This is a genomic window from Methylocaldum sp., assembly GCF_035627495.1.
In the GTDB taxonomy this organism is placed as follows: domain Bacteria; phylum Pseudomonadota; class Gammaproteobacteria; order Methylococcales; family Methylococcaceae; genus Methylocaldum.
In genome coordinates, this window is record NZ_DASPLO010000151.1 from 1 (window position 1) to 57,671 (window position 57,671).

Sequence of the window (57,671 nt, forward strand, 5' to 3'; positions counted from 1 at the left end):
CATCCGGATGCGAAGCAACAGCGCCTGCTGCTCTCGGTCCCCCGCCGCAAACGCGCCTGGTTCTCAGGGCTTTGGGCCCACGCCGCCGCTCCGCCCGTGATTCCAGGGCTCGCCACCGGCTAATGGACAATTTGGGTTGAACCTGGTTGATCGTGGCGTTGTTGAGCGAAAGACGTATCGTCAGCTGGTTGCTGCGGGTGCAGAAACCTACCGACGTGCGGGTTCCGGCGGGCGTAACATCCGTGCCGTTCTGTTTGAAAACCGGCTGGACCAGGGTCTGCTGATACGTCGAGCCGGTCGCGCACGGCACCTCCATCGCCGTTCCGGACTGCCAGGCCGAAACGTTGCCCGCGGCAGTATTCGAGGCGTTGGTTTGCACAAAGGACAGGGTCAATCGGCTCGCAGCGAGTTCCGCCATCGGCCGATTGAGGGTGGGCGCCAAGGCGGCATCCGATTGATTCAACACCGTGAATTGGGCAAAGTAGCGGTGGCTGTCCGGCAGCACCGCGGTTTCGGACTGGCCGCTCCCCCAATCCTTAAAGTTCAGAACGTCGTATGGCAGCGTGCTGGGCAATACATCGATGTTCCGTTGCAGGATGGCGCCCCGGTACCCGCCGCCGTGTGAGAGCGATTTCCCCAGTGCCGCTTCCATCTGCTCCTTCAGCGCTTCCTGAGGCATGACGGTCGTGCGCTTGCTCAAATATGCGCTGTAGTTGAAGCTGAAATTCGGAAGGTCGGCAACGGTCGTTCCATTCGTGTACGTCATCTCCTTGAAGCTCGGATCCAGCGGAATCCAATGAAACCCGCTGTTGTCGTTGCGCGAGCCGCGGTAATTGCCATAGGGCACGCACGCTTCGACCCAGACGTGGGCAAAACGTGGCTGGCTAGTGGACCAATTAGGCGATTTAGGCGGTATCTGCCCATAGGCCATTCGGTAGACTGCGCCGGTTGCCGATTTCACCCCCAGCCAATCCAGCAGGCGCGGATCGTTGCCCTGAAAACTGATTTCGCCGTAAACGTAACGGGCCGGAATCTTGGCGATACGCAGCAAGGCGATCAGGAGCGAAGCTTGATCGGTGGCGTTGCCGGAGCCGCTGACCAGGGTCGTAGCGGCGCCCTTCAAAGAACCGAAGTAAGGCTGGAATTCGATCGTGTTCTTGACGTATTCGTAAATCTTGACCGGTGAATACTGCAATTTCTCGGCGAGGGCCAGCACTTCCGGATCGTTCAGATTGATTTCCGGCAGGGCGTTGCCGAGATCCGCTGCCTGATATCCACAAGCCACCGCTTCGGGCGCTGCGGCCGAAGGCGGGGCGGCTTGGGCGGTGCCTATCCCTAAAACATCCATCAGCTGGTCGACGGACTCTGCCAGCTTCTTCGAATCGCCCGAAGGTTCGGCTCGAGCCCCGGTGTTTTCGGCCGGTGCGGCGTAGGCGGGCGGAGCGGCGTTCGGGATATCGTCAGTCGTGAGTTTTGTCGGCTCCTGCTGCGTGAAAGTCGGTTGGGGCTGGCCCTGCACCTCGATCCGCGGCGATTGGAGTTGCTGCAGTAGGCCTTGCAGGCTCGTCAAGGCTTGATGCCGGTCGCTAACGGTCTTGGCACTGAGTACGTTGTCGAGCGCATGATCCAGCCGATCGAAGCGCTCGCGCACTTGTTCGGCGAGCCCCGAATTTTCCAAGCCTCGGCCGGCCAGCCAGCCTTCGATCTGGGAATGGTAGGCGTGGAAGTCGTCTCTTTTTTGCTCCAGCAGCTTCGTTAGCTGCGGAACCGTATCGTTTCGCGCTTCCGAAAACTCGGTGAGCAATCGTTGGGTATCGCTGCGTTCGCCTTCGATGCCTTTCGACCAGTTTTCGGTGTCGCCGGGTTCACCGTCCCCGATGTAAGTGGCCGCAATAGTCTCGGTGGCGGCGTCGAAATCCGGCATCGCCGCTCCGGTGCGCGGCGAATAGGGCTTCGGTCCAGCGGCCTTCGCCGATCCGGCGTCCGCGATCCGCGTTTCGGAAACGACGGATTTTTCACCTACGAAAATCCACACCGAAGCCGCAATTCCGACAACGGCTAAGAGGGCGATGATCGAGAGCCGAAACGTCCCCCGCGGCGCTTTATGTTGCATTTATGTTGGTCTCCAAGAACGCATTCGTACACCGCCGCCAATCATGGGGGCGAACTCCGGATCGGGGTTTCTCGCCCGGCTTAAAGCAGCGTGGAAATGATGCTGATCACCGCCGGCTCGTTGACGGCCGGGTTACGCCCGATTTGAACTTCGGCGCCGTCGGCCAGGTTATCGTGGTCGCTGTCGACCACGTCGGGATCGCTGCCGTGGGTGAATTCCCCGAGATTCGAGAGCGCGTCGTTGTCGGGGTCGAGCGCGGCGTCGCCCGGATCATAAGGGTTCAGCGCGTGGGCCAATTCCCAGACGTTGGGCATACCGTCCTGGTCCGTGTCCCAATACTCGGGATAATTGGTCCATTCGAGGCTGTCGGGGATGCCGTCCAGGTCCGAGTCGGCGACGAGGGGATTCAAGCCGTCGCGCAGCTCGAAAAAGCTCGGAACGCCATCGCCGTCCGTATCCGTCGTCGTGTCGTTCTGGGCGATGACGCGCAAGTAACCCGGCACCGCGACGGAAACGCCCTGGCTGTCCTTGAGATTCAACACGAAGGGATAGGAACCGGCCGCCGCGGGCGTCCCGGAAAGTGACCAGGGCGCGGCAGTGCTCACGGAAATGCCGGTCGGCAGGCGTCCGCCGCCAAGCGACCAAGCGTAGCCGGGCGTGCCGCCGGCCGCCGACAGCGGATAGGAAAACGCGGCATTGGCGAGTACCTCCGTCGCGATCGGATTGCCACGCAGGTTGGTCGGATTGGGCGTTGCGGTCAGGCCGTTTTGCGGGAGCAGCTTCCAGCCGTCGGCTTGAGCGAGGTCGGTGCCCACCAAAGGTTCGACCGCGTCGGGAATCCCGTCGCCGTCGCTGTCGGGCATGACGGTCGGAGGGAACGTCCGTAAGGCAAGCGCCGTTTCGTACGCGTCGCCGTTCCAACTGCCGTCGGCCGCTTGCCGGGTCTGAAGGAAGGCGGCGGCTTGCGCCAAGGCGGTATCGGCGCCCGTTGGTGCGAGCCCGGCGGTTGTGGCCGCCTGCAAGGCCAGATACGCCGCGGCGGTGGACTGCTCCACCCCGGTGTCGGCGCTATGGTCCGTAAAGCTCCCGTCGGCTTGCTTTTTGGCGAGCAGCCAGCTGGCAGCGCGCGATACCTGAGTACCTACGGTAGTCTGGCCGTTCTGATAGAAATGACTCAATGCCACGACGTTCGCCGCCGTCGGGAGAATCGCGGGCGTTTTGGTCACCCCCAGGGAGCCTCCCCAATAGGACCAGCCGCTGTCCCCGGCCCGTTGCCCCGAACCGGTCAGATCGAAATAGGCGGCGGTAGGCGCCGTAACGTCGGCCAACCGCAAGGCGTCCATCGCCAGCCCGGAATCGGGAAATCCGCCGTCGTACCCACTGTAGGCGCCCCAAACCCCGTCACCGTTACGGAGCGCCAGCAAGGCGGCGGTCAGCCCCAATTCGGGGGTATCGATGCCGGCGTTTTCCAGGGCGATCACCTTGCGGGCCAGGGAATCGACGCTGTCGGCCTTACGATTCGACAGCCAGGCCAGCGCGCGGGCGTAATGGAATCCCTGGTCGGCCCCGGCCGTCTTCAAGGCGGCCAGGGCTTCCGCCGTGGCGGCCACCTGCGCCCCGTCTCGTCCCCAACTGCCATCGCCGTTTTGATGCTGGATCAGCCAGCCGATGGCTTCGGCCCGATCGAGATCCGGATCGGCAACGGCCGGATTCAATGTGCTGGCAACCAGGGCTGACAGCCAGGCGATCGCCCGGAGCGGTCGTCCTCGCTTTTTCATGGTCATGGCGTCTTGCTTCCCCGCTTCGGTTTTGAAAGGCCTTTCGTCGCCAGCGTGGAAACGGCTAATTCGGTTTGAGCGACACGCCGTCCAGGCTGTTATAGTTACCGTAGTTATTGCAACTGCCAGAATAGATTTTGACGAGTTGGCCGGTGCTGACGGCGAGCGAAAGCTGAGTGATCGTCACTTTCTGCGATTCGCTGGGCACGCCGTTCGAATAAGTCATGAAAAATTCCGCAGCCGGCTGGGCTAACACTGCAGCCTCTAAATACTTTGGACAGTTATTAATGTTATTGGCGGTTTGTGGATCTATCCAAACATAAAACCCAAATCCCGTTATCGACGCGGTCGCCAGCACTTTCCCCCAAGCTTGCGTCCATGCGGCCGCCCATCCGGATACGGGCGTCGCCATCGCAACGGCCAGCAAACCGTATAACCCCGGCTGAAACAGTATTTTCTTTACGCGTTGCACAGTCGTTGGTCGCATGGCTTGCTCCTGGTCCTATAAACACATGGAAGTCAAAATTCCCGCCCGTTCTCTCGCGCCTCGAAACATCCAGGAACAAAGGCTATTCCGGATGAGCTCGCGTCGAGCGCCAATTGAGAACTCGTGCGAGCCGTTATCCAGTAAACGCGCCGATGGCTTCCGCCCCATCGAGATCCAGAACGGCGGCAGCCGGGTTTAGTGTGCCGGCGACCAGCGCCGCCAGCCGGCGATCACCCGAAGCGTTCGTGCTCGCTAATTCATAGCCAAGACTCATGCTTTCTGCCCCCCGTATTGTTTTTGCAGTTTGGCTAGTCGGACCGCGTACGCTCTGCGCACCCGATGCTTCCAATGTGGTCACCGCGTTTTTGTGAAGACCGCTAATTTGAGTTGAGCCAAATCTGGTCAACATTGTTATGGGTGCCGCTATTGCAAGCGGACGAGTAGATCTTGATGCGCTTCCCGGTTGCCACGGCTAGCGAGACTTGGGAGATCATCACTTTCTGCGCTTCGCTGGGCACGCCAACCGTCGGATAAAGTATGCTAAAAACCGCTAAGTTCTGTCCGAACCACCCACTTACAACCGGACCAATATAGGCTACACAGTTGTTGACGTTATCGGCGACCTGTGGATCCAGCCAGACATAAAAGGCGCCCGCAGTTGAGTTTGTTCCGATCACTTTCCCGAACTCTTGCGTCCAGCCGGCCGCCCACCCAGAGACGGGAATCGCCATCGCAACGGCCGATAGGCCATATAAAGCCGATTGAAACAGCCCTTTTCTGAGGCGTTGCACAGTCGTTCGTCGCATAGCTTATTCCTGGACTTCATAAATTGAGGTCAAAAGGCCCTGACCCAGGGCTCAACCGGCGAACAGCAGGGGCGGAAGGGATATCACCGCTGGCATTCCGGACGACGCTCATGGCGCACCCCTGACAGATAGTCGTAGAGTCGGGCTTGGGTATGTCTTCCGAAAATCCGCGCAAAGACTCGATCAAGCCGCCCTCCGCGACTCAGGTCAACGGTCGTAAGTGTGACGGCTGTCACACAACCGCGACAAGTCAGCCAAAGCTGAAAAGTGTGTAAGCCTTGGCTGACAAATTCAAATTGGTAAAGCGCGGATGATTGAAGCGCCTGAGCCGCGGATTGTGCACGGAAGGGGGCGATGGAAAGGCGTAAGAATTGGCTCGGAATCTCCGGAGCCTAAAAGCGCCGGTTGAAGCGATCGGTGAACCCGCGTGCGATATCCTTACCAGTAGACCTGCCTTATGAAAGCGGTCCACAACAGTCCGATTACTTCTAAGGGCGTATCGCCGCCCCCCTGAGCAAGTTTATCTAGGATAGCGGCCGATCAGTCACAGGGAACGGGCGGCGGGAGTTGACCCGAGGTCACTTTCGCATCCGCAGACTTCAGAATTTCCTCCAACTCCGATGCCGGGCGAGTCCAAGGGACCCGCACCCACTGAGCCTCGTTCCGCACCTGGCGGGGCACTACCTCGGTAATGATGCTCTGCTCCGTGAATTGTTTCTGAGCCTGCTCCGCCCGGCGCCGGGTTTTAAAAAGGCCGAGCGATATCGCGCCTTGCAAAGGACCTTTGTCAAAAAGCCAGAGGTCCGTCACCCCCTTTTCGATAAGCATCCTTCGATTCGACTTGGCGACCTCGATATCTTGAGCCTTGGGAAACAGCACCCACCAGCCATCGGTCAGATCCGAAGGCTTCTTGACGAGGCTAGCCTGATCGGAATGGGTTTTCACGAGGCTTAAAACCTCAAGCGCCCGGCTTTCGTCGGCAAGAGGGCCCAGTTGAAAACAGGCACCCTCTGAAGCCCGCGCCAGCTCGGGCGGCGCCGCCTCCTCCTTCGGGACCGGCGGAACCGTCTCCTGAGCCGGTTCCGAATCGGAAACCGCTGTAGTCCCGTCGGTTTGTTCCGGCTTGGCCTCGGTCGTGGATGCTTCGGCTAAAGCTATGCCGCCGGGGGTCTTCTCGGTCAGCGCAGAATGCTCGCTAAACAGCGCGATCCGTTCCACGGTATGGGGAAGCCGCAACTCCTGATAGGAACCGTCGGCACTATCGGCCGACCGGGTTACGTTGTTTTCCCACAGAAAAAAAACGACGTTAACCAGGATCAGAATATAAAAAACATACTTCATGAAATGCTTCTCGCGATGCTGAGCAATCCGCGCAAAACCAGATCCGGAATGATTTCACACGGCATGTCGAGAGCGACGGCGATGGTCTCCGCATCTCCGCCGGTAAGTACCAAGTTCGGCGCGCACCCTAATTCTTTCGCTGCTTCTCGAACGGATCTCTCGATCAGTCCTGCGCAAGCCCCCAAGGCTCCGCCTTTTACGGCTGCGGCAGTGGTTCGTCCCAAGAAGCCTTGGCTGTCGCGGCCGATGTCGTTAATGCCTTTCGTCTCTTGCACGAGCACCCGCTTCATCAGTGCCAAACCGGGGGCAATGAGGCCGCCGAGATGCCGGCCTTGCGCGTCCAGTACGTCGAACGTCAACGCCGTGCCGCAATCGGCGACACAGGACGGCCGATCGCCAAACTCCCGCAAGGCGATCAGGCCCGCCCAGCGGTCGACGCCCAATTTTTCCGGCTGTTCATAACCGTTTATCACGCCATAGCCTTGAGCTACGGATTTGACGAACTTCGGTGAAATCCCCCACTGCTTTTGCGTCCATCCGGCGATCGTTCGTTCCACCTCCGCGCCGGCCACGTTGCAGGCGTAAACAAGATGCGGCATGGCGAGAGATTGCCAGTGGCTATCGAGCAATTTTTCGAGCGATCCGCTATCCGAGGGGAAAGACTCACCCGAAACGATCCGGTTGTCTTCTGCGATTCCCCATTTCACACGGCTGTTGCCGATATCGATCAGGAGCAGCATTCCGCAAGCGGCCTCAGCCGGCGATTTGAAGGCGCACATCGCCGGATGCGAACTCGCGGCGTCGTCCGTCCTTGCACTCCAAGACCAGCAGTCCCTCGGATGTGACATCCACAACCGTGCCGGAAGTTTTTAAATGGCCCTGATGGATGACAACCTCGCGGCCGGTCAGATGATGATAGCGGCGCCACTCCGGGAGATAGGGCGCGAGTCCCGTGTGCTGAAAATCGTTCAACAAAGGCAGGAGCTCGCCTAGTATGGAGGCAACGAGGTAATTTCTCGACGGAGCGGACGCGCCCGCCACCGTGTCGAGATCAGCCCATGCCTGATCTATCCCGCCGCCCACCGCGGGGGGAATATAGCGGTTAACACCCAAGCCCACAATCACGGCACATCCGCCGTGGGCTTCACCGGTTACTTCCAGCAAGATCCCTCCCAGTTTGCGATCTTCCCACAGGAGATCGTTCGGCCACTTGAGCCCGACCCCCATGACGCCTGCCCGATTGAGAACCCGGATCAAAGCCACTCCGACAGCCAGGCTCAGGCCGGCCACCACGGAGTGGTCGTCGAAACGCCACAATATCGAGAGATAAATATTCGCCCCCAAAGGCGAAATCCAAGAGCGGCCGATCCGCCCCTTGCCGGCGGTCTGCGTTTCAGCCAGGCATACCGCCCCGGAAGGCGCTCCATCCCGTGCGAGGCGCATCAAATGTGCATTTGTCGAGTCAAGTTCGTCGTAGACGTGCAGCCCGCCGAGCAGCCGGCCGGCTTTCGGAGTTAATGAGGATTGAATGGCCGTTTCGCTGAGCAACTCCAAGGGATGCGTCACTCGATAGCCTTTACCGGGCAAGGCGCTGACTTCGATCCCACGGCGTTGCAGGGCGCGCACCGCTTTCCACACGGAGGTTCTGCTGATGCCGAGGCGACTCGCCAGCTCCGCTCCGGAGTGGAAACCATTGTCGGACAGCAAATGAAGCAGGGTCTTGGTTAACGCATCGTACTGCATGAATAAAAAGCACGCAGAAGCGCTTACTCCGACGGCTGTTTCTTGGTTCTAAGCTGCTGCAGTTGCCGCCTGACGACGTGCCGAATCAGCAACTCACGATCCCTGTCGCACAATCCGACGAAATCGACGGCGATTTGATAGGGAAGTTCGGAACCGGCAACGTTCTTGTTGCAGTAAACGACGCGGCCGTAGGCGATGAGCCCGATCAAGTTCGGCTGCAAAACCATCTTGAGCTCCAGCACTTTACCGGGAACATAGGGCTTTTCCACATCGAAGGACAAACCGGAAGCGCTGAGACTGACGCGCTGGGTGGGCTGTTCCGGCAGGTTGGCCTCGTAGCTCAGAAACGCCCGCCCGATAAGGTCAATCTTGCGCTCCAGGACCTTTAGAAAATCGCTGATTTCCGGAGAATCCCTTTCGATTTTCCGAAACAGCTTTCTGGATTCCTGAGTTAGCAAGTCCAAGTTGGACGACAGGGAAAAAGGATCCAAAGGAAGGTCCTGCAGACTTCGATTGTCAGGAATCTCATCGGGCAGTATTTCCCTGAAAAAAAGAATAATCTCCTCTTCTATCCGGAAATATCGTCTCCGCTCCTTTTCCGCATCCCTGCCGCTCACTGGGTCCGTGTCTTCCTCGTCATCAGTTTGGCGGTCAATCATGGAAATCATCCGATGTTCACTGTGTCTTATCGAGAGCCTTCAACCGTTCCAATTTTTCGGCAATCTTGATTTCCAGCCCTCGCGGCACCGGCTTGTAATACTCGCGGGGTGGAAGCCCTTCGGGAAAATAATTCTCACCCGCCGCATAAGCTTCGGGTTCGTCATGAGCGTAGCGGTAATGCTTTCCGTAATCCAGTTCCTTCATCAACCGCGTGGGCGCGTTACGAAGATGCGTCGGCACCTCCAAGCTGCCGGTTCTCGCCGCATCGGCACGAGCCGCATTATAGGCGGTATATACCGCATTGCTCTTGGGGGCACAAGCCAGATACAGAACCGCTTGCGCAAGGGCGAGTTCGCCTTCCGGGCTCCCGAGACGTTCCTGCGCATCCCAAGCGTTCAGAGCCAGCTCCAGCGCACGCGGGTCGGCGTTGCCGATGTCCTCGCTCGCGATACGCGCGATGCGGCGCGCGAGATAAAGCGGATCGCAGCCGCCGTCCAACATGCGGCACAGCCAGTACAAAGCCGCGTCCGGAGCACTGCCGCGCACCGATTTGTGTAGCGCCGAAATTTGGTTATAGAAGTCCTCGCCCTGTTTGTCGAATCGCCTGGCGCTGCCGCCGGCGAGCACTTCCCGGGCGATATCCGACGTTATCTCGTCTTGCCCGGCCTCCAACAAATCGAACGTAATTTCCAGTAGGCTCAAGACTTTTCGAGCATCGCCGTCGGCCGCCTTGGCGTACCAGCGGCGCAGCTCGTCGGGAAACCTGAGGTTGGGCCGGCCGACTCCTCGTTCCGCATCGCGCAAGGAGCGCTCGATGAGGTCGAGCAAATCGTCTTCCGACAAAGACTTCAACAGATAGACCCGCGCACGCGAAAGCAAGGCGTTGTTCAGCTCGAAGGACGGATTCTCGGTGGTGGCGCCGATGAAATAGATCGTGCCGTCTTCCACATGGGGCAGAAAGGCGTCTTGCTGGGATTTGTTGAAACGGTGCACCTCGTCCACGAACAAAATGGTGCGCCGATTGCGCTCGGTCAAAAGCCGCTTCGCCTCCGCCACCGCCTCCCGGATTTCCTTGACGCCCGCCAATACCGCCGAAATCGGCAAGAACTCCGCATCGGCATGATGGGCGACGATCCGCGCCAAAGTCGTCTTGCCGGTACCCGGCGGCCCCCAAAAAATCATCGAATGAAGCTTGCCGGCTTTGATGGCCTCGTAGAGAGGCTTGCCGGGCGCTATCAAATGCCTCTGACCGACGTAGTCGTCCAAACAGCGCGGCCGCATCCGATCAGCCAGAGGTCTCTGAAAATCCATATTCACTCGTTTATTTTTCCTCGAACACATCGACTCCGGCCGGAGGACGGAATTCGAACAGATTGCGGTCCAGCTTAAGTCCCGTCTTGACGGCGGTAAAATAGATGCGGGTGAGCTGGCCGAAGTTATCGCTCAGCTCCATCCCCGAGAGAGTATCGCCGTCCAAGCCGATCAAAACATACTTGAATCCGCTGTCCTCGGATTTCGGCGCCAGCTTGATCCAGAACAAGCCCTCGTCCATCCCTTGCTTCTCGATATTGAAATTGGTTTCCAACGACACCTCCCCGCTCAGCAGCAAGGCCGGCGTGGAACCGATTGCATCGTCCAGGCGCTTGGCGGTCACTTGTTCGAGATCGACGTCGTAAAACCAAACCTTGCCGCCGTTGGAAACGATTTCCTGGCTGTAAGGTTTCTTGTAGTCCCATCGGAACTTGCCGGGGCGCTGCAAATAAAACACGCCGCTGCTGCGTTGTCCGGCATTGCCCGCTTCGTCGATGACGACCTGGGAAAATTCCGCCTGCAGCGTGTTCGCCCGAGCGAGAAAATTCCGGAGCCTCTGAACCGGCGTCTCTTCCGCCGTTGCCGGAAAAACCGGGAGGAAAATCAAAAACAGAAGGAATGCTTTCTTAAACATGGAACTGCTTGCTCCTCACGTTGAGGATGTATTGGGATGCCGCGAGCGGTCCGCGCAGTGGCTTTTCAAACACCCTGTCAGACGCTCTTCGCCAGAGTTTCCGCATAACCGGTGTAATCGCGGGGCGTCAGCGCCAACAAGCGCTGCTTCGCTTCTTGCGGAATGTTTAGTCCAAGAATGAAAGCGGACAGCGCTTCCGGCTCGATTCGTCTGCCTCGGGTCAAATCCTTGAGCTTCTCGTAAGGTTTTTCGATCCCATAGCGGCGCATCACCGTCTGGATCGGCTCGGCCAATACTTCCAGATTGGCGGCGAGATCGGCTTCCAAGGCGCTCGCATCGATTTCAAGCTTCGCCAATCCCTTGAGCGTCGACTGAAGTGCGATCAGGGTGTGAGCGATTCCCACGCCGATGTTCCGCAACACGGTTGAATCGGTCAAATCCCGCTGCCAGCGGGAAATCGGCAATTTTTCGGCGAGGTGGCCGAAAACCGCGTTGGCGATCCCCAGATTGCCTTCCGAATTTTCGAAATCGATGGGATTGACCTTGTGCGGCATGGTCGACGAACCCACTTCGCCCGCCACGGTTTTCTGCCGGAAGTAGCCTAGCGAGACATAACCCCACACATCGCGGTTGAAATCGATCAGTACCGTATTGAAGCGCGACAGGGTATGGAAGAACTCGGCCAGATAATCGTGGGGTTCGATCTGCGTGGTATACGGGTTGAACATCAGCCCCAAGGATTCGACGAAATTTCGGCAAAACTGCGGCCAATCGACTTCGGGATAGGCAACTAGATGAGCATTGTAATTGCCGACGGCGCCGTTGATCTTGCCCAACAGCTCGATCGACTCCAACTGCCCAAGCTGCCGTTCGAGGCGAGCGGACACATTCGCGAACTCCTTGCCCATCGTCGTCGGCGTGGCCGATTGCCCATGGGTACGCGACAACATCCGCTGGCCGGCATAGGCCCCCGCTTTTTCCTTGATCGCCTTACTAAGCTGCCGGATCTGCGGCAGCAGGACGCCATCCCGAGCTTCCTTCAGCATCAAAGCGTACGCCAGATTGTTGATATCCTCCGAGGTGCAGGCGAAATGGATGAATTCGCTCACCCCGGCCAGCTCCCCATGGTCGGCGATCTTTTCCTTTAGGAAATATTCCACCGCCTTGACGTCGTGATTCGTGGTCTTTTCGATCTGTTTCACGCGTTCCGCGTCGCTCACGGAGAAGCCGGCCAAAATGGCTTCCAGGCGATCGTTGGCGCTATCGCTCAGCGCCGGCACCTCGCCTATGGCCGGCTCTTCGGCCAACGCTTGCAGCCACCGGACTTCCACCAGCACTCGGAAACGGATGAGACCGTATTCGCTGAGTATCGGGCGCAACGCGTCCGCTTTATCGGCATAGCGTCCGTCGATGGGAGAAAGACAGGTAAGAGACGTCATTCAGGAAACCTTTTTGATAATCGAAGGAATTGTGAAACTCAGGCTACGGCCTGACAAACTGAGGTTGAGTTTGGGACGACATCCAAAGCGAGCTCGATAATCCCGCCCCCCAGACATTCCTCGCCCTGGTAAAACACCACTGATTGGCCCGGCGTGACCGCGCGCTGGGCTTGATCGAAGGCGACGCGGATTCTCTGGCCGTCGAGAGGTTCGACAATACAGTTCTGGTCTGGTTGACGGTAGCGGATTTTCGCTGAACACCGAACGGGAGTATCCGGGGGTTTTCCCTTTACCCAGCTTAGGTTTCCGGCCTCCAAACCGGTATGGAACAACATCGGATGATCGTGCCCCTGGCCGACGACGAGGATGTTGCGCTCCAAATCCTTGGCCAATACGTACCAAGGATCTTCCGACGCGCCTTTCATACCTCCAATGCCGAGTCCTTGCCGCTGCCCCAGGGTGTAATACATCAGCCCGTCATGTCGTCCGACAACCTGACCGTCCGGCGTTTGAATCTCGCCCGGCTGGGCCGGCAAAAAACGCTGCAAAAACTCTTTGAAACGACGCTCGCCGATAAAACAGATGCCGGTGCTGTCTTTCTTCAGGTGATTGGATAACCCGGCCTGCTCGGCAAGCTTTCTGACCTCGGGCTTTTCCATGCCCCCGATCGGAAACAACACGCGAGATAACTGCGGCTGTCCCAATGTGTAGACGAAATAGCTTTGATCCTTCTGCTTATCGGCCCCTTTCAGCAAACCGTAACCGCCATCTCGCCGACCGACCCGTGCGTAGTGCCCCGTTGCGATCAAATCTGCGCCGAGATCCGCCGCATAATCCATAAAGGCTTTAAATTTGATTTGCTGATTGCAGAGGATATCGGGATTGGGCGTACGACCTGCCCGATACTCGCTCAGAAACACCTCGAACACCTCGTCCCAGTATTCGGCGGCAAAGTTGACCGAGTGCAGCGGGATGCCCAACTTGTCGCAAACTTCTTGCGCATCGGCGAAATCCTGCGGTGCGGTGCAAAGGCCGGTATGATCGTCCTCTTCCCAATTCTTCATGAAGAGACCGATCACCTCATAGCCCTGCTCCAAGAGCAGCAAAGCCGTGACGGAGGAATCCACCCCGCCCGACATACCGACAACGACTTTCTGCGACATCAATTCAACTCAGCAAGGATTTAAGCACCGACAAAGGATAACGTTCGCCGTTGAGATAATCGTCGACGTTTTTCATGACCAAGGGACTTCGGAGACGTGTTTCTTTACTCAGAAGTTCCTCTCGGGTCAGCCATAAGGTTCGCACAATGCCTTCGTCCAACGGGCTGTCCGGATCGTGACCGTCGACAGACCCGGCAATCCCGATCCGGAGATAACTAGCGTTTCCGGTAGGCCGACGCCACAAATAGACGCCGACCAGGGCCTCGGGTCGAAAACGCCATCCGGTTTCTTCGAACGTCTCGCGAATAACGGCCTCAATGACACTCTCTCCGCTTTCGACGTGACCCGCCGGCTGATTGATCACAAGTTCGCCATCAATGGTTCGCTCCTCGACAACGAGAAAGTGCCCATCCCGCTCGACGATAGCCGCCACGGTCACTCGCGGCCTGTCATTACTGCCGGATTCGGTTTCGAACTGGTGCATGAACTTTTAACCGATGCGTAAATTGCTTAGCCGATTCGCGTATGCTAAAAGGAAGACGGTTGTATAGGGCGGGCGTTGCGAGATTTCTCGGCGGCCCGGCTAGAAACTCCTTAACTTACCCTTTCCGGCTGGAGCTGAATCATGCCGTTCAACCTGAGCAGTTTAGGATTAGCGATAAAGTTATTATTTTCCGGTTATTTGACAGTCATAGCAATCGGCTACGGCGTCGCGCTGATCCAGATCCTGTTCACCCATGGCATGGCAGACGGCAAATTCGGCCTATCTATCGAAGATATTGTCTACAGCTACTACGGCAACCGGTCCGGTTCCGTGCTCGAAAGCCAGCTCAACGGTTCCATGAAACCGATGGCTCCCGACGAAGAGCGCTTCAAGATCATTCAGTGGGTACGCGACGGCGCCAGCGAAAAGGCTTATGAAAGAGATATCAAGCCGATCGTCGAACAGCGTTGCGTGAGCTGTCATAACGCGGAAGCGAGCGGGTTACCAGACTTCACCAACTTTGAGAATCTTGAGAAGCGAGCCGCGTCCGACGAAGGCGCGACTTTCTCGTCTTTGACCCGCGTATCACATATTCATTTGTTCGGCATTTCATTCATTTTCATGTTCGTCGGACTGATCTTTAGCCTGTCCACGGGAGTTCCCGTTAAATTGAAAGGCGCGGCGATCATCATGCCCTACGCTTTCTTACTGCTTGACATCACGTCCTGGTGGTTGACTAAACTGAACCCCCACTTCGCTCTCCTGGTCGTATTGGGAGGTGCAGGCTTGGCTATGGCTTTCGTATTCATGTGGGTAATCTCAATGTATGAGATGTGGATACTCCCGCGCAAGCTTCCGTTCCCGGATCGCCGTAACGGCTTGAGGCGCTCGTGAAACATATGCCGAGTGTCCGCGCCGGGAAATCATTTGGACCCAGGGCGGTCTAATACAACGAAGCCCGCAGATGCTATAGTAGCTGTGGTCCAGATATGTTGCAGATCAAGGGCGAGAAATGGCACAACATCCTGATCACAAGCTCACAGATGATGTTGTTGTACAGGAAGCGAAGCCAAAACTTAAACGGCCACCGCTCTATAAAGTCATTCTGTTGAACGACGACTTCACCCCGATGGACTTCGTTGTTTTAGTATTAAAAACTTTCTTCGGTATGAGCGAAGAAAAAGCTACCCAGGTTATGCTTCACGTTCATACGCGGGGCATAGGCGTTTGCGGTGTCTTCTCGAAAGATGTCGCAGAAACCAAAGTCCAACTGGTGAACGATTACTCTCGGCAGCACCAGCATCCTCTGCTTTGCACGATGGAGGAAGCCTAAACAGGCCTTGATTCTATGTTGAGCAAAGAACTCGAATATTCATTAAACGTCGCATTCCGGTCGGCCTATGAAAAAAGGCACGAATTCATAACCGTTGAGCATCTTTTGCTAGCGATGCTCGACAATTCGATTGCCGTCGAAGTGCTGCGCGCCTGCGGCGCAAACGTCGATCAATTGCGAAAAGACCTAACCGAATTCCTGGATGAAACGACACCGCTTATTCCACCTGGTGTGAAGCGCGAAACTCAGCCGACTCTCGGCTTTCAGCGAGTCCTCCAGCGGGCGGCCTTCCATGTTCAGTCTTCTGGCAAGAAAGAGGTCACCGGTGCCAACATTCTGGTGGCTATCTTCAGCGAGCAGGACTCTCAGGCCGTTTACCTTCTCAACAAGCAGGACGTAACACGGCTGGATGTAGTCAATTACATTTCCCACGGCATTTCAAAAATTCGTGAGGATTCGGACGCCACCCCGAAAAGCACCACTTCGGATAGTGACGAAGGAGAAGGTTCCGCCGCCAACCCTTTGGAAAAGTTCGCCTCCAATCTCAATGAGTTGGCAAAACGCGGTAAGATCGACCCGCTGATCGGACGCAAGGACGAAATCGAGCGCACCATCCAAGTCTTGTGTCGGCGCCGCAAGAACAATCCATTGCTGGTCGGTGAGGCCGGCGTGGGCAAAACCGCCATCGCCGAGGGTCTAGCCAAAAAGATTGTGGACAGCGAGGTGCCGGAAGTCCTGTCCGAAAGCACGATTTATGCGCTGGATCTCGGCTCGCTGGTCGCCGGAACCAAATACCGGGGCGATTTCGAGAAGCGTCTCAAAGCGCTGCTGGCCCAACTCAAGAAAGAGCCCAATTCGATCCTGTTCATCGACGAAATCCACACCATTATCGGTGCCGGATCGGCATCAGGCGGTGTAATGGACGCCTCGAATCTGATCAAGCCGGTATTAGCCTCGGGCGAACTGCGCTGCATCGGCTCTACGACTTATCAGGAATATCGGGGTATTTTCGAAAAAGACAGGGCCTTAGCTCGTCGTTTTCAGAAAATCGACATCCATGAGCCAACGGTAGACGAAACCTATCACATTCTGCGTGGCCTCAAGTCCCGGTTCGAGAAACACCACGACGTGAAATATTCGTTGGCGGCACTCCGTACGGCAGCCGAATTGTCCGATCGTTATATTACGGATCGCCACCTGCCGGACAAGGCGATCGATGTCATCGATGAGGCCGGAGCCAGCCAGCGGCTACAGCCTGTTTCGCGCCGCAAAAAACTGATCGGTACCTTGGAAATCGAAGATATCGTATCCAAAATCGCGCGTATTCCGCCAAAAACGGTTTCCACCAACGATAAGGACAAACTGCGGGATCTTGAAAAAAACCTGAAAATGCTGGTATTCGGCCAGGACGAGGCCATATCGGCATTGGCCTCCGCGATCAAGCTGTCACGGGCTGGGCTCCGCGAAGTGCAAAAGCCCATCGGCTGCTTCTTGTTCGCCGGTCCCACCGGCGTCGGAAAAACCGAAGTCACTCGCCAACTCGCTAAAGTGCTGGGCGTCGAGCTTATCCGCTTCGACATGTCGGAATACATGGAGCGGCATACCGTATCCCGGTTGATCGGCGCACCACCCGGTTATGTCGGTTTCGACCAGGGCGGGCTATTGACCGAGGAAATCAATAAGCATCCGCATGCCGTGCTGCTTCTCGATGAAATCGAGAAAGCCCATACCGACGTGTTCAACCTGCTGCTGCAGGTCATGGATCACGGTACCCTGACCGATAACAACGGACGCAAGGCGGATTTCCGAAACATCGTTCTAGTCATGACGACCAATGCCGGGGCTTCCGAGGGCGGCAGACCGTCTATCGGATTTACGCAGCAGGATCATTCAACCGATAGCATGAAAGTCATCGAACGGATGTTCTCCCCCGAATTCCGCAATCGGCTGGATACCATTATTCAGTTCAAACCGCTCAACCTTGACATCATTGGCCAGGTGGTCGACAAGTTCATGTTCGAACTGGAGTCGCAACTGGCAGAAAAGCGGGTATCGGTGGTTTTGGAGCCCGATGCACGGGAATGGTTGGCCGAGCATGGCTTCGACCCGGCTATGGGGGCAAGACCTATGGCCCGGGTTATTCAAGAAAACATCAAAAAGCCCTTGGCCGAAGAGATCCTATTCGGCAAGCTGAGCGAGGGTGGAATTGCGAGAATCAGCGTGGAAGATGGCCAACTAACGTTTACCATCGAAAACGTGCACGAAGCACCGGAGGCAGTCTGAGTCTTAGCGTTGACGAAAGGTGATTCGACCTTTGCTTAAATCATACGGGGTCATTTCCACTTTTACGCGGTCGCCCGTCAAAATGCGAATGTAATGCTTACGCATTTTTCCGGAAATATGTGCCGTAATAACATGACCGTTATCTAATTGAACGCGAAAAGTGGTATTAGGCAAAGTTTCGATCACTTTGCCTTCCATTTCGATGTGATCTTCTTTCGACATAAACCTCTCTCAAGAAATGGGTGAACTGTGGACGGTTAAAACGCGAATAATATCATATTAAGTTTCAAGCACGATATTCTCGCCTTTTTCCAACAGCACCCAATCCTGTCCGACAAGCGCCTGCAAAGGGCGAAACGAGTTTTTATAACTCATTTTTTGACAGCCGGATATCCAAAATCCGAGATACACCCAATCCAATCCCCTCCGCCTGGCCTCGTCCACTTGCCACAAAATGGCATAACTGCCCAGGCTACGCGCGGGTAAATCGGGATTGAAGAAGGTATAAACCGCTGATAGACCATCGGCCAAGTAGTCGGTCACCGCTACAGCCAGCAACTCATCCCCGCGCTTGAACTCGTAGAAACCGGTCTCCCCCCAACCGCACGCGAGAAAACGAAGGTAATCCTCCGCCGAGGACTCGGCCATATGGCCGCCGGGATGCCGAGACCTTAGATAACGGATAAAGAGTCGGTAGTGCGGCTCCTCGAATCGGGCCGGTTTCAAAACAACCTTCAAATCGGCATTCCGTTGCTGAATTCGACGCTGTCCGCGATTTGGCTGAAACCGCGCCACAGGTATGCGGACCGATACACAGGCGGAGCAATTCGGGCAGTGCGGGCGGTAAATCATGTCACCGCTCCGACGGAACCCCCTAGTGGCAAGCCAAGAATAAATGCCGCCATCCACCGCCTCCTGCGGTGAGACATAAACCATCTGCGCCCGCCTCCCAGGCAGGTAATCACAATCATGCTCGTAGCTGACGTAAAGCGGTATCGATTTCATAGAGCCCCGCCCTCCGCTTTCCAGGCATCACCCGCCGCCGGCTGTTCGCAGTGGGTCTGCAACAACTTCACGAACTCCGAGCGCGGAATTTCTTCCGCCCCCAGACTGGCCAGGTGCCGGGTATAGACCTGGCAATCGATAAGCACATATCTCCAATCCTTCAAGCGGTTGCACGCGAAGGCGAAAGCGGCCTTGGAAGCATCGGTCACACAATGAAACATGGATTCCCCGAAAAACACCCGCCCGACCGAAACTCCGTAAAGACCGCCCACGAGTTCCTCTCCCTGCCACGCTTCGAAGGAATGGGCCAGACCCAGTTTAAAAAGACTGGAATAAGCCCGCTTCATATCCTGCGTTATCCAAGTTCCACTCGCATAGTGCCGCGGCTCTGCACAGGCATCCACGACCCGGTTGAAGCACACGTCGAAGCTGAACCGAAATTCGCCGCGCTTGAGCCGCTTGCCGAGGCTCCGGGAAATCTTGATGTCATCAGGACGTAAAATCAGCCGGGGATCCGGCGACCACCAGAGAATCGGCTCGTCTTTGCCGAACCACGGGAAAATGCCGCTCCGGTAAGCATTCACCAGCCTATGCGCAGACAGACAGCCGCCCACCGCCAAAAGTCCGTTGGGCTCGTCCAGAGCATTTTCCACGGGAGGAAACGGCTCATTTCGATCAAAAGGATTCAGAACGGTCAGCATGGTCGAAAATTTTGAAAGGCGAGTGTGCATTTAGTTCCGACATATAGGCTCGGACGGAACGGCTCTCCCGCTCTAGAAAGTTTGCTATTAGGCCGTGAAATTCCACATTGGCCATCCAGTGGGCGGACCAGGTCTCGGTCGGCAAGAAACCACGGCTGACCTTATGTTCGCCCTGCGCACCGGGCTCAAAGCGATGCAGACCCGCCTCGATGCAATATTCGATTCCCTGATAGTAGCAAGCCTCGAAATGAAGCGCAGGCACATCCTCCGTACATCCCCAGTAACGGCCGTACAGCGCATCTCGACCCACGAGGAAAAATGCGGCGCCGACGATACGTCCGCAACGCTCGGCGAGAACCAAAAGGATTTGCTCCCCTATCGTTGCGGCGATCGCTTCGAAAAACTCAAGGGTTAATACCGGGTAATTGCCGTGCTTGGCAAACGTGGACCGGTAAAGCTGATGCACCGTACGCCAGATTTCTGGCTGTACGCGATCGCCCCGGATTCGTCGAAGCTCCACGCCGGTCTCCCTAACCTGCCGACGCTCCCGCTTCACTTCCTTACGCCTCTTAGCGGTAAAGCCCGACAAAAAATCTTCAAAGTCCCGATAGCCGCGATTTGCCCAGTGAAACTGGCAGCCGAGCCTTTTTAACACGCGCGGCGAATCGAGCAACACCCGGTCCCGTGTGAACAACCAATGGAGCGAGGAAACACCCGCATCATGTGCCGCTTCGATCGCCAGCTCGACCACGGTCTCGGCCAAACCGTTCGAGTACCATTCGGGCGCGATCAGCAAGCGCGGCCCCGTGGCCGGAGTGAACGGCGCGGCGACCACCAACTTCGGGTAATAGTCCATGCCGGCCCGCTCGTAGGCGTCCGCCCACGTCCAATCGAAAACGAACTCGCCGAACGAATTGAGTTTGAGATACATCGGCAGGGCCGCCACCAGGCCGTGTTCCGCATCCTCGACCAACAAATGGTAGGGAATCCAGCCGACATGCTTGCCCAGGCACCCGTTCTCTTCCAATGCAAGCAAGAATTCATGCCGCAGAAAGGGATAGGCGCCGTCAGTCAGCGCATTCCAGGCACCAGGCTCCACTGCGCCGATATGACGAATAATGAGGGGCCTTAAGCCTACCGTATGCGTCTCGTCTCGAGCTCCCATCTCGCATCCTCAACAGTCAAAAGGTCGCATGCCGTGATCGATTCGCCGAACCATGAAATAATAACGCCTTTCTGCCAACACAACCCTCTCATAATGGCTCAATACATTTTCACGATGAACCGGGTGAGCAAAATCGTGTCGCCCAAACGCGAGATTTTGCGTGACATCTCACTGTCCTTCTTTCCGGGTGCGAAGATCGGCGTGCTCGGCTTGAACGGCTCGGGCAAGTCCACCCTCCTCCGCATCATGGCCGGCGTGGACAAAGAATATGACGGCGAAGCCCGTCCGCAACCGGGAATCAACATCGGCTTCTTGCCGCAGGAACCTCAACTCGACCCGACCAAGACCGTGCGGGGCAACGTCGAGGAAGGCGTGGCCGAAATCAAAGCGCTGATCGACCGCTTCAACGAGGTCAGCAACGCCTTTGGCGAACCCGACGCCGACTTCGACAAATTACTGGCCGAACAAGCGGAACTCCAGGACAAAATCGATGCCGCCGGCGCGTGGGAACTCGAACGCAAGCTGGAAATCGCCGCCGATGCCTTGCGCCTTCCGGACTGGGACGCGGACGTCACCAAGCTCTCAGGAGGCGAGCGCCGCCGTGTCGCACTGTGCCGCTTGCTGCTGTCGAACCCCGACATGCTGCTCCTCGACGAGCCTACTAACCACTTAGATGCCGAATCAGTGGCTTGGCTCGAACGTTTCCTCCACGACTTTCAGGGCACGGTCATCGCCGTCACCCACGACCGCTATTTCCTCGACAATGTCGCCGGCTGGATACTCGAGCTGGACCGCGGCCATGGCATCCCGTGGGAAGGTAATTATTCCTCCTGGCTGGAACAGAAGGAAAAACGCCTGGAGATGGAGGAGAAGCAGGAAACCGCCCGCCAAAAAGCCATGAAGGAAGAACTGGAATGGGTTCGGGCCAATCCCAAGGGCCGGCAGGCCAAGAGCAAGGCCCGTTTGCAGCGGTTCGAGGAACTGTCGTCCAGCGAATACCAGGCCCGTAACGAAACCCGCGAGATCTATATTCCGCCGGGACCGCGGCTGGGCGAACTGGTCGTGGAGTTTGAAGGCGTCTCGAAGGGTTTCGGCGAGCAACTGCTCATCGACGACCTGAGCTTCCGATTGCCCCAGGGCGGCATCGTGGGCGTGATCGGACCCAACGGGGCCGGCAAGACCACCCTGTTCCGCATGATGGCCGACGTTGAGCAACCCGATTCCGGCAACGTCCGCGTAGGCCCGACGGTTCAGCTCGCCTACGTCGAGCAGTTCCGCGACACCATGAACGACAAGAAAACCGTTTGGGAGGAAATCTCCGACGGCCTGGACATGGTCACGGTAGGCAAGTATCAGACGCCATCCCGCGCCTACGTGGGCCGCTTCAATTTCAAAGGCTCGGATCAGCAGAAACGCATCGGCGAACTGTCGGGCGGCGAGCGCAACCGCGTCCATCTGGCCAAACTGCTGAAAGCCGGTGGAAACGTGCTATTGCTCGACGAACCGACCAACGACCTGGATGTGGAAACCTTACGGGCGCTTGAAGAAGCCCTGCTGGAGTTCCCCGGCTGTGCTGTCGTGATCTCGCACGATCGCTGGTTCCTCGACCGCATCGCCACCCATATGCTCGCCTTCGAGGGCGATAGTAAGGTAGTCTGGTTCGAAGGCAACTACGCGGACTACGAAACCGATCGCAAGCGTCGCCTGGGCGACGAGGCGGAAAATCCGCACCGGATCCGATTCAAACCCTTGATGGGCTGAGAGCTTGTGGATAAACCTGCTGCGCGGACTCGAACCCTCGCGGCGGTTTTCTCACAAGCTCGAATTCGGGGGCGGTAACGCGATTATTTCTTTGCGAAGAAGGCTGACATGGCGGCGGCTCGATCCGCCGCCACTTTCTGAATGTGCGGACGGGATTCCATCAAGCTCATATAATCTGTGGCACCGGTGACTTTCTGCAAGAAATCCTCACCGTAAATCCGTTGAGTAGCCGATGATAATAAGCCGAAGCTGGGCCACAGCGCACAATCGGCCGCTGTGAATCGGTCGCCTGCAATATAGGGAGAAAACTTTGCGAGGCGATTGAACGCATCGATGCCCAAACCGATTTTTTCCCTGACCTCGGCTTTGGTTTCGTCGGAGACCGAACCGCCGAAGAAAGCCTCCCCGTACAGCCGTCGGGCGATAAGCTCCACGTTGAGCTCGAAGTGTTGGATCAACTCCCGGCACTTGGCCCGTTCGAACGGTTCCGCCGGATAAAGCGGATTTTGAGGAAAAGCCTCCTCCAAGTATTCGAGGATGACTTGCGATTCCGAAAGCGATCCATGATCGGTTAGCAGAAACGGAATTTTGCCCGCGGGCGAAAATTGCAGCACCGTTTCCGTTTGGCCTGGAGCAACCGTCTGCTCCTCGAATTCAATGCCCTTTTCCAGAAGGACTAACTTGACTTTGTTGTAGTAATTACTGATAGGAAAACCGCAAAGCCTTATCATAAGTAATCTCCCGAGTTTAATAGCCGGAATGCCGATCTTAGAAAGAAACGGCATCCTGCGCCAATCATCTTTCCAACGACCTTTATCTAACACATGACATCATCCAATTCCGTTACATCTTTCGAACAATTGGCCATTTCCCAGCCTATCTTGCAGGCGCTCCGGGAGATCGGTTACGAAGCCCCGTCGCCCATTCAAGCCCAGAGCATTCCTCATTTATTGGACGGGCGGGATTTGCTGGGACAAGCCCAGACCGGCACCGGCAAGACCGCGGCCTTCGCGATCCCGATTCTGACCCGCATTGACCTGTCCCGGCGCATACCGCAGGCCCTGGTGCTCGCCCCCACCCGCGAACTGGCCATTCAAGTCGCCGAGGCGTTTCAAACCTACGCCCGCCATCTCGAAGGCTTTCATATCCTGCCCGTTTACGGCGGCCAGGGTATGGGAACGCAGCTGCGGCAACTCGCTCGCGGCGTCCACATTATCGTGGGTACGCCGGGCCGGGTGATGGATCATCTCCGCCGCGGAACCTTGTCCCTGGATAATTTGAGCACATTGGTTCTCGACGAAGCGGACGAGATGCTGCGCATGGGCTTCATCGAGGACGTGGAATGGATCCTGGAACAGATTCCGGCCACGCGTCAGATAGCCCTCTTTTCGGCCACCATGCCTGCCGTCATCCGCAAAATCGCCGACCGGCATCTCAACAATGCGGCGGAGATCAAGATCAAGGCCAAGACCGCCACCGTCGAAGCTATCAGCCAACAGTACTGGCTGGTCTCCGGAGTGCAAAAACTGGAAGCCCTGACCCGCATCCTCGATGCGGAAGACTTCGACGCCATGCTTATCTTCGTCCGCACCAAGACCGAAACAATGGAACTGGCCGAGAAACTGGAAGCGCGTGGATACGAAGCCGCCGCATTGAACGGCGACATGAGCCAGGTTCTGCGCGAAAAAGTTGTCGACCGCCTGAAGAAGAATGCCCTGGACATCGTGGTGGCCACCGACGTCGCCGCCCGCGGGCTGGACGTGGAGCGCATCACGCACGTGGTGAATTACGATATTCCCTACGACACCGAGGCCTACATTCACCGCATCGGGCGCACCGGGCGAGCCGGGCGGAAAGGCACAGCCATCCTGTTCGTCGCCCCGCGCGAAAGACGGATGCTCCGCGCCATCGAGCAAACCACCCGGCAACCCATACAGCAAATGCGGCTGCCGACCCTGCAGGACATCGCCGATCGCCGTATCGAGCAATTCAAGGCGCAACTGGTTCAGACCCTGGACGACCAGGATGTGGGCTTTTACCGCGAGCTGGTGGACAAATTAGTCGCCGAAGAAATCGGCGATGCCGCTGACATCGCCGCCGCTCTCGCCTATCTCATGCACCGCGAACGTCCTTTGGAGGCATCCGAAGAACAGGCGCCGCCTGCGCCGCGGGAACAGAACCGCGAACGCCCTTGGGAAAAGCGGCCGGAAGGAGCAAAACAGCGCTATAGCATCGACGTGGGCCGGGAGCATGGAGTGCAGCCCAAGGACATCGTCGGCGCCATCGCCAACGAAACAGGGCTCTCCGCCAGGCTGATCGGGCAGATCAAGCTATTCGACACCTACAGCACGGTGGAGCTTCCGGTCGATCTTCCGGACGATTTCTTCAAGCTTCTGAAGAAAACCTGGGTAAGAAACCAACGCCTCAACCTACAACTGCTCGAAAGCGGCGATAGGCAACCGAGCAGAATACCCAAAAAGGCGGCTAAACCGGCCGAACGCAAATTCGGAAAACCAAAAGCCTCGGGACAAGACAAACCCGCAGCAAAAGGTCGACCCAAAAAAGATCGGCCATAGATCGACCATTCGCCTATGGAAACACTCGTGCAACTGGTCGCCAGGGCGTCCGAACTGCTCGATCGGCTCGAAAGACGGATGCCTTCCGCGCCGGCGGAACCGGACTGGGCCGGCGCCATCGCCTTCCGTTGGCGCGGCGCCGGCCATCCGAGCCCCTTGCAGCCTATCCGAAGCCCTCACCGGCTGGAGCTGGCCGACATCTTATGCGTCGATCGGCAGAAGCGCGAGCTCGACCGCAACACCCGGCAATTCATCAAAGGATTGCCGGCCAACAATGCCCTGCTCTCAGGCTCGAAGGGCACGGGCAAATCATCGCTTATCAAAGCTCTTCTCAACGAATATGCCGCCCAAGGGCTACGGGTCATCGAGGTGGATCGACAGCATTTGGTCGAATTGCCGGACATCCTGGATCTGCTCTACCCGCGACTGGAAAAGTTCATTCTGTTCAGCGACGATCTTTCGTTCGAAGCGGACGACGCCGGCTACAAGGCCCTGAAGTCCACGCTGGAAGGCTCGTTCAGCGCACCGCCGGCGAATGTGTTGATCTACGCCACCTCGAACCGGCGGCACCTGCTACCCGAGTACCACGAGGAAAACCTGCAGGCTCGCCATATCGAGGGCGAAATCCATCAGGACGAAGCGGTGGAGGAAAAGATCTCGCTGTCGGAACGATTCGGCTTGTGGCTGTCCTTTTATCCGTTCACCCAGGATCAATATCTGGACATCGTCCGGTACTGGCTGAACAAGCTTCAAACACCCTCGGACGACTGGGAAACCATACGCGCCGAAGCCCTGCGTTTCGCCCTCCAACGCGGCTCCCGCAGCGGCCGGGTCGCCTGGCAGTTCGCGAAGGATTGGAGCGGACGTATGCAACTTAAAATGTGAGACAAGTCTTTCAGCGGATGGCAAGGACTTGCAGCCAAAATAACGCGCCAGAACAGAAACAACGGCTGGGAAGCTCTAAGGGCTTGTCGCCTTCTCCAGCCACCGTAAATAGGTCAGCGCGTAATCACGGGTTTCCCCGCACATCTCGGGTGCCGGCCGAAGACCGGAACAGCAGGCGGGCCGCTCAGGATGCCCCCAGATGGCGCAACGGAAATCATCGGTCAGATGGATACAGCGAACGCCGGCCGGCTTGCCCTCGGGCATGCCGGGAATGGGGCTGGAAATGGATATGGCGATGCAGCAGGCGCCGCATCCGGCCCGGCATTCCATAACCTCAGTCGAAAAAGAAAAAATCGTGTAAAGACGCGACCTTGAGCTTTTGCTTGATCTCGTTCAAAGCAAACTCGCCATAAGGCAGTGGATCGTAGCGGCCCCAGATCGGGCCGGGCCAAGCCGGGTCACCTCGATAGCGCACCACATGATGAAGATGAAGCTGGGGCACCAGATTGCCGATAGCGGCGATATTCATTTTATCCGCCTCGAATAGCTCCGCCAGGGTACGGGAGAGACAAGACGATTCCTGCATGAGCCGTACTTGATCCCCGGCCCCCAACTGATAAATCTCGCTGATATCATTCCGCTCCGGAACGAGGATGAACCACGGATAGCGGCTCTCATTCATCAACAAAAGCCGACACAGCGGGAACCGGCCCAACTGAATACAATCCTGCGACAAACGAGGGTGCAATTCGAACATGCGTACGCTCAATCGATATGGACCTGCGGATGTCGGACGTCGGCGCCATACACGCGCTTGACCCAACGCGTCATTACCGGCAAGCCGATGATCAAATATGGGTAATAGCTGATCAGCCGCCACAGAACGGCCAAGGTCAGCGCCGCGCCTGCCGGAACGAAATCCCCGAACAACCAGGAAAAACCGAGTTCGGCGATACCGGCGCTGCCGGGTGTTGGCGAAAGAACCATGATAATCCATAAGACCGCTTGCCGACCGATGGCGAGCAGATGGTCGACCAAGCTCATGGGCATTGGGGAAAAGGCCGCGAGGACGCAGTTCAAAACCAGGTATCGGCCGATCCACGCAATCGACGTCGCCAGCCAGACCTGAAACCAGAAGACTGATTTCCTATCCCGCAAATCGCGAGAGGCGGTGAGCAAGTCATTGACCATGTGCAAGCCTCGCGAGCGCCAGCGCCGGAGCATCGGCAGCATAAACAGCCGGGTCAACCACCAATTGATCCAATGCGGAGCCACGAGCAGCGCCGCGATCAGCAGCACCAAGTAAACGACCAGCCCACCCCACGCCACCCAAAACCCGGCCATCATACTGGTTCCCAGCAGTTCCGATCTGATGTAGTGCAAGGGCGCAAAAATATCGGCTTGTGGAACAAACAGGCTCGCAAAGAAAGGAAGCGAGGTATAGAACACCTGATCAAGAAAGACCGTGGTAAATACGATGGCGGTACTGCGACCGATGCTGATCCGTTCTTTGACCAGCATGAATACCGCCACCGCCGCCCCGCCGACCATGGACGGCGAAACCGCGGCGAAGAAATCCCAAAGCAGGATTATTTCGAAGCAAGCTCGCCACTCCAGCTTGCGGTCGGTGAGGATCCGCAATTGCCACATGTAGCCGAAATCGCGCAGGACCATCATGAGAAGGGCGAGAGCGATCCAGAACATCGAACGCGAAGTCCACGCGATGCGGTCGAGCACCTCGTCGATCGGAAGGCCGTTCTTGACCAATTCGCCATACAGCGTATAGCCGACGATGCCCAACCCGAAAGCGACCGGTAATAGGATTCGACCGGGACTGAACTGCTTAAGAACGTCGAACGTCTTCGCGGCCATTCCTATCCACGTGAAAGTGATGATCCGGTATTATCAGTTATGAATGCGACTTGCGCGTGACAAACATTGCATCGCCGTAACTGAAAAACCGGTATTTGCGCTCCACGGCATGCCGATAAGCCGCCAGAACTTCTGAATAACCGGCAAAGGCGCACACTAAGGTCAACAAAGTGGATTCCGGAAGGTGAAAGTTGGTAACCATGGCATCGACACAGCGAAAGCGGAAGCCCGGACGAATAAACAAATTCGTCTCGCCTTTGTAAGGGGCCAGGAAGCCTCCAACCGACGCCGACTCCAACGTCCTCACCACGGTGGTTCCAACGGCAATTACGCGCCCTCCGCGCTGCCGGACTTCGTTAATCTTTTCCACTACGTTCGCATCGACCTCGCAGCGCTCCGAATGCATCTTGTGTTCATCCAACTCATCCACCCGCAAGGGCTGAAATGTGCCGCTGCCCACATGCAGCGTCACGAAAGCCCGCTCGACGCCCTTTGTCGCCAAACGCTCGAACATCGCTTCATCGAAATGCAGCCCGGCCGTGGGTGCCGCCACGGCGCCGGATTGCTTCGCAAATACCGTTTGATAACGCTCCCAGTCGGACACAGAATCGGGACGATCGATATAGGGCGGCAGAGGAATATGCCCAACGGCGCTCAGAACCTCATCGATGGTTTGATCGTCGAGAACCGTCAGCAGAAACAAATCGTCTTGCCGTCCTTGAACCAAGCACCGAAAACCACCGTCCAGAAGGATTTCAGATCCCGCTTTCGGAACCTTGCTCGCGCGTACATGAGCCAAGCCCGTACTCGAATCGAGCACCCGTTCGATCAAGATCTCCACCCTGCCCCCGGATGCTTTATGCCCGAACAGACGCGCAGGCATTACTTTCGTGTCGTTAAAGACCAGAAGATCGCCCGGATGGACCAGATCGGGCAGTTCGATAAACATACGATCGTCAATTTCTCCGGTCGTTCCATCCAAACACAGCAACCGACTGGCGCTCCGCTCTAATAAAGGATGTTGGGCGATCAGATCTTCGGGAAGTTCAAAAAAGAAATCACTTTTGCGCATCCTGAGATGGTATCAATCGGCGGATAAGAGTGCAGTATCTGGTTTTTCAAAACAGTTTTCTTTATAATTCGGTTGCTTTCACGCCGGGGTGGCGAAACTGGTAGACGCGCCAGACTCAAAATCTGGTTGGGGAAACCCAGTGTCGGTTCGATTCCGACCCTCGGCACCATTTCGACTTCCGACTGTTTCCGAGGAAGTCCAGAAAACCCGCAAGCTTACTGGCTTGGCGGGTTTTTTTATCGTCCCGTGACGCCCTACGGTCAGCCTCAAGCTGTCTTGACTTTGCCGGCAATAACCTGAGGCCTGGAGCGGTTGATCAAAAGCATCACTTCCGCCTTCGCGCGCTATATAGGCATCGACTACTCCGGTGCGGAAACTCCGACTTCCAGCCTGAAGGGGCTGCGCGTTTATCTGGCGGAGCGGACCGCATCGCCCGTGGAAGTTCTGCCACCGCCCAGCTCGCGTAAATACTGGACCCGACGCGGCATCGCCGAATGGCTAGTCGAGCGTCTGTCCGAAGACCTGCCGACACTGGTCGGCATTGACCACAGTTTTTCCTTCCCACTCCGCTATTTCGAGGTTCATCACCTACCGCCCGATTGGACGGCTTTCCTTGAAGACTTCCAGCAGCATTGGCCTACCGACGAGGACCATACCTATGTCGATTTCGTCCGTTATGGCCTCCGCGGCAATGGCGCAGCCCGCACCGGCAACTCGCGCTGGCGACGCTTGTGCGAAAAGTGCGCGAGGGCGAAGTCGGTGTTTCACTTCGACGTGCAAGGTTCGGTCGCCAAATCCACCCACTCCGGTATCCCTTGGCTCCGCTATCTGCGCCGGCAACTGGGCGAGCGGGTGCATTTCTGGCCCTTTGACGGTTGGGCCGTTGCTCCCGGCAAGTCGGCTATTGCCGAGGTATACCCCTCATTGTGGAATCGCGCTTACCCCATGGAGGACCGTACCCCCGATCAGCACGACGCTTACACCATCGCCGCGTGGCTAAGACAGGCCGATCACGATGGCCGCCTGCAAGGTTTGCTCGAACCCGTCCTGACACCTCAGGAACGTGCCATAGCTGGGGTGGAGGGCTGGATACTTGGGGTAGGGTGAAACAGTTGATCAAGTGAGAAACCAAAATCGGCTACTCGGATGCCGCTTTCCTAAAATTGCCGACGATGACATTCTCGGCATCCTCGCGAGTTAGCGGTTCAAGCCGCTCGCCTAGCGCCGCCAAGCCTCCGCCTGCTGCTTGGATCGGTTGTAGATCCGTTTGATGCGGTCTTGCTCAAGATGGTAGGTACAAAGACGGGCCACCATCAGTGTGGTACACGTGCGGCGCAAATCATGAGACGTCCAGGTGCCGCCCGATGGTAACAGGGCGCCGGTCAGCTTGCCGCGATTCTGCTTTCCGTTTGCAGTTGCCCGGACGGTGCCAAGTAGCCCATCGTCTTCGCGTAATGTATGTTGCCGGGGATTATCGGGAGAACTTAAGCTGGCGATTAACTCTAATAGTAATAATCAGACTGGAGGCAAGGTTTTTGACTGAAAGGGATTTCATCCGGATGCCATGGGCACAACATACCGGATACTGATACTGAATGCCTCGAGCAACGTTACGGCAGGAAGAGACCGGCGCTGGTCGGCTGTTCTGCTAAATACAAGTTTTTCTGGCACGAAGCACGAAATGGAAAAGCCCGAGCGCTAAACGGAAGGCATCACATGGCTGTCGGCTCTGCACCGGAGTGGACGTACGAGATTGAGATCACCCGATCCTTTCAAGGTTACGAGTTCATCCTGTCACCCAACGCGTGCATCTTTCTGGCAAGCCTGCATGCGTATTTCGGCGGGCGGGTTTCGGAGTTGCCGCAAGCGCGGGTTGAGCGGCAGGGGCGGCTGGATCACGGGGAATTGCCGGATTTCCTAGCGGAGACGCGTGACATCAGGGAATCCGACTGGCGCATCGCCGGCATTCCCGCAAACCTCCTCGACAAGCGAATCGAGATCACGGGGCCTGCATCAGACCGTAAGATGGTCATCAACGCCCTCAACAGCGGCGCCAAAATCTACATGGCCGACTTCGAGGATGCCCACTCACCTACCTGAGACATGTGGCGCGCGCCGTAGTGCTCTTGCAAACCATCGTCGAGAACGACCGGTTCGTGGAGTTCCTGGCCATACCGGCTTACGAGCAGTTCCCTTGAGATAGAACGCAACCGTTTGTGAACGAACGTCAGTAGATGTCATTAGACAAGGAAGGAAGAAGATGAAGAGAGATGCACGAATAGCGAAAACCGAGCAAGAGTGGGCGGAAAATCCGCGCTGGAAGAACGTGCAGCGCGGCTACGCGGCCAAGGACGTAGTCCGGCTGCAGGGCTCCGTGCAGCCGGAGCACACCTTAGCCCGTCGAGGTGCCGAGAGGCTCTGGAAGCTTCTGAACGGAGGCGCCAACAAGGGATATGTCAATTGCCTGGGGGCGCTCACCGGGGGACAGGCGGTCCAGCAGGCCAAGGCCGGCCTTGAGGCGATTTATCTCTCCGGCTGGCAGGTGGCGGCGGATAACAACACCTCGGAAACAATGTATCCGGACCAGTCGCTCTACGCCTATAACTCGGTACCCGCGCTCCTCCGCCGCATCAACAATGCCTTCAAGCGCGCCGACGAGATCCAGTGGTCTCGCGGCATCGGGCCCGGCGATGAAGGATTCATCGACTACTTCCTGCCCATCGTCGCGGACGCCGAGGCCGGATTCGGTGGCGTGCTGAATGCTTTCGAGCTGATGAAGAGCATGATCGAAGCCGGCGCCGCCGGCGTGCACTTCGAGGACCAGCTCGCCGCCGTCAAGAAGTGCGGCCACATGGGCGGCAAGGTACTGGTGCCGACCCAGGAGGCCATACAGAAGCTCATCGCCGCCCGGCTTGCGGCCGATGTCACGGGAGTCCCGACGGTGCTGGTCGCCCGCACCGATGCGGAGGCGGCCAATCTCCTGACCTCGGACGTGGACGAGCGCGACCGACCCTTCGTTACGGGGGAGCGCACCGCCGAAGGCTTCTTTCTCACCCGCAGCGGTTTGGAACAGGCCATCAGCCGGGCGGTCGCCTATGCGCCCTATGCCGACCTGGTCTGGTGCGAGACCAGCAAGCCCGACCTCGGGTTTGCGCGCAAGTTCGCCGAGGGCGTCAAGAAGGCGCACCCGGACAAGCTCCTGGCCTACAACTGCAGCCCGTCCTTCAATTGGAAGAAGAACCTGGACGATGCGACGATCGCCAGATTCCAGCGCGAATTGGGAGCCATGGGCTATGTCTACCAGTTCATCACGCTCGCCGGTATCCACAGCATGTGGTTCCACATGTTCGACCTGGCGGAGCGCTACGCGACGGAAGGGATGAAGGCCTACGTGGAACTAGTTCAAGAGCCGGAATTCGCCGCCGCCGACCGCGGCTACACATTCGTTGCCCACCAGCAGGAGGTCGGGGCGGGCTACTTCGACGATGTGACAACCGTCATCCAGGGTGGAACATCCTCGATCACGGCGTTGCACGGCTCCACGGAAGAGGCCCAGTTCCAGGAGGAGACTCGCAAGACTGCCGCGGGTTAGTACCATACAGGGCGGGCGGCCCGCCTATTCCGATCCGTCGATCGCAATGGACTGCAAGATCATTAAACTGGTGGACACCCCCCGAGGCGTGGGTCCGGCCGGCTTGGACTACCGACACGGCCCGTACTGCTACGAGTCCGGAATTGCCATGGCGTCGATACACCCGAAGGGAATCAGCGATCAGCCACAACCCAAAGCTATCGCACAGCTCATTTTGAGCGGTTTCGAGCGCCATTACGCCCATGTTCGCAAGATCGCCGGCAGTGCCCGGCAGCGCTTCGAAGCAGCGGACTGGCGGGCGGTGCAGGAGGCGGCCCGGGAGCGCATCTACTACTACGACCTCAGGGTCGACGAGACGATCTCGGACCTGCGGGACGGGCTCGGAATTATCACCCTCGACGAACCGCTTTGGCAGCGGATCAAGGTCGAGTACGTGCACCTCCTTTACGAGCACAAACAACCGGAACTGGCCGAGACCTTTTACAACTCGGTCTTTTGCCGGCTCTTCCACAGGTGGTATTTCAACAACAAGAACATCTTCGTCCGCCACGCCCTTTCGACCGAGCACCTGGAGTCCGAACCGCCGGTCTACCGCATTTACTATCCGGGCCAGGACGGGTTCTATCAGGTCATAGCGAAGATCCTGGGTAGCTTCGGCTTTCGGCTGCCCTTCGCGCACCGCCGCCACGATATCCGCAACCTGATGCGCGCCATCTGGCAGCAATTTCCCGACCTTGCCGAGCGCCAACAGAATTTTCACCTTGCGGTATTAAGCACCCCATTCTTCCGAAACAAGGCCGCCTACATCATCGGTAAGATCGTCAACGGGCCGAACGAGCAGCCTTTCGCGGTTCCCATTCTCAACAACGAGCGGGGCGGGCTTTATATCGATGCGCTGCTGCTCGGATGGGAGGAAGTGGCCACCCTCTTCAGCTTCACCCGCGCCTATTTCATGGTGGATACGAAAGTGCCCTCGGCGGTGGTGGAGTTTCTGCTGCCGCTCCTGGCTTGCAAGACCAAGGCGGAGCTTTACACCGCCATAGGACTCTGGAAGCAGGGCAAGACGGAGTTTTATCGCGACTTCCTGCATCACCTCAGGCACTCCACCGACGCCTTTGTCGCCGCTCCCGGGGCCAAGGGAATGGTCATGATCGTTTTCACCCTGCCTTCCTATCCCTATGTGTTCAAGGTCATCAAGGATCGCTTTCCGCCCGCCAAAAAGATGACACGGCAAGCCGTGAAGGATAAGTATCAGCTCGTCAAGCAGCATGACCGAGTCGGGAGGATGGCGGACTTCTGGGAGTACACCGAAGCCGCCTTTCCTCTGAAGCGCTTTGCGCCCAAGCTGCTGCAAACGCTGCAGACCGAAGCCGGGACCAGCGTGAGCATCGAGGGCGAGCAGCTCATCCTCAGGCACGTCTATATCGAGCGGCGCATGACCCCCCTCGATCTTTACGTCCAGACCGCCGACGACCGAGAGCTCGGACGCATCATCGGTGATTACGGCGCGGCACTCAAGGAGCTGGCGGCGGCCAACATCTTTCCCGGCGACATGTTCCTGAAGAACTTTGGGGTCACGGGACAGGGCCGCGTGGTGTTCTATGACTATGACGAGCTTTGTTATCTGACCGAGTGCAACTTCAGGAAGATACCGTCCCCGCCCTATCTCGAGCTCGAACTGGAAGGGGAACCCTGGTATTGGGTAGCCCCACACGATGTTTTTCCCGAGGAGTTCATCACCTTCCTGCTGACCGATTCCAGACTACGCAACGCCTTTCTCGATCGACACAGCGATCTCTTGGACGCGGACTACTGGAAACAAAAACAGAAACGCATAGCCGAAAGCCGCTTCGAAGACGTCTTTCCCTATGCCGAGAGCAAGCGGTTCGTGGCTTCGGCGTTACACCCGAGCAGCGGACCGAACGCGGCGCGATAAGGCGAGAAACTGGCATCTCTCAAAGACGGAGTCCGGCTCGACGAACTCAAGCGTCAGACTTGGTTGGAAAGCGTGGTTTCCATACCAAAATGAACTCACCCTGTTTTTCCGCTAAAGAAAACTATACTTCTTGAGTTGCGAACTTGGTCGGGTGTTTCACATCCGCACATCGATCACGAAAAATTCCGGGAGTAGGCCACTACTACCCGCGCCGCCCGCGCCCGAAAAGGGTGCCCCCGTTATTGCCTTCATCGGCTGAATAGCCTGCGGTGTCGATCAAATTGGCGAGAATTTAACGCGGCAGTTGGCCTGGATCGCAACGAGTGCTTTCGTAGCATCGACAAGCTCCTGATGCTCGGGGTGGCTTTGCCACGCCCAAGTATCAAGATAACACCCGATCGCTCATGTGGAGAAAGAGAGGAACCTCACGCAAGTGAGCGATCGTCATTTCACAAAAACAACAAGAAGAGGATTATGCCAATGTCCGAGACAGATCGAAAAAAGGGTCTCCATTTTTTGAAATGGATCCAAGCCCAAGCTCCATTGCACGATAGATGGTCGAGAGGCGCTATCCCGGCGGTCATAGCAGCCCACACCGTATTGTCCGTGGCACAGCCGGCGCAGGCGGAGCCGCAACAACGTATCGTGGAAAACCCTCCTCTGCTCGAACTCCGGAAGGAACCGGCACCGCGCTCGACACTTATGGCATTGCCGAAAGCAGGGCCGGGGATTGGCACCGAGAGGCAGCTCGATCTCAATATCGTTTACACCGACGGTACACTCTACAACCCGGCGACCGGGCGGGCCGACAAAGTGCGGCTGCGCAGCTATACCGGCACCGACACCGATCCGAAAACGCCTTTCGCCTCGCCGACCATCGAGGTTTCGCCGGGCGATACGGTGCGAATCACCCTCAACAACAAGCTGCCGGCCGATCCGAGTTGTACGGATTGGAAAGGCGATGTGAACGAACCCCACTGCTTTAACGGCACGAACCTTCACTCACACGGCTTATGGGTCAGTCCGACCGGCAATAGCGACAATGTGCTGTTATCGATCAATCCCGGGGTCAGCTTCCAATACGAGTACAATATTCCGCCCGATCATCCGGCGGGCACCTTTTGGTACCACACGCATCGGCATGGCTCGACCGCCCTCCAGGTAGCGAGCGGCATGGCCGGCGCCCTCATCGTGCGCGGCGACCGGCTTCCCAGCGACAAGGCTCACGGCGATATCGACACCCTGCTGAAGCGCCGCAACGGCAGCGCCATGCCAGAACGCATCCTGGTGCTGCAGCAAATCCAATATGCCTGCCTCGACAAGAACGGCGCCATCAAGGTTCAAAAGGACAGTAACGGCAACGTGATCGCCTGGATTTGCGATCCCGACGACACGGGCGGCATCGAGTTTTACAACGATCCGGGCGGCAATGGACTCTTCGGTCCCGGCACTTGGGCTCAGTCCGGCCGCTACACCAGCATCAACGGGAAGATTTTGCCGACTTTCCTCACGAAAGCCGGCGAGATCGAGCGCTGGCGGATGATTCATGCGGGCGTCCGCGACACCATCAGCCTGGAATTCCGGCGGCTGAAGGCCGGTGCGCCCAGCGTCGATACGCTGAAGGCCGCCGATGCCGACCGCTACATCGGGGACAATTGCGTGGGCGATCCCATTCCCTACCATGTCATCGCCGACGACGGCCTGACCCGGGCGGCGGCGTGGCAGACCTCCCTAACGACCTTGCAGCCCGGCTACCGCAGCGACGCGCTGGTGGTGTTTCCGGAAGCGGGCAGTTACTGCGTAGTCGACACCTCGGCCCCGGCTTCGGGAAGCGTCGGCCAAACGGCGGAGAGCCGGCAACTGCTCGGCGTGGTCGTGGCCGCTCCCGGAACCCCGGTCCCCAACATTCACGACTACATGAAGAAAGAGCTCGTGGCCGCCGCCGAAAAATCCATGCCGGCTCCGATCCGCGCCAAGGTCGTGGCCGATCTTAAAGACAGGCTGAAACTCACCAGCTTCACGCCACATCCGGATATCAAAGACAACGAGGTGACCGGAAAGCAGGAACTGGCCTTCTTCATCGACACCTCGACGAGCGACGTCAAATTCGAGGTCAGCAACGGCATAGGCCCGCGCTTCGCCCCCAAACCCTACGATCCCGCTCGGATCGACCGCAGCCTGCCGCTGGGCGGCGTCGACGAATGGACCTTGCAGTCGCACTTCGTCAGCCATCCGTTCCACATCCATGTGAATCCCTTCCAGATCGTCAAGATCCTCGACCCGAACGGGAAGGATGTCAGCGTGCCGGGCGCGGTCGATGACGCCGGCGGGACGGCGGACCCTCAATATCCCGGCCTGAAAGGCGTGTGGAAGGATACGCTCTGGGTGAAAAGCCTGATCCCGCCGCAGGCGGCGCCCAAAGGGCTCTACACCTTGGTGGTACGCACCCGCTACCAGCGCTATATCGGCGAATACGTGCTGCACTGCCATATCCTCGACCATGAGGACCAGGGCATGATGCAGAACGTCAGCATCGACCTTCCGAACGGCCAGGGCGGAACCACCGTCGGCCATCATTAACGACTAGGCCGCGGCTTCCGCCGCGGCCCTCCGGATTGCTCGGCCCTGGAAACAGGGCCGAGCGCGTTACCCGAACACGAACAAGAATCCACATGTCATCGAAGCAAACCAACCTCACACGCTACCAGCGGGTCCGGGAGATATTGAACGCCGCGGCCCAGGACAGTCCCGCGGACTATGGCGGAATCGGACGCTTCTGGGATCGCGGTGTCGACTATCTCAAAACAGCGAATCTTCACGGCATCCGGATGATCGCTCCGGAGACGCCCGCGCCCTGCTGCGGGCATTCGGCCGGGGATAACAGCCATTACAGCCGGGGAGCGGCTTCCGGGCTGATTCGGGGCCTGAAAGGCGAGCCGCCTTTCGACGGCGGGCGGTTCCCGCGCCTGCCCTGGGGCGGCAGCCCGGTATTGGCGGCGGACATCGAATTCATTGCCGACTGGATCGACGATGGCTGTCCGGAGGACGACCACGAGGACGCTATCGAGGTCTTGCCGCTGAAGCTCGAAGTCGGCGGCGTGGTGCATATTTCCGCGCGGGAGATCGCAGAATTCGGACTGGCCCCGGACGGGGCACGACGCCCCATACGACCCGGCGAACTGAGACAGCGCGCCAATCTCGATTGCATGAGCGAAGCCGAACTCGACCGGCTGCGGCGAGCCTTCCGGCAAATCTACGATCTGAACGACTGGCCCGAAGATCGCCGCAGCTACAACAACCAGGCGCTGATCCACCAAAACCATTGCCAGCACGGCTGGGAACGCTTCCTGCCCTGGCACCGCGCCTATCTCTATGAGTTCGAGCAGAATCTTCAGGATTTCGATCCCGATATCATGCTGCCCTATTGGGACTGGACCATGCCGCAATACCGTCCCGAAGAGGCGGACAAGGGGTGGATTATCCCGAAATCGTTTCAGGCTTTCCTAACCGCGAAAGCCGCCGAGAAACTGATCGGCGGACTCCATCCGGCGCCGACCCAGGCGCAAAAGGCGGCTTTTCTCGCCCTGGCGGACGAGCGGCGCTCCTTTACCTCTCAAGGCAAGTTTTTCCGCTACGTGTACAACGTCATCGGTTATACCGGCGTCACCCCGCGGCCGGACGATCGCAATCGACAGCGCATGATCGACGCGCTCCTGGCGTCGAACCCCCTCTGGTATCCCTTGCGCTACCCGGCCGAGTACAAGGGGGGCGGAACCATCAACCAGGTGATTCATTACCACTACCCGTCCGCCGAAGACATCAGGCAGATCATGAGCCTCAACAACTTCCGCGACTTCGGTGGCGGCAGCATCTACGACGCGGCCTTCGGATTCCTGGACCAGAATCCGCACAACACCCTGCACATCTGGACCGGCGGCCAGAATCCATATGGCGATGGCGGGGGTTCGTATGAGGACACCCAACCGGTGGCGACCACCCAGGCGGCGACTTCCGCGAACCGGCTCGGCGAACGCCGCAACCTGATGGTGCGGGCCGGCGGCCGCCGCTTCCACTCCCGCACCGACATGTACGAACAGCCGCCGCTCGGCGACATGTTCAGCAATCTCACCGCGTCCTACGACCCGGTGTTTTGGCCGATCCATGTCAACGTCGACCGCCTCTGGTGGGAGTGGCAGAAGCTCAACCCGAACGCGACGCCGGTCGAACTCGACGCGATTCTTTCGCCCTGGAACTACACCCAGCGGGACACCCTGGACGTGGCCCGTTTCGGTTACGAATATGTCCGCGGCTCTCATTTCATCCCGGTCGGGCTGGACGCGCCGGTGGGACGCTTCCTCTCCCGGCCCATCCCGGTTCCGGAGCGGACCAAGGGCTTTCGCAAGGCGGAAATCCGGCTGCATTGGGTACCGCAATTGGTGCGGTCCTGCTTTGTCCGCGTTTTTCTCAACCAGCCCGGCGCGGATGCCCGAACGGAGTTTCACGGCAATCCGCATTTCGCGGGCTATCTCGCGATCTTCGGCCACGGCGCCTGTTACGGCGGTCCCGGCCATTGCGACGTGCCGCCCGTACGGGCACGCGACTACGACCACAGAACCCGTAGCCACAATACGCCGCGCAACCACCGCATCGATGTGACGGACTGTGCGAGAAAACTGCTCGAAACCTCCCAGGAGCTGCAAATCACGCTGGTTGTCATCGGCGCCGATTACGAGGAAGAGATCGATCTCCTCAAGCTTGAAGGGGTATCCCTGAATTTCCTCGACTGACCGCGGGAGATAACATCATGGCGACTTACAAAATACATCCCGGTATCGGCATCGCGCGCCTCGGCAACAGCGAGTCCGAGTTCTATATCGCTCCCGAAATGCCGGCGGCTCTGCCCCAGGAATGCGACGCGTCAGGCAATCCCATTCTCGCCCCGGACGGGTCCGGCCCGGTGCTGGTCGAGACCTTCAAGGATAAGGACGGCCGCATCAAACGGCAGGCTGCCCGCTTCCAGGTCTATGTCTACGACGACGACAGCCCGGAAGGCCGGCCGTTGAAACTCGGCGATGATGTCGAAGGCGGCGGCAATCGCGGCAAGCTGATCGACATCCAGTGGCGGGTCTACCTCGCCAACAAGAAAGCCTCCTGGTACGAATTCAAGCAACGCTCCGGAGAACACGGCTATGGCAACGGCCATCCGCGCCGGAACGCCGCCGTTGCGAACCGCGACCGCCTGATCATCGATCCGGGCCCCCGCAGCGTCGACACGACAACCCGGCGCAAAGCCCGGTTCGACCGTTCCGGAGACGGCGTGTACGCCGCCACCTTTCCTCCGGTCGGCCTGCAACCGCATGACATTCATACCCTGGGCGAAATACTGACCGACGACGCCGGGCGGCTCCTGGTGCTGGGCGGGCACGGCAATTCCGGCAGCGAGAAATCCGGTCCGGGCGAACCGCACATCGCCAATTACGCCAATAACGACGGTTGGTACGACGACGTTTCCGATGGTCCGGTCATGGCCCGGCTCGCGATGTATTCCGAACAAGTCGGACAGACGCGCTACATCGATGTCGAGTATCCCGCCTGGGTCGTCGTCGGCTATCCCCGCTTCGTACCGCAAATCCTCGACATGATTACCATGGACGAGGTGATGTACGACTTGTCCCTGCGCGAGTTTGCCGCCGACACCGGCATTTACGGGCGGCTCGACAGCTTCGATTGTCCTGAAACGGTGCCGATCCATGACCGGGCGGCGCTCAGCCAATGGAAAGCGAGCCGGCTGACCTGGAACAAAAAACACAAGCCCTGGTTCTATCGCGACATCTGGCCGATTCTGTTCCGACCGAACGAGTTCCTGTATCTCAGCGACATCCTGGCCCAGTCGAATTTCCCCCACGACCAGGAACAGCGCGGAACGTTCAACCCCTATCTGCTCTCGAAAACGCCGAGACGATTCAAGGAGAAATCCGATTGCGAGGCGGTCGCCAAGAGTTCGCATGCCGCGCGATATGCCAATCAGGGCGAGGCGCGCGTCGAGACGCAACGCCCGCCGCGAAAGGATGAGGACGGTCTTTGGATCGACGATCCCTATGGCCCCATGCGGCTTTTTCTATTCGACCTGCTGCGGCGCAGCGGCGAGGAAAACGAGTTCAAGCTCGAAGATAAGATCGGCAGCCGGGTACACAACCTGCCGCTGATGCCTCTCCTGTGCGGTGACAATCCGCTCACCAACGAAGCGCCGTCGAAATTCCTGAGGCTCACCGATTATCAGCTTTTCATCCTCAGGCAATGGGCGGACGGGTATTTCATCAACGAAATGGAAGAGGGCTGGATCGATCCCAGCACTTACCCGGTCTTCATGCCCTATCCGACCACACCCCCCAAAACGGGATACGAACTGGACCGAGGCGTGCTCGGCAATGTGCTCGGGGGAGCCTTTTGCCCAGGGGGCGAGCTCGGCTGGATCATGCGCAACCCCTCCATTTATTGGGAGCCTTACCGCATCAAGGCCGACCGCGGCTGGTCCGATTTCCTCCAGTCCGCCGCTCAGGCCAACGCTGTCCACCGCAGCGAAACCGATGGTCTGACTTTCGCTATCGAGAACCCGCTGAGCCAGGACAACGATTTCAGCGTCGGCCTCCAGCCCGGCGATTTGACCAAGTACATGGCGCTTCCCTGGCAGGCCGATTTCAACGAATGCACCACGAATCCCAACAACATCACTTACGCCGATTGGAATGAAATCAATCCCGAAAGCGAAAACGACCTGCGCCTGAAACTCGAAGAGAAAACCTGGGACACCCTGTGGTGGCCCGCCCACCGTCCCTTGCAATCGAATCAACTGGTCGGGTTCGACAACCAAGGAAATCCGGAGACGGAGTGGACTACCTGGAGCCAAGGCATTCAGCAAACCAATGCCGGCGACCTCAAAATGGTGAGCGAATGGTGGAAGCTTGGTTTCATCATTCGAAATCCTTACCTGCCGGCGGATAGCGCAAGAACCCCGAGCACGGGGCCGGACAACCGCTATTACAGCGTGGAGCGCGCGGGAACGGAGCACATCGTCGCCCCGAATCCACAAGTTGCCACGACCGCGAACCCTAAATCATCACAAAACAAAGGAGAATAACCATGAGCGACAACCCATTCGTCGGTAAATGGACCTATCGCAGCTTATTGAACGATCCGGACGTCAACAAAGACTTCAATGACCTCGAATTCGGCCGCGGCACGATCGAAATTGATGAAGACGCCATGCAGATACTCGCCGGAGTCATCGGCGGTCCGGGCTGGTCGTTGAAACTGAAAGGTTCTCGCGAATACGGCACGCCCATGCGGGTCCGCTTTCAGGGCGTCGGCATCGTCAATGGCGAGCAATGGATTTACGATTACGAGGGCTATTTGGTAAACCACTGGCCTAACGGTGTCCAGCAGCGGCCGGCCATCGTCGGCTCAGTCATCCGCACGATTCCGCATTCCGGCGGTTCGCCGGGTACCGTATCTCCGGCCGGAGTGGTGGCCTCATTTTACGCCGTCAAAGCCGAATAGGCTCCGCGTTCGATGTCTTCATCGCCGGCGCGGGTCCCGCGGGGGCCGCGACGGCGATTTCGCTCAGCGACGTCGCGCCAGGGCTGCGCGTCTGTCTTGCCGATGCGGGACGAGCCGACTCGTTCCGCATCGGTGAATCCGTGCCGCCGCTGATCAAGCGTTTTCTCGATCATCTTGGATTGGGGGCGGGCTTCGCGCGGGACTCCCATTGCCCATCCTTTCGCACCGCGAGTGCCTGGGGCGGGCCCGAACTCATCAGCAACGAGTTTTTCCTGGATGTCCACAACATCGGCTGGCGGCTCGATCGAGCCCGATTCGACCGCATGCTGGCAGCGGAAGCCGAAAATCGCGGCGCCATACCTCTGGCTGCCAAGGTCGGCTCGATCAGATTTGACGGCGACAGATGGACTATCGATTGCGGCGAAGCCGGAACCCGCACGGCGCGCTGTGTTGTCGATGCTACCGGCCGTGCCGCACTGCTGTCGCGGTTGGGAGGCCTGAAACCGATCAACTGCGACCGATTGGTCGCCGCCACGGTCTTTTTTGAAGAATCGGAGAGCCCGGGTTTGCCGGGCGCCGATGCGGCGCTGATCGAGTCATTTCGCGACGGTTGGTGGTATACCGCAGCCACTCCCGGAGGGCGCAGGGTCGCGGTCTTGATGACCGATGCCGACCTTGCCCGCCGTCTGGGCGCGCCCCGGTTGGATGCCTGGATGGAATGCCTCGGCAAAACAAGACATGTTCGAACCATCATCGGCGCAGGCCGGCCTCTCGCCCCGCCTAGGCTTTGGCCGGCGGGTTCCCGTTATCTGGAAGGCAACGTCCATCCCGGGCTGATTGCCGTAGGCGATGCGGTCTCCAGCTTCGACCCGCTCTCATCGCAAGGCATCATCAAGGCGCTCCGATCCTCCATTTTTGCTTCTTATGCGATCGCCGACTGGCTGCTGCGCTCGGACGATCGTGGCTTCGCTCGATACAGAGCCCTCATGAAGCGGGAGTTTGCCTCCTATCGGGAAACTTTGCGCGACTACTACCGCCAGGAACAGCGCTGGCCCGATTCCCCTTTTTGGCATCGGCGCCATAACGGGTCTGATTTTCGGAATCAATCTGCGGCACTCAAAGACTTGCGAGAAACTGTGCGATCACACGTCAGGCCGCCGAGTTGATTAGCCGAATCTTTTCGCCCTGCGTAAGCCGATAAAACCGGCGAAGCTCTTCCATCATCTCACCTGCCCGCTCCTTCTTCAGATAACGGGTTTCCAACCGAAGGCAATACTTGCCGGCGTAATGGTTGGCATCTTCGTAGCGTTGCCGCTGGACTTGATCCAATGCCGCATCATAGGCCGGCGCATCGAACAAGCAGTATCGAAGTTTTGAGGGAATGAGGCTCTTGCCCTGGCGGTTCCATAGCGAAGCGGCGGTCACGAATTTATCCACCTCAGCCTGCATCTCCAACTCCATCAGCGTAATGCCGCGGTCGACACCGGCATTCCAAATGAGATAAAGAAAATGGCTAACCCCTTCCACAGCCAAAAGGAAATCGATGAAATTCTCGGAATGAAGGCTCTCCAGCGGATTATCATCGGACAGGTGGGCCAACACGGAGGCATCCAGGAAAAGCGCGAGATCGAGATGATCGTCCTCTTGCGAGACCAGCAGCTTTTCCTGGCTCTCGCGGGGATTGACGCTAGTGTCCAACTGCCGCGCGAGTTCCGGATCGGTAATCAGAAAATCCTCCACATCGAGATCCACCTCGATGCGATAGATACGTTCCAGCAGCTTCTGTAAGGCGTTCAGGCGCATAACAGCGCCTCCTTCAGTTGTGCCGGTGGCTGATGGAGCCTTGCGCCGGCTCTATGCCCAGTTTCCTGAGTTTGTCAGCCGCACGCTTGCTGCCGGTTCTAAGCCAGATTTCATAAAGCCGCATGATATCGGTGCACGAATTCATCGGCGTCCTCTCTCCGACTTCCGAAAGGACATCTACGAACGACTGAAACTTTTCGGCAAGCTCGCCGAAAATCGCACAGAACGCTCTGCCTCGTAACGTGCCGCGATTCAGGTCGCACAGATAACCGTAAGCCGTGCCTCCCATGGCAATGTAATAGTCGATGTCGACGAGCTTACGATTAAGGCTGGAGGAAAACAGGCCGGAAATTAACAATGCCACATCTCCCAGCCTGCGCAGAATTTGATGCCGCTCCTCCACGCTCGCCGCTTCCACGGCTTCAGCGTAGATCAGGGCAAGCGGCTGCAGCGTCACGCCCTCGGCGCTGTAGGAGAACAGCTTGTCCGCCTGGGTAAAATAGGCAAGCAAATTGACAATGTAGTAGACGGTATCTTCTCCGGCATCTACTTTTTGGTTTGACAAAGCCGTTGTCACCGAGTCCCTGAAGTATTCCTTCACGTTTACGTCAGTAATCAAGCTTGCGTCGAGATTCTCAGGCGCCATCATGTCTAGACCTCCCAAGATTTAAGATCTGCAAAAAGAGCAATGAATCCGCCTTTGTTATAAATCGGTCGGCAAGATTCTTTTCGAGTATAGCAATTGTCTGAAAGCCGAAGCCTCCGATACGTCGCGGAAAAGCCGGTTTAACAATTGGACGATAGTGATGCGTCCCGGTTCTTGGCTCTTTCATCGCATCCGGACTTCCGCACCTTCTCGATTCGACTTTCCGCCCGTTACTTATAATGTAGGCAAGAGTCCGGCCAGGTCCTGCGGACGCAGTAAATCTAACAATTCGATGCGAGTGTAGGAAGCCTGCAACAGAACAGCAGTTCTTTTGAAATAGACGAGTAGTTAACGGCGGGCAGGAGGAAGCGAATTTCTGAGGCAGGCAAGCTTTAACAGTCCGGCGGCACTGATCGAGTCGGTGATTTCGCCGTCCATGACCATGCGTATCGCCTCCTGCAGGGGTAGCTTTTTGATGGTGATGGCCTCCGTTTCCTCGAAGTCCGGCTCGCCCTCCATTAGATCCTCCGCGAGGAAAACATAGCCTTCCTCGTCGGTGACCGAATTGGTGGTATGCAGGTGCATGAAGAGATTCCAACTCCCGGCGGTTAATCCGGTTTCCTCTTTGAGCTCGCGTTTCGCCGTCTCCAGAATATCTTCCCCTTCGGGTGAGCCGCCCATGGGGATTTCCCAAAAATACGCATCGGGCACGTAGCGATATTGGCCAACCAACCAGGTATTGTTGTCGGCGTCTATCGGTATGATGCCGATAGCCTGGCTTTTGAAATGGATTCTTCCGTAAATGCTCAGCCCACCGGACGGATTGATCACCTCATCTTCGTCTAGGCGAATCCACGAGTTTTCGTAGACCTCCCGGCGCCGAATCAATTTCCAAGGATTGTCTTCCGACATAGATTAACGTCCATGAAATGCGGGGCTGAATTCGTGCACGGCTTCGATCATCGCCTTGGCGTGCTCAGGATCGACATCGGGAAGTATCCCATGTCCCAAATTGAATACATGCCCTTCCCCATGGCCGTATTGCTCCAAGATCCGCTTCACTTCGGTGCGTATGGTTTCGATCGGTGCATACAAGGCCATAGGATCCAAGTTGCCCTGCAGGGCGACCTTGTGCCCCACCCGACGGCGCGCCACCCCGATGGGCGTGGTCCAGTCCAAACCCAAGGCGTCGTAACCCGCTTCCGTCATGGCCTCCAACCATTGTCCACCACCCTTGGTGAAGAAGATCGTCGGTATGGTTTTATCGCCACGGCGCCTATCCAGTTTATCGAGTACGCGCTTCGCATACGCCAGGGAGAATTCCTCGTAGTGCGCCGTCGGCAAGATCCCGCCCCAGGTGTCGAACACCATGACGACATCGACGCCCGCAGCGATTTGAGCATTGAGATAAAGCGCCACGGCATCGGCCAATTTCTCCAAGAGCTCGTGGAGAACTACGGGCTGCTCGTACATCAATCCCTTGACCTTACGAAATTCTTGCCCGCCGGCGCCTTCGACCATGTAGGTGGCCAAAGTCCAGGGACTGCCCGAGAATCCAATAAGCGGAACGCTGCCGTCCAAATTTTGTTGAATCAATCGGACCGCATCTATGACATAGCGCAAATCCGATTCCGGATCGGGCACCGACAACCGGTGGACATCGGCGGCGCTGCGGACCGGATTTCTGAAACGGGGCCCCTCGCCTTCTACGAACTCCAAACCCAAGCCCATCGCGTCCGGCACCGTGAGAATATCGGAGAAAAGAATGGCGGCGTCCAGCCGGAAGCGCGCAAGAGGCTGCAGCGTGACCTCGCAAGCCAGTTCAGGCGTACTGCACAGCTTCATAAAGCTGCCCGCCTGTTCCCGGACGCGGCGGTATTCAGGTAAATAGCGGCCCGCCTGGCGCATCATCCAAACCGGCGTTCTTTCGACAGGCTGTCTTAATAGTGCACGGATAAAACAATCATTCTTAGGTGCATTCATGGCGTCACGCAAGTCAATGGCAGAGAGATCGGTTTACAACAATGGGCGCAAAAATTTACAGGGAATTCGCTGTAAGGCATTCAGCCGAATTCATAACATTGCCCCACAGAATAGAGAACTCGTTCGGTTATTTTCAACGATCCGACGAATCGGCCGAAGAGGTAAACGCGGCGTGCCGCGGCATCATTCGCCGAATCTCTTGGTGAATAGATTTCATCTGTCTAGGCAAGGGCTGGCCGAGCGAAACAGGCAGTGTTGCGGCAGCCTCCTTAGCTGCCGGCAAAGTCGGATAAATTCCGAAGAAAAGCGGATACAGATCGCCGCTTCCCTTGCGCGAACGAAAACTGGCTAGTTCGCTGCCCAGCGGAAATTGTTTAGCCAGCTTGACTACCGAACTCAATCGGGAAACGGCAACAATCTGCAAGGTGTAAGCTTCTGGACTTTGATCCATCAGCCATTCAGCGCTCTTGAGCCCTTCCATAACGATCTCAGGCGATTTTGACCGCTGGGAGGTTTCACCTTGCGCCATCGAAGTCCCGGACTCCCGCGCTTTCACCTCGGCTTCTCTTAAAGAGTCAGCCGGCTCAGGGCGGGCTGACGATACCTGAACCTGAGTCTCCGACGTGTTTTTCGGCTCTTCCACGACCGCGGCGGGTGGCGGCTCAAGTGGAGCCCCCGATTCCATCGGCTTCGGGTCTTCTGCCGTCTTCTTCGCTTCCGTTTCCAGTACAGGCACTGCGGCAGCCGGTGTTGCGGTTATCGTTGCCGGTTCGGAAGCCTTGGAGATCTCCGTCTTTTCGCTCTCGGCTAAAGCCAAGGGCGCGGATGGCGATTGGGAAGCGGCAACGATTTCGACAGCTGTCGATGCCGGCGGCTCCTGAACTTTAGTCAACGGCTCTGCCGGGGTCGAGGCCTCGACTTCCTGAACCTGTTCCGGAACGGAAGGCGCAATGGCTACATTAGACTTTACAGTCTCAGCCGAACTATCGGGAAGCGGTCTTTGCGGTTCCGGTGTCTGTCTCGAGAAAAATAGAAAGAACGCGTAAGCCGTCACTCCAGCCAATAAGCCGGCCGCGGTTACCCAGCCGAAGTTAGCCAAAGCCGCTGTTTTTGTCGATCCATGCGACGATTTCAGCATCTCGACCACCGCTCCCGGAACTCCCCGGCTCCGGGAATACAGCCGTTTTACAAAGGATTCCGTAATCTCTTGCCCGCTTGGCAACCCGGATACCCTTGTTGCTAATTGATGCGCATAAAATCTGCACTCATCCTGCGATAAAGCAGGAATGTCCAGAATAAACGCATCACCAAGAGCCGATCTATCCGTGTCGGACTTTTGCAGGGCCTCGTTGCTGCGCATCGCCAGCACCAGCCGCAAGGCCGGATGAGAGCTTGCGAACTGCCATAGCGCGTTGAGAAGCCCCGGCGCGAGCGCGCCGGCATCATCGAGCAGCAGCACGAGATTTCGATGCTCCTTGCCGTAGTTTGCCAATAAATCGGTCAAGCCCAATCCCGAAGAGGCCGACCTCGGCTTGTCCTGATTCAAAGTGCGCGACAACTCGTCGAGAATCCGCTCATAACCCATGCCCGGCGCAGAAACCAAATAGCGGACCGTTGCGAGTGGCGCTAAGCGGGTCTCCAGAAAGCGCAGAAAAGTTGTTTTGCCGATGCCTTCCGGCCCACACACGACGATGGGTTGAGCCAAGTTGACCGCCAGGTGCAAAAGCAAATCGAACTTTTGCATGCGTGCTGCAGAAATAAGCGACAAGGGCTGAGCACCGTGAGCGCTCTCACGATCGCTAAGAGGCGAAGAAAATTCAGCCGCGCCCATAGTGGTCCAACGTGGCTCGAAGTGACTCAAGATCGACCTTCATCGGCAAGGTGGCCTTGCCGATTTTTTCGAGCAGAATAAGCCGCAGCTTACCCTCCACGTTCTTCTTGTCGACGGCCATCAACTCCAAGTAGCGATCGGTATCCAGCCCCATCGGCGGCGTCACCGGCAGCCGAGCCTGCCTAAGCAGCGAAATAATGCGCTCGACACCGCCCATGTCGAGCCAACCGAGCCGCCGCGACAGATCCGCGGCCTGGCAAATTCCGATGGCCACCGCCTCACCGTGCAGATAACTACCGTAACCCATACCGGTTTCTATGGCATGCCCGAACGTATGCCCCAAATTGAGCGTTGCGCGCACCCCCGATTCCCGTTCGTCTTCGGCTACAACTTCCGCCTTGTTGAGGCAGGAGCGCTCGATGGCATAGGCCAGGGCATCCGCATCGCGAGCCAAAAGCATCTCCATGTTGGCTTCCAACCAGACGAAGAACGCAAAATCACGAATAAGCCCGTACTTGATCACCTCGGCCAATCCGGCGCTAAACTCCCGATCGGCCAGAGTATCGAGCGTTGAGGTATCGGCTATCACGCATTGCGGCTGATAAAAAGCACCAATCATATTCTTGCCGCGCGGGTGATTGACCGCGGTTTTACCGCCTACGGAAGAATCCACCTGCGCCAGCAGAGTCGTCGGAATTTGAATGAATGGCACCCCCCGCTGATAGCAAGCGGCGGCAAAGCCGACCAAATCGCCGATCACCCCGCCCCCCAAGGCAATGAGAGATGCGTCTCGGCTAAATTTTCTGGCAAGCAATTCATCGAAGATGGTCATCGCCGATTCAATGCTTTTATAAGACTCGCCGTCCGGCAAGATCACCTCGGCAATCAGCTTGCTGTTTAGGCTTTGTCTGACCCGATCCAGATAAAGAGGCGCTACCGTTTCGTTGGTAACGACCATGACTTGGCTGGAACTTAGATGCCTTGACAACAGTTCGCCGGACTCCAGGATTTGCGATCCGATATAAATCGGATAGCTGCGTTCGCCCAGACTGACGGTCAGAGTTTTCATGAATTCGCGTTTGCTCGGCTATAAGCTTTCAAAATCTGACGGACGGCGCTGCGGCTGGAATGCTCTCCCGTATCCACCAAGAAATCAGCCAGGGAACGATAGAGCGGCTCCCGCACCCGCAGCAACTCTTGTAACCTCTGGCGGGGGTTCTGAGTATTGAGCAGCGGCCGGTTGGAATCCTTGTGAGTTCTTTCAAGCTGCTTTTCGACCGAACACTGCAGATAAACGACAAAACCCCGTTCATGCAGAACCTTGCGATTTTCCGGCAATAGGATTGATCCACCCCCGGTGGCCAATACGATCCCCTTTTTGCAAGATAGGTCGGCCAGAACTTCCGCTTCCCGCCTCCGAAAACCCTCTTCACCCTCGTACTCGAAAATCATCGGGATACTGACGCCGGTACGCTGTTCGATCTCCCTATCACTATCGACGAATCGGACATCCAGGGCTTTGGCCAAAAGCCGCCCGATCGTCGTCTTGCCCGCTCCCATGGGCCCGATCAAATGAATATTGTGCGTATGTCTCATGCCGCCCGAGATGAGAAATCGGGTCATCATATCATGTGTATTGAAAATACCGGGCAGTGCACTCACAGCCGGCGCAACAACAAAAAGGCGCCGCCCTTTCAGGCCGCGCCTTCTGCAATTTCAGCAACAATCAGCGAGAGGCGAGATCTTGCTTGAGAATTTTCGGAGTAATGAAAACGAGCAACTCTCTTTTACGATCTTCAACGTTGTTTCTGCGGAACATATATCCGATCCCGGGCAGATCGCCGAAAAACGGTACTTTGTCGGTATTGTTAAGCTTCTGCCCTTCGTAGACACCGCCCAGAACCACGGTTTCCCCATTGGCGACTTGGGCCGTAGTTTGAATTTCACGCTTATCGATCGCCGGGCCAGCTTGTGTTATCTCGCCTTTTTCATCCTTCTTGATCAAGAGGTCCATCAACACTTGATCGTCGGGCGTGATATGCGGCGTTACGTTCAACTCGAGTACCGCCTGTTTGAACGAAATGTTGGCCGAGGCTCCTCCTCCCGCTACAACTGTGGTCTGATAAGGAATCTCGACACCCTGTTTGATTACCGCCTTGGTCTGATCCGAGGTAATCAGCCGGGGATTGGACACGGTTTCACTACGCCCTTCCCTCTGAGCGGCCGATAACTCAAGATCCAGCAAGTAATCGCCCGCTTTGATGAGTGTGAACCCGATGGCACTGGCGCCACCCGTTGCGGCGGTCGCGGCGCCTCTGGCCGCGAGATCCACCAGCAGATCGGTGTTGGTAGACTTTTCCCCACCGGCAGCCGGTTGCTGGAAAATGACGCCATCAGTTGAAGAGCCTGAGCCTGTAGAAAAAGAGCTGGCTCCTCTTGCATTAACGAGTCTATTGACCTGAAGGCGACTGCCCAAATCCCTTAGAAAATCGTTGGAAGCAATGACAATTCGAGATTCGATGAGTACTTGCCGAATAGGCTTGTCTAATTGACGGACCAGATCGCGGACTCGCTCCAAATTGCGCGGAGTATCTTTCACGATCAACTGATTGGTCCGCGGATCGACGGTTACGTTGCCCCGCCCTGATAAAACCGATTGACTCACATCCAGTGTCGATACCGCCGTGGAAGCCGTCGCACCTCCGATGCTAGCCGGCTGAGTCATGGATTGACTCGTGCGCTCCGTGGTACCGACCAAGACTTTCTTGATATCCTCGGCCGTGGTGTAGTTGATCTGGATGATTTCCGTCCGCAACGGTTCCAGTTCTTCCACAACTTTCTGCGCTTCGAGTTCCTCCTTCTCCTGTTTATTGATCTCTTCGATCGGAGCAACGCGAATGATATTGCCCTCCTGGCGCTTACCCAAACCCTTAGACCTAAGAACAAGCTCCAAGGCCTGATCCCACGGAACATCGTTGAGCCGGAGTGTTACGTTGCCCTGTACCGTGTCGCTGGCCACAATGTTGAGGTTGGTGAAATCGGCCAGAATCTGCAGAACGGACCGCACCGGGATATCCTGGAAATTCAGAGTCAGCTTGTCACCGGAGAACGTGAAGCTTTTCTTCTTAATTTCCTCTTTTTCCATTTTGGTCAGAGGGCGAAATTCCACCGCCAAAACATTGTCGGTCTGATAGGAGGAATAGTCATATTCATCGGAAACGGGAGATACAACCATCCGAGCATGGGCTCCATCCATGGCCGACTCGATGGAGCGAACAGGAGTGGCGAAATCCATGACATCGAGCCTACGCGCCAATTGCGACGGCAGATTCGTGTCGGCAAATCTTACAATGACTTTTTGCCCCTCTTCGTGGATATCGACGACAGACTTAGGATCGCTCAGCGTTACCAAAAGCCGCCCCTCGCCCTTTTCGCCTCGACGGAAATCGACGTTTTCAATCCGCCTGTCGCTGCCCGCGAGTGGCCGATCAATGATTTGGGACTTTGTTGAAGCCGCTTTCGTGGCGGCAATCGGCGCAGCACCGCTTTGCAGCGTGATAAGAATATTGTTGCCGTCCACTCGGCTGGCGTAGGGCATCATATCGGTCAAATTGATTACCACGCGGGTGCGTCCGGCCGACTCCACCGCCTGAATGCTTTGAGCCCCCCCTACATTGATCGGCACTGATTTCTTTTCCAAACCGTTGGCCACACCAGGCAGGTCCAGCGCTATGCGGGCGGGGTTTTCTGTGTGGAAGATTCTGGGCTCTACGGCTGGCCCGCTCAAGCCCAACAACAACTGCAAGTTGTCCCCGGGTAGGGATGAAAAATCCACGGACTTGAGTACAAGTCCTTCCGCCTGACTAACGGATAGATGCAGATGCAGGGACAAGCCGATCAGAATGAAGCCTATTGCCTTTCTATATCGCTGCCATACGGTCGAAGTAATGCCAATGCCTTTTACCGTTCTCATTTCTTTTCCCCCACTTCCGCCAAATCGAGAGCCGCCTTGCGTTCGCGCCATGCCCCAGGACTGTCGGATATGATTTCTACCAATTCGATCAAGTTTTCTTTGATATTGATGATCTTGCCGAAATTCTTTCCCATGTGGTTTCCGGCACGCACCCGGTGAATCGTACCGTCGCTGGCTTTGACCAACCCCCAGAGCGCGCCTTGCCGATCGACCGTTCCGACCATGCGCAGGGTATCGAGCTCATATGATTCCAATTCTTCCTTAGGCCGATTGGTATCCGGCCGGATACCGCTCTCAACCTTTGCCTCCTCAGACTCCTGGGTCTTTTCATCAATAATGAAGGGATCTCGCAAATCTTCCGGATTGAAGACGAATGGCTCCACCGTCTTGATTTCCGGCAGAGGCTCTACCGCTCCTTTCTGGCGTGCCTTGACCTCCGCAACGTAGGCCTGCAAGTCCGTTATATCGCCCCCGGCGCATCCAGTTAATCCGATAGCGACCAACCACGACACGACGTGCCATGAACAGCGTGGAGATACCAAAAACTTTAAGTGCCCGCCCATAGTGCTACTTGCTTTGTTGTGGCTTTTTGACTTGACTCGCTGGAACCGCCCCGTCTTCCAAGTAACGATAGGTTCTGACCAGCGCACTCATGACCAATGGCTCCTTCGTAGTCTTTTTGCTCCCCGCATCCTTGTTATGTGCCGCAATCTTGACGTTATGTATCGTTACGATGCGCGGCAAAGAAGCCAGTCCACTGATAAAAGTGCCGAACTCCATGTAATCACCAACGACCCGGATTTCGATGGGTAACTCTGCATAAAACTCTTTGGGAATTTCGGTACTGGGTTTGAAGAGCTCGAACTCCAAACCGCTCGCCAGTCCGGTTTGAGATACGTCCACCAGCAAATCGGGAACCTGCGTCTTATCGGGTAGTTGTCTGAGCAAATCGCCGAAACTCTTTTCTATTTCGGCCATTTGCTCCTTGTACTCTTCCAGATTGGCCGCCTTCTTTTGTCGTTGCTCGAATTTATTCTTGAGTTCCTGCTCCTTACCTTCCTCAGTTTCGAGTTGTGCGATTTGGTCCTGAGTATCAAGGTAGTACCATAAGCCACTCGCAATAATGCATAGCAGCGTAATAATCGCCGCCTTAATCGGCAGTGGCCAGGCGCCCGCGTTCTCGATGTCCCAATTGATATTGGAAAGGTTCATGACGGATTCTTCTCCTGACTGTCCGCTTTATCACCTCCCTGCTTCACCTGAAGGGTAAACTTGTTACCCCGCTCCTTTTTAGCCTCCTTGGCCTCCTGTTTGGTCTCGATGATGTTTAGCAGTGGCTCCTTCATCCAGGGTGAAGACTCCAGATTCCGCATATAAGCGGATACCCGCGCATTGGATTGGGCCATCCCGTTCATCGTCAAATTGTTGTCCAACTGCGTCAGATCCATTAGATGGACACCTTCCGGGATGGTACGCGCCAGCTCATCAAACAAATGGACGATCTCCGGACGACTCGCCTGCAATTGCTGAATCACTTCCATCTTGGAGATCAGCCGTTTTTTCTTGGCTTCCAATTCCTCGATTTCCTTGATTCTCTTATCAAGCAACGCAATCTCGGATTCCAAGTACTGATTGCGTTGGCTTTGATAATCGATCATGTTGCCGATGTAGTAATGAACAAAGCATAGAATCGCCCCGGTCGATAACAACGCGGTCAGGGCAATCGCTATGAATTCCTTTTGCCTTTGTTTGCGAAGCTCAGCACGCCAAGGAAGAAGGTTGATTCGAGCCATCAGTCCAAGCTCCTTAAAGCCAATCCACACGCCGTCATTAATGCCGGAGCATCATTGCTCAAACTTTGCGGTTTGACGCGCGGCGCAAGAGACATGCTGACAAACGGGTTGGCTGCGGTGGTGGGGATACCTAGAATTTCTTCCACAAAGCGATCAATACCCTGTATCGAGGCACATCCCCCAGCTAGCACCACGCCGTCAATAGTCCGATGCGAACTTGAAGAAAGGAAAAATTGCAGCGAGCGCCCAATTTGCTGCGCCATCGCTTGTTTAAAAGGCTCCAGTACTTCAAGCAGATAATTGTCCGGAAGACCGCCATGTTTTTTGGCCAAACCGGCCTCCTCGTAGGAAAGCCCATAACGACGCTGGATTTCCTCCGTCAACTGCTTGCCGCCGAACCCCTGTTCTCGGGTATAAATGATCCGGCGATTGTGGATCACGTTCAGGGTAGTCATGGTTGATCCGACGTCGGCTACGGCGATTGCCTGATCCGGATTGTATTCGGGGAGCTGATCCAAAATTAGGCTGCACGCATTCTCTACGGCGTACGATTCCACATCTACGATTTCGGCCTTTAGCCCGGCCATCTCCAGAGCCGCTACGCGATCCTCCACATTTTCTTTACGAGAGGCGACCAGCAACACATCCACCATTTCCGGGTTTTTCTCGGCCCTACCCTGCACCTCGAAATCCAGGCTGACCTCATCCAGTGAGTACGGAATGTATTGATCCGCCTCCAGTTCAAGCTGAGCCTCCAGCTCATCTTCGCTCAAGGAGGCCGGCATCGAGATCACCTTGGTTATCACCGAGGAACTGGGTACCGCTACCGAAGCGTGCTTCAAGCGGGTACCCGATTGCTTGATGACTGTCTTGATAACGTTGCCGATGATTTCAACCTTAGCAATGTTTTTATCGATTACGGCATCGAGTGGCAGCGGTGCTACGGCATAGCTTTCCACCCGGTAACGCTGTCCGTTTCTACTTAGTTCCAACAGTTTGACAGCCGCCGTACTGATATCCATGCCAAGCAACGGTGGTCTCTTGCGGTTCAAAAAAAACATCGATGATTTCCTAAACTAGCCTTTGACTTCAGGTAAACGATGCCAAGTTTTATTGCTGTTTCTCGTCGCCCGCCGAACTCCGTACTGTAGTATAGTAGGGATTCGAACTTTGCCCATGACACGCCAATTACCGTTCAACCGAGTATTTCAGAGCTGCCGTTTGGTGCTGATTTCGCTAGCTGCAGGCTGAAAACGTCTTTTTAATTTCTTTGTCGAGTGAGAACCCGCAACAGTCGACGCAAATCACGCTCTCGTTCAGCGAGCGTCATGAAGCTAATCTTTCTCCTTCTGCTTGGTGGATTCGCGAGCTTAGCTCTGGCCGCCTTTTTGCTTTATCGCTTCATCGAGCCCCAGCTTCCGGATATAGAAGTTCTGCGTGACGCCCGGTATCAAACCCCGATGAGCATTTACAGCAAAGACGGCTTACTTATTGCTCAATATGGCGAAAAGAAGCGCAGCCCGGTCAGCTTTTCCGATGTTCCGAGCAAAGTAACCCAGGCTTTTCTGGCAGCCGAGGACAATCGGTTTTTCGACCACCCGGGCGTGGACTACCAAGGCTTACTGCGGGCGACGTTTTCCTTTCTTCGGACCGGAGAGAAGAAGCAGGGCGGCAGCACAATCACCATGCAGGTGGCCCGCAATTTCTTTTTGAGTAGCGAGAAGACTTTCTTTCGCAAACTCAAGGAAATCGTGCTGGCGGTCAAAATCGAATCGGGATTAAGGAAAGAGCAGATCTTGGAACTGTATTTGAACAAGATCTATTTCGGCCATCACGCGTATGGGGTCATGGCCGCGGCTCAGGTCTACTACGGCAAAGGGATGCATGAGCTTGAACTAGACGAGATCGCCATGATCGCTGGTTTGCCGAAAGCACCCTCCGCGTTCAACCCCATAACCAATCCGGAGCGGGCCTTAAGCCGGCGAAACTACGTGCTGCGTCGGATGCGTAAACTGGGCTACATCGACGATCAGCGCTATCAAGAGGCGATTAACCGCCCAGTTACCGCAAAACTCCACACATCCCCCTCCGAATTGAATGCGCCCTACATCGCAGAATTGATTCGCAACGAGATGTATCAGCAATATGGCGAAGCGGCGTATACCAACGGTTACAAGGTATACACCACCGTCGACAGCCGTTTGCAATTGGCCGCCGACAGGTCCCTGCGCCTCACGCTGCACGACTATGACGAGCGCCACGGCTTTCGGGGCATAAAGCAGCGAATGGACCTAAATAAAGCCAAATACGCCAAGGATTGGGACGAGCGGTTATCCAGCATTCCCAAGGCCGGAGAAACGGTTCCCGGACTGGTTCTCGCCGTCAGAGACACTTCCGCGGAAATTTATCTCGGCGACAAGCAACGGATCGTACTCGACTGGGACGGCCTGCAATGGGCACGCAAGTACATCACCGAGAATGGGCAAGGGCCCACGCCACGAAGCGCCAAAGAGATACTTAAGACTGGCGATCTCATCAGGCTGCGCAAAGACGGCAACGACCGCTGGAAACTCAGTCAGATTCCGGAAGCCGAAGGCGCCCTGGTCGCATTGGATCCGACGAGCGGTGCCGTAGTCGCGCTGGCGGGAGGTTATGATTTTACTCTCAGCAATTTCAATAGAGCGACGCAAGCTCAAAGACAGCCCGGTTCCGGATTTAAACCCATTCTCTACGCCGCGGCATTGACCGAAGGGTATACCCCGGCAAGTGTGGTCAATGACGCGCCCATCGTCTATTCCGACCCCTCGCAGGAGGGAGGGCTCTGGCGTCCACAGAATTACTCAGGCCGATTTTATGGCCCTACAAGACTCAGGGTAGCCTTGGCCAAATCGCGAAACCTTGTATCTATTCGACTGCTTCAAAGCATTGGCCTTAAAAAGGCCATAGCCATGGCTACGCGCTTTGGCTTTCAGCCCGAAGAGCTACCTCGATCCCTTCCGCTGGCCTTGGGTAGCGGCACCGCAACCCCCATCAGGATGGCACAAGCCTATGCCGTATTCGCCAACGGCGGCTTCCGCGTTGATCCTTATTTTATCGAACGCATCGAAACCGAAGCCGATAGCACTATCTTCCGAGCCACCCCGCAAACGGCCTGCGCGAATTGTGCTGGCTCTGATGATCACCAAACGAACTTTGCGCCCCGTATTCTATCTCCCCAGGTCCATTACATGATGAACTCCATGCTGCAGGACGTGGTACGGACCGGGACAGCAACCCGCGCCATGGAATTAGGACATAGCGATGTCGCAGGGAAAACCGGCACCACGAATGAACACAAAGATGCCTGGTTCAACGGCTATGTTCCTTCCCTGGCGGCCATCGCTTGGGTGGGGTTCGATTCATCAAAATCCTTGGGCGAAGGCGAAACCGGCGGCAAAGCCGCGCTTCCCATGTGGATGTACTTCATGCAGGAAGCCCTCAAAGATGTACCCGAGCAAACCTTCCCACTTCCAAGCGGGTTGACGACGGCTCGCGTGGACCCGGATACGGGAATGCTTGCCCCGCCCGGCAGCACTAACGCTATCTTCGAGGTCTTCCCATCAGAACGGGCACCTCGTTATTACGCGGCGCCGCGCTCAAGCGAGCCCATCCCCTCAGAAGCCATCGAAGACGAGACCCGGCCGGAATTGCCGGAGCCGCCGCCCCGACGGAGCACGGCCGAAAAACCGATTGAATCACTATTTTGATCTCCGTTATGTCCATGCGAGATAAAGCGCGACTGCTGATTGCACAGGAGGCCGCAAGGATCATGGCCGAAGAGGGTGTAAATGATTATCTTCCGGCAAAAAATAAGGCTGCCGCCCGCCTGGGGATAGCGAATTCGCGGAGCCTCCCCCGCAACGAGGAAATTGACCAAGCACTGAAGGAATACCATCGACTCTATCG

At 57.0% G+C, this 57,671-nt stretch carries 52 protein-coding genes and 1 tRNA gene (1 of these 53 running past the window's edge); 18 read left to right on the forward strand and 35 right to left on the reverse strand.

What is annotated here, in order from left to right; genetic code table 11:
- From VEB01_RS12540 to VEB01_RS12605, 14 genes are all read right to left on the reverse strand, one after another.
- Positions 1-2,113 (reverse strand): transglutaminase-like domain-containing protein (locus tag VEB01_RS12540; protein WP_324875923.1); only part of this gene is annotated, 2,113 nt, incomplete at its 3' end.
- An 80-nt stretch (positions 2,114-2,193) separates the two neighbouring features.
- A complete protein-coding gene (locus VEB01_RS12545) occupies positions 2,194-3,897 on the reverse strand; it encodes a putative Ig domain-containing protein (protein ID WP_324875924.1) in 1,704 nt (567 codons plus the stop codon).
- 58 nt (positions 3,898-3,955) lie between these two features.
- Positions 3,956-4,378 carry a hypothetical protein gene (locus tag VEB01_RS12550; protein WP_324875927.1) on the reverse strand — a complete coding sequence of 141 codons (423 nt, stop codon included), beginning with the start codon at positions 4,376-4,378 and terminating at the stop codon, positions 3,956-3,958.
- Between the two features lie 133 nt (positions 4,379-4,511).
- Entirely contained in the window at positions 4,512-4,652 is a 141-nt protein-coding gene (locus VEB01_RS12555; RefSeq protein ID WP_324875929.1) for a hypothetical protein, read from the reverse strand.
- Between the two features lie 103 nt (positions 4,653-4,755).
- Positions 4,756-5,184, reverse strand: a complete 429-nt coding sequence (locus VEB01_RS12560) for a hypothetical protein (protein ID WP_324875931.1) — start codon at positions 5,182-5,184, stop codon at positions 4,756-4,758.
- Between the two features lie 540 nt (positions 5,185-5,724).
- Entirely contained in the window at positions 5,725-6,525 is an 801-nt protein-coding gene (locus tag VEB01_RS12565) for a hypothetical protein (RefSeq protein ID WP_324875933.1), read from the reverse strand.
- On the reverse strand, positions 6,522-7,304 hold the full coding sequence (locus VEB01_RS12570; protein WP_324875935.1) for a type III pantothenate kinase: 783 nt from the start codon (positions 7,302-7,304) through the stop codon (positions 6,522-6,524). The genes VEB01_RS12565 and VEB01_RS12570 overlap by 4 nt, the downstream gene beginning before the upstream one ends.
- Positions 7,279-8,268, reverse strand: coding sequence for a biotin--[acetyl-CoA-carboxylase] ligase (locus VEB01_RS12575; protein ID WP_324875937.1), 990 nt, complete (start codon positions 8,266-8,268; stop codon positions 7,279-7,281). The genes VEB01_RS12570 and VEB01_RS12575 overlap by 26 nt, the downstream gene beginning before the upstream one ends.
- Before the next feature lie 23 nt (positions 8,269-8,291).
- On the reverse strand, positions 8,292-8,927 hold the full coding sequence (locus VEB01_RS12580; protein WP_324875939.1) for a PilZ domain-containing protein: 636 nt from the start codon (positions 8,925-8,927) through the stop codon (positions 8,292-8,294).
- 16 nt (positions 8,928-8,943) lie between these two features.
- Positions 8,944-10,239 carry a replication-associated recombination protein A gene (locus VEB01_RS12585; RefSeq protein ID WP_324875941.1) on the reverse strand — a complete coding sequence of 432 codons (1,296 nt, stop codon included), beginning with the start codon at positions 10,237-10,239 and terminating at the stop codon, positions 8,944-8,946.
- A 10-nt stretch (positions 10,240-10,249) separates the two neighbouring features.
- Entirely contained in the window at positions 10,250-10,873 is a 624-nt protein-coding gene (gene lolA, locus VEB01_RS12590) for an outer membrane lipoprotein periplasmic chaperone LolA (protein ID WP_324875943.1), read from the reverse strand.
- A 77-nt stretch (positions 10,874-10,950) separates the two neighbouring features.
- Positions 10,951-12,312 carry an adenylosuccinate lyase gene (gene purB / locus VEB01_RS12595; RefSeq protein ID WP_324875945.1) on the reverse strand — a complete coding sequence of 454 codons (1,362 nt, stop codon included), beginning with the start codon at positions 12,310-12,312 and terminating at the stop codon, positions 10,951-10,953.
- Positions 12,313-12,350: 38 nt separating this feature from the next.
- Positions 12,351-13,475 carry a tRNA 2-thiouridine(34) synthase MnmA gene (mnmA, locus tag VEB01_RS12600; protein WP_324875947.1) on the reverse strand — a complete coding sequence of 375 codons (1,125 nt, stop codon included), beginning with the start codon at positions 13,473-13,475 and terminating at the stop codon, positions 12,351-12,353.
- A gap of 4 nt (positions 13,476-13,479) precedes the next feature.
- On the reverse strand, positions 13,480-13,959 hold the full coding sequence (locus VEB01_RS12605; protein WP_324875948.1) for an NUDIX hydrolase: 480 nt from the start codon (positions 13,957-13,959) through the stop codon (positions 13,480-13,482).
- Between the two features lie 141 nt (positions 13,960-14,100).
- Here VEB01_RS12605 and VEB01_RS12610 point away from each other — a divergent pair, with 141 nt between their 5' ends.
- The 3 genes from VEB01_RS12610 (at position 14,101) to clpA (ending at position 17,575) form a co-directional block, all read left to right on the forward strand.
- The gene (locus VEB01_RS12610) at positions 14,101-14,853 is read left to right on the forward strand and encodes an elongation factor-1 alpha (RefSeq protein WP_324875950.1); all 753 of its coding nucleotides are present in this window, start codon (positions 14,101-14,103) and stop codon (positions 14,851-14,853) included.
- A 118-nt stretch (positions 14,854-14,971) separates the two neighbouring features.
- Positions 14,972-15,292, forward strand: coding sequence for an ATP-dependent Clp protease adapter ClpS (clpS, locus tag VEB01_RS12615; RefSeq protein WP_324875952.1), 321 nt, complete (start codon positions 14,972-14,974; stop codon positions 15,290-15,292).
- Between the two features lie 15 nt (positions 15,293-15,307).
- Positions 15,308-17,575, forward strand: coding sequence for an ATP-dependent Clp protease ATP-binding subunit ClpA (clpA, locus tag VEB01_RS12620; RefSeq protein WP_324875953.1), 2,268 nt, complete (start codon positions 15,308-15,310; stop codon positions 17,573-17,575).
- A gap of 3 nt (positions 17,576-17,578) precedes the next feature.
- Here the strand turns inward: clpA and infA are convergent, their stop codons facing one another.
- Genes infA through VEB01_RS12640 form a run of 4 tightly spaced genes read right to left on the reverse strand, consistent with a single transcriptional unit; the run spans position 17,579 to position 20,446 of the window.
- Entirely contained in the window at positions 17,579-17,797 is a 219-nt protein-coding gene (gene infA, locus VEB01_RS12625) for a translation initiation factor IF-1 (RefSeq protein WP_174648687.1), read from the reverse strand.
- Between the two features lie 57 nt (positions 17,798-17,854).
- Complete coding sequence (locus VEB01_RS12630) at positions 17,855-18,580, reverse strand: arginyltransferase (protein ID WP_324875957.1); 726 nt, start codon at positions 18,578-18,580, stop codon at positions 17,855-17,857.
- Positions 18,577-19,281, reverse strand: a complete 705-nt coding sequence (aat, locus tag VEB01_RS12635) for a leucyl/phenylalanyl-tRNA--protein transferase (RefSeq protein WP_324875958.1) — start codon at positions 19,279-19,281, stop codon at positions 18,577-18,579. Before aat ends, VEB01_RS12630 begins: the two co-directional genes overlap by 4 nt.
- The gene (locus tag VEB01_RS12640; protein WP_324875960.1) at positions 19,256-20,446 is read right to left on the reverse strand and encodes a GNAT family N-acetyltransferase; all 1,191 of its coding nucleotides are present in this window, start codon (positions 20,444-20,446) and stop codon (positions 19,256-19,258) included. The genes aat and VEB01_RS12640 overlap by 26 nt, the downstream gene beginning before the upstream one ends.
- 93 nt (positions 20,447-20,539) lie before the next feature.
- Between VEB01_RS12640 and ettA the strand changes: the two genes are divergently transcribed.
- Positions 20,540-22,207, forward strand: coding sequence for an energy-dependent translational throttle protein EttA (gene ettA / locus VEB01_RS12645; protein WP_324875962.1), 1,668 nt, complete (start codon positions 20,540-20,542; stop codon positions 22,205-22,207).
- 83 nt (positions 22,208-22,290) lie between these two features.
- Here the strand turns inward: ettA and VEB01_RS12650 are convergent, their stop codons facing one another.
- Positions 22,291-22,938 carry a glutathione S-transferase family protein gene (locus VEB01_RS12650; RefSeq protein WP_324875964.1) on the reverse strand — a complete coding sequence of 216 codons (648 nt, stop codon included), beginning with the start codon at positions 22,936-22,938 and terminating at the stop codon, positions 22,291-22,293.
- Positions 22,939-23,031: 93 nt separating this feature from the next.
- On the opposite strand from VEB01_RS12650, the gene VEB01_RS12655 reads away from it, so the two are divergent.
- On the forward strand, positions 23,032-24,783 hold the full coding sequence (locus tag VEB01_RS12655) for a DEAD/DEAH box helicase (protein WP_324875966.1): 1,752 nt from the start codon (positions 23,032-23,034) through the stop codon (positions 24,781-24,783).
- Positions 24,784-24,798: 15 nt separating this feature from the next.
- Positions 24,799-25,668 carry an ATP-binding protein gene (locus VEB01_RS12660; protein ID WP_324875968.1) on the forward strand — a complete coding sequence of 290 codons (870 nt, stop codon included), beginning with the start codon at positions 24,799-24,801 and terminating at the stop codon, positions 25,666-25,668.
- Positions 25,669-25,743: 75 nt separating this feature from the next.
- Here VEB01_RS12660 and VEB01_RS12665 read toward each other — a convergent pair whose 3' ends face one another.
- Genes VEB01_RS12665 through queA form a run of 4 tightly spaced genes read right to left on the reverse strand, consistent with a single transcriptional unit; the run spans position 25,744 to position 28,612 of the window.
- The gene (locus VEB01_RS12665; RefSeq protein WP_324875970.1) at positions 25,744-25,998 is read right to left on the reverse strand and encodes a YkgJ family cysteine cluster protein; all 255 of its coding nucleotides are present in this window, start codon (positions 25,996-25,998) and stop codon (positions 25,744-25,746) included.
- A gap of 4 nt (positions 25,999-26,002) precedes the next feature.
- Positions 26,003-26,425 (reverse strand): HIT domain-containing protein, encoded by a 423-nt coding sequence (locus VEB01_RS12670; protein WP_324875972.1) that lies wholly within the window; start codon positions 26,423-26,425, stop codon positions 26,003-26,005.
- 8 nt (positions 26,426-26,433) lie between these two features.
- A complete protein-coding gene (locus VEB01_RS12675; RefSeq protein WP_324875973.1) occupies positions 26,434-27,540 on the reverse strand; it encodes a lysylphosphatidylglycerol synthase transmembrane domain-containing protein in 1,107 nt (368 codons plus the stop codon).
- A 37-nt stretch (positions 27,541-27,577) separates the two neighbouring features.
- Positions 27,578-28,612, reverse strand: coding sequence for a tRNA preQ1(34) S-adenosylmethionine ribosyltransferase-isomerase QueA (gene queA / locus VEB01_RS12680; protein ID WP_324875975.1), 1,035 nt, complete (start codon positions 28,610-28,612; stop codon positions 27,578-27,580).
- Between the two features lie 82 nt (positions 28,613-28,694).
- On the opposite strand from queA, the gene VEB01_RS12685 reads away from it, so the two are divergent.
- The 10 genes from VEB01_RS12685 (at position 28,695) to VEB01_RS12730 (ending at position 42,863) form a co-directional block, all read left to right on the forward strand.
- Positions 28,695-28,781 (forward strand) — tRNA-Leu (locus VEB01_RS12685).
- A 143-nt stretch (positions 28,782-28,924) separates the two neighbouring features.
- The gene (locus VEB01_RS12690) at positions 28,925-29,719 is read left to right on the forward strand and encodes a hypothetical protein (protein ID WP_324875977.1); all 795 of its coding nucleotides are present in this window, start codon (positions 28,925-28,927) and stop codon (positions 29,717-29,719) included.
- Between the two features lie 609 nt (positions 29,720-30,328).
- Positions 30,329-30,712, forward strand: coding sequence for a hypothetical protein (locus VEB01_RS12695; protein WP_324875979.1), 384 nt, complete (start codon positions 30,329-30,331; stop codon positions 30,710-30,712).
- Between the two features lie 160 nt (positions 30,713-30,872).
- On the forward strand, positions 30,873-32,204 hold the full coding sequence (aceA, locus tag VEB01_RS12700) for an isocitrate lyase (RefSeq protein ID WP_324875981.1): 1,332 nt from the start codon (positions 30,873-30,875) through the stop codon (positions 32,202-32,204).
- Between the two features lie 70 nt (positions 32,205-32,274).
- A complete protein-coding gene (aceK, locus tag VEB01_RS12705; RefSeq protein WP_324875983.1) occupies positions 32,275-34,140 on the forward strand; it encodes a bifunctional isocitrate dehydrogenase kinase/phosphatase in 1,866 nt (621 codons plus the stop codon).
- A 480-nt stretch (positions 34,141-34,620) separates the two neighbouring features.
- Positions 34,621-36,720 (forward strand): multicopper oxidase family protein, encoded by a 2,100-nt coding sequence (locus VEB01_RS12710; RefSeq protein WP_324875985.1) that lies wholly within the window; start codon positions 34,621-34,623, stop codon positions 36,718-36,720.
- Positions 36,721-36,812: 92 nt separating this feature from the next.
- The gene (locus VEB01_RS12715) at positions 36,813-38,927 is read left to right on the forward strand and encodes a tyrosinase family protein (RefSeq protein WP_324875987.1); all 2,115 of its coding nucleotides are present in this window, start codon (positions 36,813-36,815) and stop codon (positions 38,925-38,927) included.
- Between the two features lie 17 nt (positions 38,928-38,944).
- Positions 38,945-41,278 carry a LodA/GoxA family CTQ-dependent oxidase gene (locus VEB01_RS12720; RefSeq protein ID WP_324875989.1) on the forward strand — a complete coding sequence of 778 codons (2,334 nt, stop codon included), beginning with the start codon at positions 38,945-38,947 and terminating at the stop codon, positions 41,276-41,278.
- A gap of 2 nt (positions 41,279-41,280) precedes the next feature.
- Positions 41,281-41,697 carry a hypothetical protein gene (locus VEB01_RS12725; protein WP_324875991.1) on the forward strand — a complete coding sequence of 139 codons (417 nt, stop codon included), beginning with the start codon at positions 41,281-41,283 and terminating at the stop codon, positions 41,695-41,697.
- A 140-nt stretch (positions 41,698-41,837) separates the two neighbouring features.
- Positions 41,838-42,863: a tryptophan 7-halogenase gene (locus VEB01_RS12730; RefSeq protein WP_324875993.1), complete on the forward strand. Its 1,026-nt coding sequence runs from the start codon at positions 41,838-41,840 to the stop codon at positions 42,861-42,863.
- Here VEB01_RS12730 and VEB01_RS12735 read toward each other — a convergent pair.
- From VEB01_RS12735 to VEB01_RS12790, 12 genes are all read right to left on the reverse strand, one after another.
- On the reverse strand, positions 42,847-43,500 hold the full coding sequence (locus tag VEB01_RS12735; RefSeq protein ID WP_324875995.1) for a hypothetical protein: 654 nt from the start codon (positions 43,498-43,500) through the stop codon (positions 42,847-42,849). The two genes, VEB01_RS12730 and VEB01_RS12735, sit on opposite strands and share 17 nt — an antisense overlap.
- A 13-nt stretch (positions 43,501-43,513) precedes the next feature.
- Positions 43,514-44,149, reverse strand: coding sequence for a hypothetical protein (locus VEB01_RS12740; RefSeq protein ID WP_324875997.1), 636 nt, complete (start codon positions 44,147-44,149; stop codon positions 43,514-43,516).
- Positions 44,150-44,494: 345 nt separating this feature from the next.
- Positions 44,495-45,058 (reverse strand): NUDIX hydrolase, encoded by a 564-nt coding sequence (locus VEB01_RS12745; protein WP_324875999.1) that lies wholly within the window; start codon positions 45,056-45,058, stop codon positions 44,495-44,497.
- Positions 45,059-45,061: 3 nt separating this feature from the next.
- Entirely contained in the window at positions 45,062-46,129 is a 1,068-nt protein-coding gene (gene hemE, locus VEB01_RS12750) for a uroporphyrinogen decarboxylase (RefSeq protein WP_324876001.1), read from the reverse strand.
- Between the two features lie 133 nt (positions 46,130-46,262).
- Positions 46,263-47,873, reverse strand: a complete 1,611-nt coding sequence (locus tag VEB01_RS12755) for an AAA family ATPase (RefSeq protein WP_324876003.1) — start codon at positions 47,871-47,873, stop codon at positions 46,263-46,265.
- A 73-nt stretch (positions 47,874-47,946) separates the two neighbouring features.
- The gene (aroB, locus tag VEB01_RS12760) at positions 47,947-49,029 is read right to left on the reverse strand and encodes a 3-dehydroquinate synthase (RefSeq protein WP_324876005.1); all 1,083 of its coding nucleotides are present in this window, start codon (positions 49,027-49,029) and stop codon (positions 47,947-47,949) included.
- On the reverse strand, positions 49,026-49,556 hold the full coding sequence (aroK, locus tag VEB01_RS12765; RefSeq protein WP_324876028.1) for a shikimate kinase AroK: 531 nt from the start codon (positions 49,554-49,556) through the stop codon (positions 49,026-49,028). The genes aroB and aroK overlap by 4 nt, the downstream gene beginning before the upstream one ends.
- A 130-nt stretch (positions 49,557-49,686) precedes the next feature.
- On the reverse strand, positions 49,687-51,933 hold the full coding sequence (locus VEB01_RS12770) for a type IV pilus secretin PilQ (protein ID WP_324876007.1): 2,247 nt from the start codon (positions 51,931-51,933) through the stop codon (positions 49,687-49,689).
- On the reverse strand, positions 51,930-52,388 hold the full coding sequence (locus VEB01_RS12775) for a pilus assembly protein PilP (RefSeq protein WP_324876009.1): 459 nt from the start codon (positions 52,386-52,388) through the stop codon (positions 51,930-51,932). The genes VEB01_RS12770 and VEB01_RS12775 overlap by 4 nt, the downstream gene beginning before the upstream one ends.
- A 112-nt stretch (positions 52,389-52,500) precedes the next feature.
- Positions 52,501-53,145: a type IV pilus inner membrane component PilO gene (locus VEB01_RS12780; protein WP_324876011.1), complete on the reverse strand. Its 645-nt coding sequence runs from the start codon at positions 53,143-53,145 to the stop codon at positions 52,501-52,503.
- Complete coding sequence (locus VEB01_RS12785; protein ID WP_324876012.1) at positions 53,142-53,726, reverse strand: PilN domain-containing protein; 585 nt, start codon at positions 53,724-53,726, stop codon at positions 53,142-53,144. The genes VEB01_RS12780 and VEB01_RS12785 overlap by 4 nt, the downstream gene beginning before the upstream one ends.
- Positions 53,726-54,787, reverse strand: a complete 1,062-nt coding sequence (locus tag VEB01_RS12790; RefSeq protein WP_324876014.1) for a pilus assembly protein PilM — start codon at positions 54,785-54,787, stop codon at positions 53,726-53,728. The genes VEB01_RS12785 and VEB01_RS12790 overlap by 1 nt, the downstream gene beginning before the upstream one ends.
- A gap of 267 nt (positions 54,788-55,054) precedes the next feature.
- On the opposite strand from VEB01_RS12790, the gene VEB01_RS12795 reads away from it, so the two are divergent.
- Positions 55,055-57,472 carry a penicillin-binding protein 1A gene (locus VEB01_RS12795; RefSeq protein ID WP_324876016.1) on the forward strand — a complete coding sequence of 806 codons (2,418 nt, stop codon included), beginning with the start codon at positions 55,055-55,057 and terminating at the stop codon, positions 57,470-57,472.
- 8 nt (positions 57,473-57,480) lie between these two features.
- Positions 57,481-57,671: the 5' portion of a hypothetical protein gene (locus VEB01_RS12800; RefSeq protein ID WP_324876018.1), read on the forward strand. The gene runs 424 nt beyond the window's last position; 191 of the gene's 615 nt are visible here — the first part of the coding sequence; its start codon is at positions 57,481-57,483; its stop codon lies beyond the right edge, outside the window.

Coding starts and splice junctions, on each gene's coding strand:
- VEB01_RS12740 (WP_324875997.1), bottom strand. CDS start 44,149: ATGATGGCGCCTGAGAATCTCGACGCAAGCTTGATTACTGACGTAAAC.
- hemE (WP_324876001.1), bottom strand. CDS start 46,129: ATGAATGCACCTAAGAATGATTGTTTTATCCGTGCACTATTAAGACAG.
- queA (WP_324875975.1), bottom strand. CDS start 28,612: ATGCGCAAAAGTGATTTCTTTTTTGAACTTCCCGAAGATCTGATCGCC.
- VEB01_RS12790 (WP_324876014.1), bottom strand. CDS start 54,787: ATGTTTTTTTTGAACCGCAAGAGACCACCGTTGCTTGGCATGGATATC.
- VEB01_RS12770 (WP_324876007.1), bottom strand. CDS start 51,933: ATGAGAACGGTAAAAGGCATTGGCATTACTTCGACCGTATGGCAGCGA.
- VEB01_RS12630 (WP_324875957.1), bottom strand. CDS start 18,580: ATGAAATCGATACCGCTTTACGTCAGCTACGAGCATGATTGTGATTAC.
- VEB01_RS12755 (WP_324876003.1), bottom strand. CDS start 47,873: ATGCAAAAGTTCGATTTGCTTTTGCACCTGGCGGTCAACTTGGCTCAA.
- infA (WP_174648687.1), bottom strand. CDS start 17,797: ATGTCGAAAGAAGATCACATCGAAATGGAAGGCAAAGTGATCGAAACT.
- VEB01_RS12710 (WP_324875985.1), top strand. CDS start 34,621: ATGTCCGAGACAGATCGAAAAAAGGGTCTCCATTTTTTGAAATGGATC.
- aroK (WP_324876028.1), bottom strand. CDS start 49,556: ATGAGACATACGCACAATATTCATTTGATCGGGCCCATGGGAGCGGGC.
- VEB01_RS12725 (WP_324875991.1), top strand. CDS start 41,281: ATGAGCGACAACCCATTCGTCGGTAAATGGACCTATCGCAGCTTATTG.
- VEB01_RS12785 (WP_324876012.1), bottom strand. CDS start 53,726: ATGGCTCGAATCAACCTTCTTCCTTGGCGTGCTGAGCTTCGCAAACAA.
- aat (WP_324875958.1), bottom strand. CDS start 19,281: ATGCTGACCGTTCTGAATCCTTTTGATCGAAATGAGCCGTTTCCTCCC.
- VEB01_RS12555 (WP_324875929.1), bottom strand. CDS start 4,652: ATGAGTCTTGGCTATGAATTAGCGAGCACGAACGCTTCGGGTGATCGC.
- clpS (WP_324875952.1), top strand. CDS start 14,972: ATGGCACAACATCCTGATCACAAGCTCACAGATGATGTTGTTGTACAG.
- VEB01_RS12640 (WP_324875960.1), bottom strand. CDS start 20,446: ATGGGAGCTCGAGACGAGACGCATACGGTAGGCTTAAGGCCCCTCATT.
- VEB01_RS12580 (WP_324875939.1), bottom strand. CDS start 8,927: ATGATTGACCGCCAAACTGATGACGAGGAAGACACGGACCCAGTGAGC.
- VEB01_RS12570 (WP_324875935.1), bottom strand. CDS start 7,304: ATGTGCGCCTTCAAATCGCCGGCTGAGGCCGCTTGCGGAATGCTGCTC.
- VEB01_RS12780 (WP_324876011.1), bottom strand. CDS start 53,145: ATGAACCTTTCCAATATCAATTGGGACATCGAGAACGCGGGCGCCTGG.
- VEB01_RS12585 (WP_324875941.1), bottom strand. CDS start 10,239: ATGGATTTTCAGAGACCTCTGGCTGATCGGATGCGGCCGCGCTGTTTG.
- VEB01_RS12745 (WP_324875999.1), bottom strand. CDS start 45,058: ATGTCGGAAGACAATCCTTGGAAATTGATTCGGCGCCGGGAGGTCTAC.
- lolA (WP_324875943.1), bottom strand. CDS start 10,873: ATGTTTAAGAAAGCATTCCTTCTGTTTTTGATTTTCCTCCCGGTTTTT.
- VEB01_RS12675 (WP_324875973.1), bottom strand. CDS start 27,540: ATGGCCGCGAAGACGTTCGACGTTCTTAAGCAGTTCAGTCCCGGTCGA.
- VEB01_RS12670 (WP_324875972.1), bottom strand. CDS start 26,425: ATGTTCGAATTGCACCCTCGTTTGTCGCAGGATTGTATTCAGTTGGGC.
- VEB01_RS12715 (WP_324875987.1), top strand. CDS start 36,813: ATGTCATCGAAGCAAACCAACCTCACACGCTACCAGCGGGTCCGGGAG.
- mnmA (WP_324875947.1), bottom strand. CDS start 13,475: ATGTCGCAGAAAGTCGTTGTCGGTATGTCGGGCGGGGTGGATTCCTCC.
- purB (WP_324875945.1), bottom strand. CDS start 12,312: ATGACGTCTCTTACCTGTCTTTCTCCCATCGACGGACGCTATGCCGAT.
- VEB01_RS12695 (WP_324875979.1), top strand. CDS start 30,329: ATGGCTGTCGGCTCTGCACCGGAGTGGACGTACGAGATTGAGATCACC.
- VEB01_RS12655 (WP_324875966.1), top strand. CDS start 23,032: ATGACATCATCCAATTCCGTTACATCTTTCGAACAATTGGCCATTTCC.
- VEB01_RS12565 (WP_324875933.1), bottom strand. CDS start 6,525: ATGAAGTATGTTTTTTATATTCTGATCCTGGTTAACGTCGTTTTTTTT.
- VEB01_RS12735 (WP_324875995.1), bottom strand. CDS start 43,500: ATGCGCCTGAACGCCTTACAGAAGCTGCTGGAACGTATCTATCGCATC.
- VEB01_RS12560 (WP_324875931.1), bottom strand. CDS start 5,184: ATGCGACGAACGACTGTGCAACGCCTCAGAAAAGGGCTGTTTCAATCG.
- VEB01_RS12720 (WP_324875989.1), top strand. CDS start 38,945: ATGGCGACTTACAAAATACATCCCGGTATCGGCATCGCGCGCCTCGGC.
- VEB01_RS12665 (WP_324875970.1), bottom strand. CDS start 25,998: ATGGAATGCCGGGCCGGATGCGGCGCCTGCTGCATCGCCATATCCATT.
- aroB (WP_324876005.1), bottom strand. CDS start 49,029: ATGAAAACTCTGACCGTCAGTCTGGGCGAACGCAGCTATCCGATTTAT.
- ettA (WP_324875962.1), top strand. CDS start 20,540: ATGGCTCAATACATTTTCACGATGAACCGGGTGAGCAAAATCGTGTCG.
- VEB01_RS12610 (WP_324875950.1), top strand. CDS start 14,101: ATGCCGTTCAACCTGAGCAGTTTAGGATTAGCGATAAAGTTATTATTT.
- VEB01_RS12650 (WP_324875964.1), bottom strand. CDS start 22,938: ATGATAAGGCTTTGCGGTTTTCCTATCAGTAATTACTACAACAAAGTC.
- VEB01_RS12545 (WP_324875924.1), bottom strand. CDS start 3,897: ATGACCATGAAAAAGCGAGGACGACCGCTCCGGGCGATCGCCTGGCTG.
- clpA (WP_324875953.1), top strand. CDS start 15,308: ATGTTGAGCAAAGAACTCGAATATTCATTAAACGTCGCATTCCGGTCG.
- VEB01_RS12575 (WP_324875937.1), bottom strand. CDS start 8,268: ATGCAGTACGATGCGTTAACCAAGACCCTGCTTCATTTGCTGTCCGAC.
- VEB01_RS12550 (WP_324875927.1), bottom strand. CDS start 4,378: ATGCGACCAACGACTGTGCAACGCGTAAAGAAAATACTGTTTCAGCCG.
- VEB01_RS12660 (WP_324875968.1), top strand. CDS start 24,799: ATGGAAACACTCGTGCAACTGGTCGCCAGGGCGTCCGAACTGCTCGAT.
- VEB01_RS12605 (WP_324875948.1), bottom strand. CDS start 13,959: ATGCACCAGTTCGAAACCGAATCCGGCAGTAATGACAGGCCGCGAGTG.
- aceA (WP_324875981.1), top strand. CDS start 30,873: ATGAAGAGAGATGCACGAATAGCGAAAACCGAGCAAGAGTGGGCGGAA.
- VEB01_RS12795 (WP_324876016.1), top strand. CDS start 55,055: ATGAAGCTAATCTTTCTCCTTCTGCTTGGTGGATTCGCGAGCTTAGCT.